Annotated in this window: 56 protein-coding genes (1 of these 56 cut by a window edge); 24 read left to right on the forward strand and 32 right to left on the reverse strand. The window is 73.5% G+C overall.

What is annotated here, in order from left to right; genetic code table 11:
* Window positions 1-1500 precede the first annotated feature (1500 nt).
* Window positions 1501-2217, forward strand: coding sequence for a hypothetical protein (locus ACN20G_RS35410; protein ID WP_424217455.1), 717 nt, complete (start codon window positions 1501-1503; stop codon window positions 2215-2217).
* A gap of 47 nt (window positions 2218-2264) precedes the next feature.
* Window positions 2265-2687 (forward strand): MarR family transcriptional regulator, encoded by a 423-nt coding sequence (locus ACN20G_RS35415; protein ID WP_424217456.1) that lies wholly within the window; start codon window positions 2265-2267, stop codon window positions 2685-2687.
* Window positions 2688-2809: 122 nt separating this feature from the next.
* Here ACN20G_RS35415 and ACN20G_RS35420 read toward each other — a convergent pair whose 3' ends face one another.
* The 3 genes from ACN20G_RS35420 to ACN20G_RS35430 form a co-directional block, all read right to left on the reverse strand.
* Entirely contained in the window at window positions 2810-3760 is a 951-nt protein-coding gene (locus tag ACN20G_RS35420) for a ParB/RepB/Spo0J family partition protein (RefSeq protein ID WP_424217457.1), read from the reverse strand.
* The gene (locus tag ACN20G_RS35425; RefSeq protein WP_424217458.1) at window positions 3757-5001 is read right to left on the reverse strand and encodes a ParA family protein; all 1245 of its coding nucleotides are present in this window, start codon (window positions 4999-5001) and stop codon (window positions 3757-3759) included. Before ACN20G_RS35425 ends, ACN20G_RS35420 begins: the two co-directional genes overlap by 4 nt.
* A gap of 324 nt (window positions 5002-5325) precedes the next feature.
* Window positions 5326-5988 carry a ScbR family autoregulator-binding transcription factor gene (locus ACN20G_RS35430; protein ID WP_424217459.1) on the reverse strand — a complete coding sequence of 221 codons (663 nt, stop codon included), beginning with the start codon at window positions 5986-5988 and terminating at the stop codon, window positions 5326-5328.
* 285 nt (window positions 5989-6273) lie between these two features.
* On the opposite strand from ACN20G_RS35430, the gene ACN20G_RS35435 reads away from it, so the two are divergent.
* Window positions 6274-6603, forward strand: coding sequence for a hypothetical protein (locus ACN20G_RS35435; protein ID WP_424217460.1), 330 nt, complete (start codon window positions 6274-6276; stop codon window positions 6601-6603).
* 81 nt (window positions 6604-6684) lie between these two features.
* On the opposite strand, the gene ACN20G_RS35440 is transcribed toward ACN20G_RS35435, so the two are convergent.
* The 3 genes from ACN20G_RS35440 to ACN20G_RS35450 all read right to left on the reverse strand — a co-directional run bounded on the left by ACN20G_RS35440 (window position 6685) and on the right by ACN20G_RS35450 (window position 10149).
* The gene (locus tag ACN20G_RS35440; protein WP_424217461.1) at window positions 6685-7362 is read right to left on the reverse strand and encodes a ScbR family autoregulator-binding transcription factor; all 678 of its coding nucleotides are present in this window, start codon (window positions 7360-7362) and stop codon (window positions 6685-6687) included.
* A 283-nt stretch (window positions 7363-7645) separates the two neighbouring features.
* Entirely contained in the window at window positions 7646-8881 is a 1236-nt protein-coding gene (locus ACN20G_RS35445) for a ketosynthase chain-length factor (RefSeq protein ID WP_424217462.1), read from the reverse strand.
* Window positions 8878-10149, reverse strand: coding sequence for a beta-ketoacyl-[acyl-carrier-protein] synthase family protein (locus tag ACN20G_RS35450; RefSeq protein WP_424217463.1), 1272 nt, complete (start codon window positions 10147-10149; stop codon window positions 8878-8880). The genes ACN20G_RS35445 and ACN20G_RS35450 overlap by 4 nt, the downstream gene beginning before the upstream one ends.
* 280 nt (window positions 10150-10429) lie before the next feature.
* Here ACN20G_RS35450 and ACN20G_RS35455 point away from each other — a divergent pair, with 280 nt between their 5' ends.
* Complete coding sequence (locus tag ACN20G_RS35455) at window positions 10430-11392, forward strand: aromatase/cyclase (RefSeq protein WP_424217464.1); 963 nt, start codon at window positions 10430-10432, stop codon at window positions 11390-11392.
* A 209-nt stretch (window positions 11393-11601) separates the two neighbouring features.
* Window positions 11602-12324, forward strand: a complete 723-nt coding sequence (locus ACN20G_RS35460; protein ID WP_424217465.1) for a 3-hydroxyacyl-CoA dehydrogenase NAD-binding domain-containing protein — start codon at window positions 11602-11604, stop codon at window positions 12322-12324.
* A 231-nt stretch (window positions 12325-12555) separates the two neighbouring features.
* On the opposite strand, the gene ACN20G_RS35465 is transcribed toward ACN20G_RS35460, so the two are convergent.
* The 14 genes from ACN20G_RS35465 to ACN20G_RS35530 all read right to left on the reverse strand — a co-directional run bounded on the left by ACN20G_RS35465 (window position 12556) and on the right by ACN20G_RS35530 (window position 24423).
* The gene (locus tag ACN20G_RS35465) at window positions 12556-13380 is read right to left on the reverse strand and encodes an AfsR/SARP family transcriptional regulator (protein ID WP_424217466.1); all 825 of its coding nucleotides are present in this window, start codon (window positions 13378-13380) and stop codon (window positions 12556-12558) included.
* A 576-nt stretch (window positions 13381-13956) separates the two neighbouring features.
* On the reverse strand, window positions 13957-14247 hold the full coding sequence (locus ACN20G_RS35470) for a hypothetical protein (RefSeq protein WP_424217467.1): 291 nt from the start codon (window positions 14245-14247) through the stop codon (window positions 13957-13959).
* Entirely contained in the window at window positions 14244-14813 is a 570-nt protein-coding gene (locus ACN20G_RS35475) for a nuclear transport factor 2 family protein (protein WP_424217468.1), read from the reverse strand. The genes ACN20G_RS35470 and ACN20G_RS35475 overlap by 4 nt, the downstream gene beginning before the upstream one ends.
* Before the next feature lie 41 nt (window positions 14814-14854).
* On the reverse strand, window positions 14855-15070 hold the full coding sequence (locus ACN20G_RS35480) for a hypothetical protein (RefSeq protein ID WP_424217469.1): 216 nt from the start codon (window positions 15068-15070) through the stop codon (window positions 14855-14857).
* A gap of 21 nt (window positions 15071-15091) precedes the next feature.
* Window positions 15092-16150 (reverse strand): ACP S-malonyltransferase, encoded by a 1059-nt coding sequence (locus tag ACN20G_RS35485; protein WP_424217470.1) that lies wholly within the window; start codon window positions 16148-16150, stop codon window positions 15092-15094.
* Between the two features lie 16 nt (window positions 16151-16166).
* Window positions 16167-17012 carry a 4'-phosphopantetheinyl transferase family protein gene (locus tag ACN20G_RS35490; protein ID WP_424217471.1) on the reverse strand — a complete coding sequence of 282 codons (846 nt, stop codon included), beginning with the start codon at window positions 17010-17012 and terminating at the stop codon, window positions 16167-16169.
* Window positions 17009-17392, reverse strand: coding sequence for an acyl carrier protein (locus tag ACN20G_RS35495; RefSeq protein ID WP_424217472.1), 384 nt, complete (start codon window positions 17390-17392; stop codon window positions 17009-17011). The genes ACN20G_RS35490 and ACN20G_RS35495 overlap by 4 nt, the downstream gene beginning before the upstream one ends.
* Before the next feature lie 367 nt (window positions 17393-17759).
* Window positions 17760-18029, reverse strand: a complete 270-nt coding sequence (locus tag ACN20G_RS35500) for an acyl carrier protein (protein WP_424217473.1) — start codon at window positions 18027-18029, stop codon at window positions 17760-17762.
* Window positions 18030-18067: 38 nt separating this feature from the next.
* On the reverse strand, window positions 18068-19369 hold the full coding sequence (locus tag ACN20G_RS35505; protein WP_424217474.1) for a beta-ketoacyl synthase N-terminal-like domain-containing protein: 1302 nt from the start codon (window positions 19367-19369) through the stop codon (window positions 18068-18070).
* Window positions 19366-20661, reverse strand: coding sequence for a beta-ketoacyl-[acyl-carrier-protein] synthase family protein (locus tag ACN20G_RS35510; RefSeq protein ID WP_424217475.1), 1296 nt, complete (start codon window positions 20659-20661; stop codon window positions 19366-19368). The genes ACN20G_RS35505 and ACN20G_RS35510 overlap by 4 nt, the downstream gene beginning before the upstream one ends.
* Window positions 20662-20716: 55 nt before the next feature.
* A complete protein-coding gene (locus tag ACN20G_RS35515; RefSeq protein ID WP_424217476.1) occupies window positions 20717-21049 on the reverse strand; it encodes a TcmI family type II polyketide cyclase in 333 nt (110 codons plus the stop codon).
* A gap of 294 nt (window positions 21050-21343) precedes the next feature.
* Window positions 21344-22222 (reverse strand): hypothetical protein, encoded by an 879-nt coding sequence (locus ACN20G_RS35520; protein WP_424217477.1) that lies wholly within the window; start codon window positions 22220-22222, stop codon window positions 21344-21346.
* Between the two features lie 119 nt (window positions 22223-22341).
* Entirely contained in the window at window positions 22342-23118 is a 777-nt protein-coding gene (locus tag ACN20G_RS35525; protein ID WP_424217478.1) for a response regulator transcription factor, read from the reverse strand.
* Between the two features lie 297 nt (window positions 23119-23415).
* Complete coding sequence (locus ACN20G_RS35530; protein WP_424217479.1) at window positions 23416-24423, reverse strand: ScbA/BarX family gamma-butyrolactone biosynthesis protein; 1008 nt, start codon at window positions 24421-24423, stop codon at window positions 23416-23418.
* Between the two features lie 307 nt (window positions 24424-24730).
* Here ACN20G_RS35530 and ACN20G_RS35535 point away from each other — a divergent pair, with 307 nt between their 5' ends.
* The 5 genes from ACN20G_RS35535 (at window position 24731) to ACN20G_RS35555 (ending at window position 30027) form a co-directional block, all read left to right on the forward strand.
* Entirely contained in the window at window positions 24731-25624 is an 894-nt protein-coding gene (locus ACN20G_RS35535; RefSeq protein WP_424217480.1) for a ScbR family autoregulator-binding transcription factor, read from the forward strand.
* Window positions 25625-25748: 124 nt separating this feature from the next.
* Window positions 25749-28103: a telomere-associated protein Tap gene (gene tap, locus ACN20G_RS35540; protein WP_424217481.1), complete on the forward strand. Its 2355-nt coding sequence runs from the start codon at window positions 25749-25751 to the stop codon at window positions 28101-28103.
* Window positions 28104-28172: 69 nt separating this feature from the next.
* A complete protein-coding gene (gene tpg, locus ACN20G_RS35545) occupies window positions 28173-28727 on the forward strand; it encodes a telomere-protecting terminal protein Tpg (RefSeq protein WP_424217482.1) in 555 nt (184 codons plus the stop codon).
* Between the two features lie 85 nt (window positions 28728-28812).
* On the forward strand, window positions 28813-29289 hold the full coding sequence (locus ACN20G_RS35550; RefSeq protein ID WP_424217483.1) for a hypothetical protein: 477 nt from the start codon (window positions 28813-28815) through the stop codon (window positions 29287-29289).
* 9 nt (window positions 29290-29298) lie between these two features.
* Window positions 29299-30027 carry a VOC family protein gene (locus ACN20G_RS35555; protein ID WP_424217484.1) on the forward strand — a complete coding sequence of 243 codons (729 nt, stop codon included), beginning with the start codon at window positions 29299-29301 and terminating at the stop codon, window positions 30025-30027.
* Window positions 30028-30066: 39 nt separating this feature from the next.
* Here ACN20G_RS35555 and ACN20G_RS35560 read toward each other — a convergent pair whose 3' ends face one another.
* Window positions 30067-30483, reverse strand: a complete 417-nt coding sequence (locus tag ACN20G_RS35560; RefSeq protein ID WP_424217485.1) for a hypothetical protein — start codon at window positions 30481-30483, stop codon at window positions 30067-30069.
* Between the two features lie 303 nt (window positions 30484-30786).
* Between ACN20G_RS35560 and gdhA the strand changes: the two genes are divergently transcribed.
* The 4 genes from gdhA (at window position 30787) to ACN20G_RS35580 (ending at window position 35377) form a co-directional block, all read left to right on the forward strand.
* Window positions 30787-32136, forward strand: a complete 1350-nt coding sequence (gene gdhA / locus ACN20G_RS35565; RefSeq protein WP_424217486.1) for an NADP-specific glutamate dehydrogenase — start codon at window positions 30787-30789, stop codon at window positions 32134-32136.
* Between the two features lie 161 nt (window positions 32137-32297).
* Window positions 32298-33644: an AMP-binding protein gene (locus ACN20G_RS35570; protein ID WP_424217487.1), complete on the forward strand. Its 1347-nt coding sequence runs from the start codon at window positions 32298-32300 to the stop codon at window positions 33642-33644.
* A gap of 115 nt (window positions 33645-33759) precedes the next feature.
* Window positions 33760-34683 carry an NADP-dependent oxidoreductase gene (locus tag ACN20G_RS35575; RefSeq protein ID WP_424217488.1) on the forward strand — a complete coding sequence of 308 codons (924 nt, stop codon included), beginning with the start codon at window positions 33760-33762 and terminating at the stop codon, window positions 34681-34683.
* A gap of 100 nt (window positions 34684-34783) precedes the next feature.
* Complete coding sequence (locus ACN20G_RS35580; RefSeq protein WP_424217489.1) at window positions 34784-35377, forward strand: NADPH-dependent FMN reductase; 594 nt, start codon at window positions 34784-34786, stop codon at window positions 35375-35377.
* Window positions 35378-35511: 134 nt separating this feature from the next.
* Here the strand turns inward: ACN20G_RS35580 and ACN20G_RS35585 are convergent, their stop codons facing one another.
* A complete protein-coding gene (locus tag ACN20G_RS35585) occupies window positions 35512-36801 on the reverse strand; it encodes a glycosyltransferase 87 family protein (protein ID WP_424217490.1) in 1290 nt (429 codons plus the stop codon).
* A gap of 166 nt (window positions 36802-36967) precedes the next feature.
* Window positions 36968-37111, reverse strand: coding sequence for a hypothetical protein (locus ACN20G_RS35590; protein ID WP_424217491.1), 144 nt, complete (start codon window positions 37109-37111; stop codon window positions 36968-36970).
* Between the two features lie 233 nt (window positions 37112-37344).
* On the opposite strand from ACN20G_RS35590, the gene ACN20G_RS35595 reads away from it, so the two are divergent.
* From ACN20G_RS35595 to ACN20G_RS35605, 3 genes are all read left to right on the forward strand, one after another.
* Window positions 37345-38226: an ABC transporter ATP-binding protein gene (locus ACN20G_RS35595; protein WP_424217492.1), complete on the forward strand. Its 882-nt coding sequence runs from the start codon at window positions 37345-37347 to the stop codon at window positions 38224-38226.
* Window positions 38223-39452, forward strand: coding sequence for an ABC transporter permease (locus ACN20G_RS35600; RefSeq protein ID WP_424217493.1), 1230 nt, complete (start codon window positions 38223-38225; stop codon window positions 39450-39452). Before ACN20G_RS35595 ends, ACN20G_RS35600 begins: the two co-directional genes overlap by 4 nt.
* Before the next feature lie 168 nt (window positions 39453-39620).
* On the forward strand, window positions 39621-40031 hold the full coding sequence (locus tag ACN20G_RS35605) for a rodlin (protein ID WP_424217494.1): 411 nt from the start codon (window positions 39621-39623) through the stop codon (window positions 40029-40031).
* A 90-nt stretch (window positions 40032-40121) separates the two neighbouring features.
* On the opposite strand, the gene ACN20G_RS35610 is transcribed toward ACN20G_RS35605, so the two are convergent.
* Entirely contained in the window at window positions 40122-41045 is a 924-nt protein-coding gene (locus ACN20G_RS35610) for a pyridoxamine 5'-phosphate oxidase family protein (RefSeq protein ID WP_424217495.1), read from the reverse strand.
* A 35-nt stretch (window positions 41046-41080) separates the two neighbouring features.
* On the reverse strand, window positions 41081-41536 hold the full coding sequence (locus ACN20G_RS35615) for a VOC family protein (protein WP_424217496.1): 456 nt from the start codon (window positions 41534-41536) through the stop codon (window positions 41081-41083).
* A 180-nt stretch (window positions 41537-41716) separates the two neighbouring features.
* Here ACN20G_RS35615 and ACN20G_RS35620 point away from each other — a divergent pair, with 180 nt between their 5' ends.
* The 3 genes from ACN20G_RS35620 (at window position 41717) to ACN20G_RS35630 (ending at window position 43421) form a co-directional block, all read left to right on the forward strand.
* Window positions 41717-42280 (forward strand): HPP family protein, encoded by a 564-nt coding sequence (locus ACN20G_RS35620; protein ID WP_424217497.1) that lies wholly within the window; start codon window positions 41717-41719, stop codon window positions 42278-42280.
* A 134-nt stretch (window positions 42281-42414) separates the two neighbouring features.
* On the forward strand, window positions 42415-42762 hold the full coding sequence (locus ACN20G_RS35625) for a DoxX family protein (RefSeq protein ID WP_424217498.1): 348 nt from the start codon (window positions 42415-42417) through the stop codon (window positions 42760-42762).
* A gap of 203 nt (window positions 42763-42965) precedes the next feature.
* Entirely contained in the window at window positions 42966-43421 is a 456-nt protein-coding gene (locus tag ACN20G_RS35630; protein ID WP_424217499.1) for a pyridoxamine 5'-phosphate oxidase family protein, read from the forward strand.
* Here the strand turns inward: ACN20G_RS35630 and ACN20G_RS35635 are convergent.
* From ACN20G_RS35635 to ACN20G_RS35645, 3 genes are all read right to left on the reverse strand, one after another.
* On the reverse strand, window positions 43396-43902 hold the full coding sequence (locus tag ACN20G_RS35635; RefSeq protein ID WP_424217500.1) for an Appr-1-p processing protein: 507 nt from the start codon (window positions 43900-43902) through the stop codon (window positions 43396-43398). The two genes, ACN20G_RS35630 and ACN20G_RS35635, sit on opposite strands and share 26 nt — an antisense overlap.
* Window positions 43903-43949: 47 nt before the next feature.
* The gene (locus tag ACN20G_RS35640) at window positions 43950-44552 is read right to left on the reverse strand and encodes a sigma-70 family RNA polymerase sigma factor (RefSeq protein WP_424217501.1); all 603 of its coding nucleotides are present in this window, start codon (window positions 44550-44552) and stop codon (window positions 43950-43952) included.
* A gap of 284 nt (window positions 44553-44836) precedes the next feature.
* Window positions 44837-45760, reverse strand: coding sequence for a LysR substrate-binding domain-containing protein (locus ACN20G_RS35645; protein WP_424217502.1), 924 nt, complete (start codon window positions 45758-45760; stop codon window positions 44837-44839).
* A gap of 117 nt (window positions 45761-45877) precedes the next feature.
* Between ACN20G_RS35645 and ACN20G_RS35650 the strand changes: the two genes are divergently transcribed.
* From ACN20G_RS35650 to ACN20G_RS35660, 3 genes are read left to right on the forward strand one after another with little or no spacing between them, the layout of a single operon-like run.
* Window positions 45878-46873, forward strand: coding sequence for a zinc-binding dehydrogenase (locus tag ACN20G_RS35650; protein ID WP_424217503.1), 996 nt, complete (start codon window positions 45878-45880; stop codon window positions 46871-46873).
* 4 nt (window positions 46874-46877) lie between these two features.
* The gene (locus tag ACN20G_RS35655) at window positions 46878-47510 is read left to right on the forward strand and encodes an NAD(P)H-binding protein (protein WP_424217504.1); all 633 of its coding nucleotides are present in this window, start codon (window positions 46878-46880) and stop codon (window positions 47508-47510) included.
* Entirely contained in the window at window positions 47507-48595 is a 1089-nt protein-coding gene (locus ACN20G_RS35660; protein WP_424217505.1) for a DUF7405 family protein, read from the forward strand. Before ACN20G_RS35655 ends, ACN20G_RS35660 begins: the two co-directional genes overlap by 4 nt.
* Before the next feature lie 95 nt (window positions 48596-48690).
* Here the strand turns inward: ACN20G_RS35660 and ACN20G_RS35665 are convergent, their stop codons facing one another.
* From ACN20G_RS35665 to ACN20G_RS35680, 4 genes are all read right to left on the reverse strand, one after another.
* Window positions 48691-49530: a helix-turn-helix domain-containing protein gene (locus ACN20G_RS35665; RefSeq protein WP_424217506.1), complete on the reverse strand. Its 840-nt coding sequence runs from the start codon at window positions 49528-49530 to the stop codon at window positions 48691-48693.
* Window positions 49531-49705: 175 nt separating this feature from the next.
* Window positions 49706-50521 carry a helix-turn-helix domain-containing protein gene (locus tag ACN20G_RS35670; protein ID WP_424217507.1) on the reverse strand — a complete coding sequence of 272 codons (816 nt, stop codon included), beginning with the start codon at window positions 50519-50521 and terminating at the stop codon, window positions 49706-49708.
* A gap of 1125 nt (window positions 50522-51646) precedes the next feature.
* Entirely contained in the window at window positions 51647-54160 is a 2514-nt protein-coding gene (locus tag ACN20G_RS35675; protein WP_424217508.1) for an alpha/beta fold hydrolase, read from the reverse strand.
* Window positions 54157-54615 (reverse strand): nuclear transport factor 2 family protein, encoded by a 459-nt coding sequence (locus tag ACN20G_RS35680; RefSeq protein WP_424217509.1) that lies wholly within the window; start codon window positions 54613-54615, stop codon window positions 54157-54159. The genes ACN20G_RS35675 and ACN20G_RS35680 overlap by 4 nt, the downstream gene beginning before the upstream one ends.
* Window positions 54616-54769: 154 nt before the next feature.
* On the opposite strand from ACN20G_RS35680, the gene ACN20G_RS35685 reads away from it, so the two are divergent.
* A protein-coding gene (locus ACN20G_RS35685) for an MFS transporter (RefSeq protein WP_424217510.1) crosses the window boundary here: on the forward strand, window positions 54770-54919 show its 5' portion. Its footprint extends 1347 nt past the window's final position; 150 of the gene's 1497 nt are visible here — the first part of the coding sequence; it begins with the start codon at window positions 54770-54772; the stop codon falls past the right edge of the window.

A 54919-nucleotide genomic window follows, 5' to 3' on the forward strand; every position in this document is an offset into this window, starting at 1 on the left:
CCCCATCGCTCCGCGATGGGGCGGCTGCCTTCGGCAGCCGGCGCAGCCCTTCGGGCTGCGGCCTCGCCTTCGGCGAGGCGCCGGGTCCGCTGCGCTCCTCGGCTGCCTGCCCTTCGGGCAGGCCCGGCCCTCTGGGCCGGCGGCTCCTTCGGAGCCGGGGCGCTTCGCGCCCGAATGTGCTTCGCTTCGCTCAGCTCCTGGCCTCCGGCCAGGAAGGTCTTCGCTTCGCTCAGACCTTGGGCCTTCGGCCAAAAACGTGCTTCGCTTCGCTCAGCTCCTTGCCTTCGGCAAGGAGGGCCCTCCGCTCCGCTCCGGGCCCTGGCCTTCGGCCAGTAGCTCTCCGCTGCGCTCCGAGCCTTTCCCTTCGGGGAAAGTGGTCTCTCCGCTTCGCTCCGAGACCAGGGGCCTTCGGCCCCCGAAGTGTGCTTCGCTTCGCTCAGCTCCTCCCCTTCGGGGAGGAGGGCCCTCCGCTGCGCTCCGGGGCCTGGCCTTCGGCCAGGGGGCTCTCCGCTTCGCTCCGAGCCTGGGCCTTCGGCCCTGGAGCTGCCTTCGGCAGCTTTCCACCTTCCGCTTCGCTCCAGGTGGCAAGCCCCTTCGGGGCTTGGGTCACGCCGCTTCGCTTTGTGACCTATGAACCTTCGGTTCGTGTGGGTTCTCCGCTTCGCTGCGAACCCAGGGCGCTGCGCGCCAGAGTGTTGGCCCTTCGGGCCGGGCCCCCTTCGGGGTCCTTCAGCCCTTCGGGCTGGTCCCGCTTCGCGGGACCGCGGTGGGAGGGGCTGTGGTGAAGGTGGTTGGGCGTCTTCCTGACTTAACGGGGCACAAACAGAAGCCACCGAGTTCACCTGAAACGACTCAGCAACTGGCTTGACAACCAAGGTAGTTGAATGATCTCGCGATACAAACGAGCTCTGGACTTCTGGCAAGGAAGTTAACGCCGTTAACGGTCTGGATCATGGGGTAAACGCAGAAAGATCCCCACCGAGACCCCTGCATCAAAACGAACCCCTGGATAAAAACAGGATCGAGACAGATGATGCCCGCCTTCGGCTCCGGCGGCCGGGCTGCGGTTCGTCTCCGGATATGTCAGGTTCGCTGACGTTCAGGTGCGGGTTCGTCGTGTGTTGCGGGGGTTTCAGGAGCGAGCACGGACCTATAGAAGGTACGGAGATGCGTTTGCGCAGGTCAGAGGGGGTGCGGGTCGAAAGTTGTGTCACTCCTGGGGGGACATATCTCGGGGGTTGTGTCCCGGGTGGAGGGACAGAAAATCTGCAAAAAGTCAGTGCGGCTGACGTAAAAACGGTATTTATGTCAGCCTGGCTGACGTTCTGCTGCGATGTGTTCGCGAACGCCGTGGGGGGTGGGTGTGGTTGGCGGGTGGGCGCCGGGCGAACGCTTGGCCGAGATGTGTCCCCCCAGGGGGGACGTAAGACACGCCGAACGTCAATGAGCGTGACACTTGTGTCACCCTTGTTGACATACTGCTCTCCGTAGATCAAGGAAGTGGAGAGCAACCTCGTGTCATCAGAGCCACAGCGCCGCCGGTCCGGGCCGGCGCGAGCGCCGCGTCCTGATCTTCCCGTTGATGACGCGATCTCGGCCTGGAGTCAGCCACTGGCCCCGGTCAAGGACCTGGACAGCCTGGCGCGGCGGTACCCGAGTCGGAAGCTGACGCTGGACGGGGAACGCAAGCCGCTGGAGTTCTACGGGACGCAGGGGCAGCCCAACGCGTTCTCGATGGACAGCCTGGAGTTCTTCCTCGTCATCGCGCAGTACTTCCGCGAGGCCCTGCCGCTGCGGTTGATCCTGCTGCTCATCGCGTGCCAGCGGGCGGGTGGGCGTATCCCCCTCACGCAGGAGGAGATGGCCACCATCCTGGACGTGGGGCGGACGAAGATTTCCGAAGCGCTCCAGACGATCATGTCCCATGGGATCGTCTTCAAGGTGAGGCGGGGTGTCTACCAGTTCAATCCGCCCTACAGTTATCGGGTGGCGGAGTTCATCCCTGGGACCGAGTCGGCCGGTGAGTTCGTGAAGGTGGAGCAGCACGGGACCATCTCGCGGATTCGCAGTGACACGAGCCTGCCCGACCTGGTGCGGTTCCCGTCGCTGGACCACATGCGGCAGGCGATCGAGGAACTGCGGGCCGAACGGGCCAAGGAACGTGCTGCGAGGCGTCTGAGCCGGGCGCAGCGCACGGAAGAGAGGACAGCTCGGTGAGCACCTTGCGATTTGCCGCGGTCAATGCGGATGGGCTCCTGTCCGACTTGGACCTTCCGCCCGCGGCGTACCGGGTGCTGTTGAAGCTGCGCTCGTTGAGTGAGCCCGGTGGGCGGATCCTGATCGACCAGGCGACGGTGGGCGGGCTGCTGGACCTGAGCCGGCCGAGCGTGAACGCCGCGTTGCGCAGCCTGGAGCTGGCGAAGCTGGTGCGGAAGGTGCGCAACGGCGTGTACCAGATCAATCCGATGCTCGCGGGGTACAACTCCTTCGAGGACGCGGTGGCCGCGGTGAACGCGATGCCGGTGGACGAGCGTCTGGACGCCCGGGGGTACGTGGAGAGCTACCACCGGGCGGTGGCGGAGTACCAGGACCAGCTGGCGGAGCAGCGGAAGAAGCGGGCCGCGCAGGCCGCCGCGAAGAAGGCGGCGGATTCGAAGCGGCGGCGGGCTTTGCACGCGGTGGGTTGATGTAACGATTGGTCAGAGTGAGTGAGAAGGCGCTGTACGGGCTTGTGGGCTCGTGCAGCGCCTTCTGTGCGTTGGTTGTGCGGGGTGGGGGAGTTCGGGGCCTGGTGGGGCCTTGTGGGGTCTCAGAGGCGGCCCAGGAGGAGTTCGGTGACGGCCTTGAGGTCGTCGGGCGGGAGGTGGGTGGAGAGGGCTTCCGCGATGGCCTGGGGGGTCGCGGTGGGGATGGTGAGGGTTCGCGGGGTCGGTTCCGCCGTCGGGGGCGTGCTGGGCGGCGTCGGGGTGGTCTGCGACGCGTTCGCGGGCGTGTTCGTGGCCGTGTTCGCGGGTGTGGGGCGGGGCGGGGTGGTGGTGCGTTGGCGGGGGGGTGTGGGTTGGACCAGGGCGGCGTCCGCGGCGGCCTCTTGGGCCTCCTGGGGGAGTCGGCCGATGCGTCGGGCGGATTCGACCTTGAGCTCGCCGGCGTCGACCTTGTCCTGGAGGTCGGGGGTGAGGCCGAGGAGGGCGAGGCGTTGGGAGACCCAGGCGGCGGTCTTGCCGAGGCGCTTGGCGACCTGTGCCTGGGAGCCGTGGACCTCGACGAGTTCCTGGAGGGCTCGGGCCTGGTCCATGGGGGCGACGTCGACGCGTTGGATGTTCGCGATGAGGGCGGATTCGAGGATGTCGGAGGCGCTGGTGGAGAGGGCGTCGTTGACGTGGATGTGGAGGGTCTTGAGGCCGGCGAGGTGGGCGGCGGCGAGGCGGCGGTTGCCGTCGATGACGACGTAGGGGGCGCGGCCGAGGCCGTCGGTCTGCCCGGGGTGGGCCTCCATGAAGGCCATGCGGGTGGCGACGGCGAGGGGTTGGAGTTGGCCGCGGGTGAGGAGGGACTGGGCGAGTTCGTCGAGTTCGGTGAGTTCCTCGCGGAGGTTGAGGGGGTTGTGGGCGAGGGCCTCGATGGGGACCTCGGAGGGCGGGGTGATGCCGGAGGTGGGGGCGCCGGTGGCTTCGGCGATGGCGGCGCGTCGGGGGCTGACGCCGGCGGGTTGGGCGCGGGCGAAGGAGGCGGAGACGCCGAGGCGGTCGGCCTTGCTCATGAGATCTCCCGGGCGAGGGCGCGGAAGGCGACGGCCTGGTCGCCGTGGGGGGCGTAGGTGAAGAGGGGTTGTTTGACGCGCACGGCTTCGCGTTGCTCCTTGAGGTCGGGGATGACGGCGACGACGCGGGGGTCCTTGATGTCGGTCCATGCCTGGAGGGAGGAGGTGGCGATGTAGCCGCGGCGGCCGTCGTAGAGGTTGACGACGAGGCCGAGGTAGTCGATGTCGAGGCTGAGGTCGTCGCGGAGGTCGTTGATCTGGGAGGTGAGGAGGTCGTAGGCGTCGGCGGAGGAGTCTTCGGCCTGGACGACGATGAGGGCTCCGGAGGCGCCGGGCTGTTCGGTGTCGCGGCGGCGGCCGTAGTAGATGGCGGCGTCCATGCTGAGGCCGAGGCTCGGGGGGCAGTCGACGAGGATGACGTCGTAGTCGGCCTCGATGGGTGCGAGGGCGCGTTCGAGGGCGGCTTCGCGGGCTCGGACGGTGGAGAGGCGGACGTCGAGGAGGAAGGCGTCGGTGCAGGCGGGGAGGAGGTGGAGGCGGTCGGCGAAGCGGTCGTCGGGGATGGGGACGATGAGGTCGGAGAGGGGGCCTTGGGCTTCGCCGGCCATGTGGCGGGTGAGGCTGTCGCCGCCGATGGGGAGGGGGGCGCAGCCGAGTTGTTTGGTGAGGTGGCCTTGGGGGTCGAAGTCGACGAGGAGGACGCGCATGCCGAGGCCGGGGAGGTCTTCGCGGTCGAGGGGGGTGGTGGTGGGGTCGGTGTCGGGGGTGGTGAGGCGGGCGAGTTGCCGGGAGACGCGGACGGGGTGGAGGGCGGTGGGGTCCTCGGCGAGGGCTTCGGCGGTGCCGGCGGTGACGGCGGTTTTGCCGACTCCGCCCTTCTGGTTGCAGATGATGAGGCGTCGGACGACGGAGGGGCGTCGGACGGTGGGGGCGGGGTTGGTCTCGAGCCAGAGGTGGACGGCTTGGGCGAGGCCCTGGGTGAGGGAGATGCCGCGTTCCTTGGTGTGGGTGCGGAAGGTGTCCCATTGGCCGGTGGGGAGCCAGGTGGAGAAGGATTCGGCGCCGGAGGTGTCGACGGGGGTGGGGGTGGAGGCGAGGGCGGTCCAGGTGGTGAGGCCGTGGTGGACGGCGTCCTGGATGTCGATGCCGAGTTGGGCGGTGCGGATCTTGAGTTGTTGGCGGAGGGCGGGGGGGAGTTTGGAGACGACCTTGTCCCGGTCGGGGGGTGTGTTGAGGCTCATGAGGGGGACTTTACTAACGTTCGTGGGTTGTGTGTGACGGCGCGCCGGAAGTTGGTAACGCGATGTGGGCTTAACGGCGTTAACGGCGTTAAGGGGTGGGTGTGCGGACGGGGGCCGCGGGGGTGGTGACGGCGGGTCGGCCGGGCTTGACGGCGTTAACGGCGTTAAGGGTGTCTGTGCCGGGGGCCGGTGCCGGCGGTGCGGCGTTAACGCCGTTAACGGCGTTAAGGGGGTGGGGGTGGCAGGGCGGTCTCGTACACGTCGTGGCGAGCACCCCCGTGGTTCACCACGACGTGTACGACACCGCCCTGCCGGCGGTGGCGGTCAGGCGGCCGGGAGTCGGGCCGGGAGACCGAGGTCGGCGCGGCAGCGCGCGGAGCCGGCGGGGTTGAGGCCCGGGAGGCGTTCCGGCGGGGTGATGGCCGGTAGGAGCAGGGTCCAGTGGTCCGTGAGCCGGGTGTGGAGGTCGGCGCGACCGGTGCGGACGTGGGAGGTGATCTGGATGCCGGTGAAGGAGCCGACGAGGTGGGTGGCGAGGGCGTCCACGTCGAGGTGGGGGTGGAGGTCGCCGTGGGCCTGGGCGGGGGCCAGGCAGTTGCGGCAGGTGAGGATCCAGGTGTCGTACGGGGTGGGGTCCGGGTCGGTGAAGGAGCCGAATTCGAGGATGAGTCGGATGCCGGCTCGGACGCGGAGGTTGGTGCGCAGGGCGTGGGCCATCTGGTGGGTGAGGTCGATGGCGGTTTGCAGGCCGGGGTCGGGGAGGGCGTCGACGCCGGCGGCGATCTTGAACTGTTCGACCATCAGGGCGTGGGCGAGTTCTTCCTTGGACGCGAAGTGGAAGTAGAGGGCGCCCTTGGTGACTCCGGCGTTGGCGGCGACCGAGCTGAGGCTGGTGCCGATGAAGCCGTCGCGGTCGAAGGCCCGGGCGGCGCCGTCGAGGATCGCCTGGCGGGTGAGCTCGGCGCGTTCCTGTCGGGGCCTGGGCACGGGTTCTCCTGGGCGGTGGTGCCTGATTGGTCCGGGCCATCCTGCTTGATCATGGCTGAGAAAACCAGTCGGCAAGTATGGGATTCGGGAGTCGGATGGGGTTGTGGGGCTGGTTTGGGGTTTTTTGTGGTGTTTCTTTTTGGGGGTTGGTGTTAACGGCGTTAAGGGTGTGGGGGCGTTAACGGCGTTAATGCCTCGGAGGTGTGGGGCGAACGGGTGGTGGGCGGGAGGGGGTGGGGTGGGGTGGGAAGGGCTGGTGGGGAGTGTTCGTGAGAGGAGCGGTTCATGAGGGTGTCTGTCGGGTGGGGTGTGGGTGTGGCGGTGGCGGTGGTGGTGGGTTCCGCCGGTGTCGTGCAGGGGGCGCAGGGGCGGTTCGGGTACGAGAACGCGGACGGGTCGCGGCGTGGGGTGGTGGTCGACGCGGATGACGGGGTGTGCGTGGACCTGGATTTCGCGTCCTCGCGGTTGACCAACGGGACGGATCGCACGGCGCGGGTGTTCTGGGCGCCGGGGTGTGGGGCGGGGCCGAGTTCGGATGTGCGGCCGGGGGTGGTGGTGGACGTGAGCGCGGACTCGTTCCACAGCGTGCGGTTCTTGGTGCCGGCGGCCGGTTGAGTCGTCCGAGGCTTCACGCGGCGGAGGCCCGCACCCTGGTGGGGTGCGGGCCTCCGCCGCGTGAAGCCTCGGGCCGTGGGGTCAGGCGCTGAGGCGTGTGGGTGTGTTGTTCGCGAGCTCTTCGAGCTCCTTGATCTCCTGGATGACGCGGGCGCCTCGGTCGGGTCGCATGTCCAGTTGGGCGAGGACGGCCGGGGTGGCGATGCTCGGGTAGAGGTGGCTGTAGAGGGCGGCGACGCGCTCTTCCAGATCGGCGCGGTTGGTCAGCGCCTGCGAGAGGATCTGGGCGCCGGTCCACGAGGCGGTGATGGACCAGGCGGCGGATTCGGTGTCGACGTTGGGGATGAGCTCGCCCTGTTCCTTGGCCTGGTTGAGGAGTCGGCCGACGAGGTCGACCCAGCCGGGCAGGGAGCCCCCGTTGAAGGTCCTGCTCATCTCCGGGCCGATGGAGAGGCGGGCGCCGGCGCTCAGCATGGGGTTGCGGATCATCCGGTAGGCCAGGGCCATGGAGAGGTCGAAGAGCTCTTGGAGCTTGCTCTCGCGTGGGGGGACGTCGCCTTCGGTGAACTGCTCGTCGAGCACGCCTTGGGCGACGAGTTGCTTGGAGGCGAAGTGGAAGTACAGGGCGCCTTTGGTGACGCCGGAGCGGGCGAGGATGTCGGCGATGGTGGCTGCCTCGTAGCCACGCTCGTCGAATACCGCGGCCGCGGCTTCAAGGATCGCGCGACGGGTGCGGATCGCACGTTCCTGCCGTGCCATGGGTGCCTCCGGGTGGGGTCTCAGGCGGTGGGGCGGTGACGCCCCACTGGATCAGCTGACTGCGCAAAACTCAACCAACAGGTATGTATTTTAGCAGCCGATTCGGCCTGTTTTGATCGGTGAACTTGGAGGATTCTGGCTATTTTCCTTCGCTGGGCGCGAATTTTTGGCTGTTCTTTGAGGTCAGTACGGTCAACGAAACCGCGTGACCGGTATCTGAACAGGGGTTCCGGACCGTGGAATCAGCCGACGTGCGTTGTTTGGCCGAGGTTCGACGGGGCCGTCAGCGGGCGCGGACGATCATCGCGGTGTTGAAGCCGCCGCGGCCGCGGGCCAGGACGAGGGCGGTGCGCAGTCCGGGGGCGGGGCGGGCGGTGGTCACGAGGTCGAGGGGGCAGTCCTCGGCGAGCTCGGTGACGTGGGGGGTCGGGGGAATGACCTCGTCGCGCAGGGCGTGCAGGGCGGTGGCGAGGTCGAGGGCGGAGCCGCCGGAGGAGAGGCGGCCGGTGCCGGTCTTGGGGGCGGTGACGGGGACGCCGCGGGGGCCGAAGAGAGCGGTGAGGGCGGTGGCCTCGGCGCGGTCGGCCGCGCGGTCGCCGGCGGCGTCCGCGAGGACGAGGTCGATGTCGGCGGGGGTGAGGTCGGCGTCGCGCAGGGCGGCGCGGGCGGCGTCGAGGAGACGGGGGGCGGCGCCGCTGCCGGGGGGCGGGTCGAAGGTGGCGGCGTGGCCGACGACGGCTCCGTAGGGCCGGGCGCCGCGGGCGTGGGCGGCGTCGGCGTCTTCGAGGACGAGGAGGGCGCCGCCCTCGCCGACGACGTGGCCGTCCGCGTGGGGGGTGAACGGGAGGTAGGCGCGGGTGGGGTCCTCGGCGGTGCTCAGGCGGCCGTCGGCGAGGTGCGCGGCCCAGCCCCAGGGGCACAGGGCGGAGTCGATGCCTCCGGTGACCACCGCGGTGGTGCCCTTGCGGATGTGTCGGCGGGCCTGGGCGACGGCGTCGAGGCCGCCGGCCTGTTCGGTGACGAGGACGCCGCTGGGGCCGCGCAGGTTGTGCCGGATGGAGATCTGGCCGGTGTTGACGGCGTAGAACCAGGCGAAGGACTGGTAGGCGCTGACGTGTTGGGGGCCCTTGCTCCACAGGGCCTGGAGTTCGCGTTGACCGAAGGCGTAGCCGCCGGAGGAGGCGGCGGTGACGGTGCCGACGGCGTGGTCGGGGTGGGTGTCGGGGGTGATGCCGGCGTCGGCGAGGGCCTCGTCCGCCGCGACGAGCGCGAGGCGGGTCATGTGGTCGGTCTGGGCGAGGAGCCGCTTGGGGAGCCGGTCGGTGGGGTCCTGGTCGCGGATCTCGCCGGCGAGACGGGCGGGGTAGGTGCTCGCGTCGAAGCGGGTGAGGGGGGCGATGGCGTTGTCGCCGCGCAGGGTGGCGCGCCACCAGGTGTCGGTGTCGCCGCCGGTGGGGGCGGTGACGCCGATGCCGGTGACGACGGGGGCGCGGTGGCGGGTGGGGGCGGTGGTGGTCATGTGGTGGCTCCGGGGCGCGGGCGGGTGAGGACCATCGCGCTCTGGAAGCCGCCGAAGCCGCTTCCGACGCTGAGGACGGTGTCGGTGCGTTGTTCGCGTGCGGTGTGGGGGGTGTAGTCCAGGTCGCAGGTGGGGTCGGGGTGGTGGAGGTTGGCGGTGGGGGGGATGACGCCGTGTTCGATGGCGAGGGCGCAGGCGGCGATTTCGAGGGATCCGATGGCGCCGAGGGAGTGGCCGATCATCGATTTGATGGAGCTGACGGGGGTGGCGTGGGCGTGGGGGCCGAGGGCGCGTTTGAACGCCGCGGTCTCGTGGCGGTCGTTTTGGACGGTGCCGGAGCCGTGGGCGTTGACGTAGTCGACGGCGGTGGGGTCGAGGTGGGCTTCGTCGAGGGCCGCGGTGATGGCCTGGGCCATTTCGGCGCCGTCGGGGCGCAGGCCGGTCATGTGGTGGGCGTTGCAGCGGCCGGCGAAGCCGGAGATCTCGGCGTGGATGTGGGCGCCGCGTCGGCGGGCGGCGTGGAGTTCTTCGAGGACGAGGACGGCTGCGCCTTCGCCGAGGACGAAGCCGTTGCGGGTGGCGTCGAAGGGGCGGGAGGCGGTGGCGGGGTCGTCGTTGCGCGGGGAGGTGGCGCGGATGGCGTCGAAGGAGGCGAGGGTGATGGGGCTGATGGGGGCTTCGGAGGCGCCGGCGATCATGATGTCGGCGCTGCCCTCGCGGATGAGGTCGGTGGCGTGGCCGAGGGAGTCGAGGCCGGAGGTGCAGCCGGTGGAGACGAGGGCGACGGGGCCTTGGGCGTGGTGGCGCCAGGCGACTTCGGCGGCGATGGAGCTGGGCACGAAGTGGTCGTGGAGGTGGGGGGCGGCCAGGGTGTGGTCGACCTCCCATTGGGTGCCGCCCCGGCTGACCAGGTCGTATTGGGTGTCGAGGCCGGTGGAGCAGCCGACGGCGCTGCCGAGGGTGACGCCGAGCCGGGTGGGGTCGAGGGCGTCGGGGTCCAGGCCGCTGTGGTGGACGGCTTCGGCGGCGGCGGTGATCGCGAATTGGGTGACGCGGTCGAGTCGTTCGGCTTCGGTGGGGGTGAAGCCGTGCCGCAGGGGGTCGAAGTCGGCTTCGGCGGCGATCCGTGAGCGGTGGGCGGAGGCGTCGAAGAGGGTGATGGGGCGGGTGGCGGTGCGGCCTTCGGTGAGCAGGGACCAGAAGGCCCGGGTGCCCGTTCCGCCGGGGGCGACGACGCCGATTCCGGTGATGACGACGCGGCGGTTCATGGCGGGGGCCCTTCGGGTCGGGGGTGGTGCGGTGAGTGTGGTGAGGGGGGATCGGCGGGGGGTCGAAGGGGGGTGGGAGAGGGCTTGGGGGAGGCGTGAGCCGGTCACGGGGGTTCGAGCGGGGTTCCAGGGTGGGCGGGGAGGGTGCGGGAATCGGGGTGGTGGGGGTGGGGGAGTTCGACGGATTTCCGGCGAAGATCCCTGTTGGGCGGCTGTGTCGCCCGTTGGTACGTCGCCCGGTCCCCGTGGTGTCGGTTGTCTCGGAGAAGGAGTTGTGAGCATGTCCCGGAGCGGGCTTCGTGCGGTGGAGCACGAGATCGAGATCGCGGCCCCGCCGGCCGCCGTGTACCGGTTGATCGCCGAGGTGGAGAACTGGCCGTTGATCTTTCCGCCGACGATCCACGTGGAGCGGGTGGCGGAGGGGGGTCACGAGGAGCGGATCCGGATCTGGGCGACGGCCAACGGGGAAGCGAAGACGTGGGCCTCGCGGCGGGTGTTGGATCCGGTGGCGGGGCGGGTGGCGTTCCGGCAGGAGGTGCCGGCGCATCCGGTGGCCGCGATGGCGGGCGCCTGGGTGGTGTCGGAGGGTTCGGCGGCGGGGTCGGCCCGGGTGGTGTTGACGCACGAGTACCGGGCGGTGGACGACGACCCGGGTCACCTGGCGTGGATCGACGAGGCGGTGGACCGCAATTCGGTGGCGGAGCTGGCCGCGTTGAAGGCGAACGTGGAGCGGGTGGTCGCGGACGAGGAGGACGCGTTGACGTTCTCGTTCGAGGACACGGTGCGGGTGGCGGGTTCGGCGCGAGACCTGTGGGACTTCGTGAACGAGGCGGACCGGTGGTCGGAGCGCTTGCCGCACGTGGCGGAGGTGCGGTTGACGGAGGACGTGCCGGGGTTGCAGGAGTTGGAGATGGACACCCGGGCGCGTGACGGGTCGACGCACACGACGCGTTCGTACCGGGTGACGTGCGCACCGGAGTGGATCGCGTACAAGCAGACGGTGCTGCCGGCGTTGTTGAGCCTGCACACGGGCCGGTGGACGTTCGTGCCGGAAGACGGCGGGACGGTGGCGGCGACCTCGCGGCACACGGTGACGTTGAACGCGGCGAACGTGGGCTCGGTGCTGGGGGCCGGGGCGACGGTGGCGGACGCGCGGGAGTACGTGCGGACGGCGTTGTCCACGAACAGCGTGGCGACGTTGCGGTACGCGCAGCGGTACGCGGAGGAGCGCGTGGGGGTGTGAATCGGGCCCTGTGAACCGGGTCCTGTGAATCGGGCTCCGTGGTCCGGTTCCGGGGTTGGTTCGGACGGTTGAGTCGGTTTCCATGGGTTCTGGATCCGGACCGGCCAGGGTGGTGGTGTTCGTTGGCCGGCGTGTCCGCGGCGCGGGGACTTCGCGCGTGACGGTCCGCCGGCGTTCGGTTCTCGGCGCATCCGATGAAAGGCAGTGGCATGACCGAGTACGTCTCCACCGAGCTGTACTCCCCGGTGCAGCGGTTCGATTCCCAGGAGGACGGCGTGAGCGACGTGACGGCCGGCGGGCTCGGCCCGGCGGGTGAGCGGGGTCGCGGGCCGTGGCCGCGGCTGGTGACCGTGGTGGGTACCGGGCCGGTCGGGCTCGGGTGGATCGCGTTGTTCCTCGGCCACGGTCTGCGGGTGCGGGTGCACGGCGACCGGGTCGCGGCGCGTGCGGCGGTGCTGGGCGGGTTGGACGGGTTCGCGGCGCGGCTGCCGGCGGGCACGGTCGATCCGCTGGGCGCGTTGGACCGGCTGGAGTTCGAGCCGGAGCCGGCCGCCGCGGTGCGGGACGCGGACGTGGTCGTGGAGTGCCTGGCGGAGGAGCTGGGGGCGAAGCGGGAGCTGTTCGGTCGGATCGCGGGGTGGGTGGGTCCGCGGGCCCTGTTGCTGTCCTCGACGGGCACGTTCGCGCCGGAGTCGCTGGCGGTGGAGATCCCGGACGGGGGTACGCGTCTGGTCGTGGCGCATCCTTCGGACCCGGGGTTCGGCGAGCCGTTGGTGGAGGTGGGGTTCGGTGAGCGGACCTCGATGTCGGCGGTGATCGAGGCGGTGGTGTTCCTGGAGTCGGTGCGGCGGGTGCCGGTGGTGTCGCCGGGTCCGGTGGCCGGGTCGGTGGCGGAGCCGGTCGGGCGGCGGCGGGTGGCGCGGGCCGGCTGAGGTTCGCGCCGGCTGGGGTTCGCGCCGGTCGAGGGGCGCGGCCGTGAGGGGCGGGGTGTCCGGGTGGACACCCCGCCCCTCTTCCGTGTGCCCGTGTGCCCGTGCGCTTGTGGCGCGGGGGGACGGGGGAACCGGGGGGTCCGCGGCGGTTTCGGGCGCGCCGAAGCGCCAGGGTTCGATCCCGCCGGTGGTACCGGGGTCGGACCCTGACGCTTGGGGTGTGCGGGTGGGTCAGGCGCCGGCGGCCAGGCCGATGAGTTCGCGGCGGGCGGCCGCGTGGTGGGCCTGGGCGCGCTGGCTCTGCTCGGACTCCGGGTTGAGCAGGCGCAGTTGGAGCCGCTTGAGTTCGAGGGAGGGTTCGAGGCCGAGTTCGTCGGCGAGCAGCCGGCGGACGTTCTGGTACGCCTGGAGGGCCTCGGCGCGCCGGCCGGTGGCGCCGAGGGTGGCGATCAGGCGGCTGTGGAACCACTCGTTGAGCGGGTAGTCGTTGGTGAGCCGGCGCAGTTCCGGGATGGACTCGCGGTGCCGGCCGAGCCGGTCGTCGGACTCGATGCGGATCTCGAAGGCGCGGATGCGCAGCTCGTCGAGGTGCGCGATGTGTCCGGTGAGGACGTCGCCGGCGGGGAAGTTGGCCAGGGCCGGGCCGCGCCACAGGTCGAGGGCCTGCTGGACGGTGCGGCGGGCGAGGGCGGCCTCGTTGTCCGCGAGCTGGTTGCGGGAGGTGTTGACGAGGTCCTCGAAGATCCGGACGTCGACCTCGGAGTCCTCCACCTGGATGGCGTAGCCGGTGGGGCTGGTGACGATGAGCTGCCGGTCGGTGACCTGCTCCTGCACCAGCATGCGACGGGCGTGGTACACGTACGTCTGGAGCGTGGTCAGGGCGCTGCGCGGGGGTCGTTCTCCCCAGAGCTCCTGGATGAGCAGGTCGGCCGTGATGATCTCGCCGGGGCGGGTGAGCAGCAGGGCCAGGGTCTGGCAGACCTTGGGGGTGCCGGGGCGGTGGACGCGGCCGTCGTTGGTGACGATCTCGAACGGGCCGATCAGGTTGAAGCGCACGTGAGTGACTCCCGGTCGATGGGGGGTGGCAGCGGTTGTCCGTTCCCGGGGTCCGACGGTGTCGGGCCGAGGTCCTGTGGCGGTCCGCTTGGGATCCCTTCGAGTCTCGGGCGTGCGGCAGGGGCGTGCAATCGACTCCGTGTCAGGTGAGGGTCAAGTTCCGTCAGGAGTTGGCGTGGGTGTGTGGCCTGTGTGCGGACAGGTCAACGGAGTCTCGGAAGAGGGGGGCCGGCGTGGCGGGTGAGGGGCCGGCCGGCGCGGGTGGAGGAGTGGTGTCGGGGGGTTCGGGTTTGGGTCGAGGCCGGCTCCGGAGCGGGTGGGGGGCGGGGTGGGGGCCTGGGCCGTGGGGGGTGGGCCCGGGTGGGTGTCGAGGGGGCGTGGTGGTGGGTGGGGCGGGTGGGGTGGTGGGGGATGTCAGGTCGTGGGTGGGGTCGACAAGGGCTGTGGCGGGTTGTGTCAGATCGTCGTCAAATCGGGCGGCGTGGGGTTCGGGGTCGGTGAGGGTGGGGGAATCCCCTGCTCGCGGGCCCTTGTTCTCCGTGCGGTCATCCCCGTCGGCCCGTTGTCGAGCCCCGTTCACGCGGCCCCGTTCCGGCCCGGTCGATCCCCCTCCCGTCCTTCTTCCCGCGCGCGGGTGCGCGCGGGCGTGGCGGGGGTGGCGCGGTCGCGGGCGAGGTGCAGGGCCCAGCGGGCGCGGCGCAGGAGGAGTTCGGTGAACGGGAGCGGTGCGGAGGAGGTCGACGGTGCGCGGGGGAGGTGTGGTGCGGGTGGGCGTGCGGACAGGTGCGGCAGGGGCGGCAGGCCCCACGCCTGACAGGCGACGGGCGTGTCGGGCCGTTCGGGGGCCGCGGTGGTGGGCGGGGTCATGTCCGCGCGGTGTGCGCGAAGCGGGGCAGGGGGTCGCCGGTGGTGGTCACGACGTGGAAGACGACGTGGTGCAGGCGCCAGCCGGCGGGGGTGCGCACGGCGTCGATCTCGTAGCGTCCGCCGACGGTGAAGGGTGTGGCGGGTTCGGGTCCGTGGTGCAGGTGGACGGCGTTCTGGTGGGCGCGCAGGGTGGCGTGGTCGCCGGTGACCTCGATGTCGTGGCTGCCGCCGAGGTGGTGGGTGTGGGCCCAGCGGGCCCGGGCCAGGCGGCGGAACTCGGTGTAGCCGGCGGCGCCGCGGGTGGTGCCGATGGGGAAGGCGAAGGTGGCGTCGGGGGTGAAGATCCGGCTGTGGGCCAGGAGGTCGGTGCCGGGGTCGGAGTCGGTGCCGATGTCGTCGAGGGACAGTACGTAGCGGTCGAAGAGGGCGCGCAGTTCGGCGTGGTCGGCCAGGCGTCGGACCTCTTGGCGCAGGTCGGCGAGTTCGTGGGTCAGGGCCGTGGTGTCGGTGGCGGGCTGCGTGTGGGTGTGGGTGTGGGGTGCGGCGGATGAACGGGGTGGGGACACGGCGGCGTTCCTCGGGTCGGGGTGCGGGGTGCGGGGTCGGTTCAGGGGCCGGCGCCGATGCCGGCGCCGGCGTCCGCGGTGTGTTCGCGGCGGGGTTCGGCGCGGCGGCGGGGCAGGAGCGGGCCGCCGGAGGTGTGGCCGGTGTGTTCGGCTTCGAGGGCGGCGGCGCGGGCGAGGGTGAGGGTGGTGAGCGCGGCGAGTTCGTCGGTGGTGAGGGCGGGCGGGGTGTCGCCGGGGGCGCGGGTGGTCCTGGTCATGGCGGGTCTCCTCACGGGGGGTCAGGCGGCGGGGCCGAGGGCGGCGCCGGTCAGTGGGCGTCGGGGCGCGGGGGTGTGTTCGCGGGCGGCGGCGGTCGTGGTGGTGCGGGGGACGCGGGGGTGGGTGCGGACCCGGCCGCAGCGGGGGTCGCAGCCGTGGACGCGGGCGCCGGGGACGATGCGTCGGATGAGGCCGCCGAGGGTGTGGCCGGGGCCGACCTCGATGTAGCGGTCGGTGCCCTGCCGGTCGAGGGCGCGGACGGTGTCGGTCCAGCGGATCGGGCCGGAGAGCTGGGTGCGCAGGGCTACGACGGCCTCGGCGGCGGTGGTGACGCGGGTGCCGGTGGCGCTGGAGACGACGGGCAGGGTGGGGTTGCGGAACTCCGTGCCGATGAGGGCTTCGGTGAACTCGGCCTCGGCGCGGCGCAGCAGGTTGGCGTGGAAGGGGCCGCCGGTGTTGAGGTCGGTGACGCGCAGGGCGCCGGCGGCGCGGGCGGCGCGGGCGAGGTGGCCGACGGCGCGGGCCTGGCCGGCGACGACGCGGTGGCGGGGTTGGTCCTCGGTGTCGACGAGTTCGACGATCTGCCCGGTGATCATCGCGGATTTCTCGCAGAGTCGGGCCAGGCGGGTGCGGTCGAGGCCGAAGACGGAGATGGTGGCGCCGGGGATCTCGCTGCCGACGGAGCCGATGAGCTCGCCGCGCAGGCGGACCAGCCAGAGGGCGTCGGTCCATTCGAGGACGCCGGCGGCGACGAGGGCGGCGTATTCGCCGACGCCGTGGCCGGCGACGGCGTCGGGGGTGAGGCCCTCGGAGCGCAGCACGTCGAGGAGGACCACGCTGGTGAGGAAGAACGCGGGGTGGAGGACGGCCGGGTCCTCGGCGTCGGGGGTGTGGGCGGGGTGGTCGGGGTGCGGGTCCTCGGGCTCCTCGGGGGTGAGGCGGGAGAGCGGGAAGCCGAGGAGGTCGTCGGCCGGGCGGTGGTAGGTGGTCACCAGGTCGGGGCGTCTGGTGGTCAACTCGACGCCTATGCCGGGTCGTTGGGGCCCTTGGCCGGGGAAGACGAATGCCGTGCGGAGCATGGGGGTCACGTCCTTGTCACGGGGCGGGGGTGGTGGGGGCGGGCGGGGTCCAGTCGGCGGTGAGCCAGTCGGCGGGCAGGGTGCGCAGCTCGGCGAGGGCGGGCGGGGGGCCGGCGATGGCGGCGCTGCCGGCGTGCGCGTCGTCGCACGGGGCGCGGACCAGGGTCCAGCCCTCGGGGTGCCGGCCGGGGTCGAGGCCGAGGTAGTCCTTGGCGGGGGAGCGGCTGAGGCCGGTGCCGATGCCCTTGAGGTATGCCTCCTTGCGGGTCCAGATCCGGCCGAAGAGGTCGCGGCGGGCGGTGTCGTCGTTGGTGGCGGCGAGTTCGGCCTGTTCGTCGGGGTGGAGGACCTTGGAGGCGATCTCGACGGTGTCGGCGCCGGGCAGTTTCTCCACGTCCACGCCGATGGGGCGGGTGGCGAGGCCGACCATGGCGAGGGTGCCGCTGTGGGAGAGGGAGAAGTGCAGGGGTGGCGGGGGTGGTCCGACGGCGGGGCGGCCGTGGGGTTCGCCGCAGCCGGGGCAGGGTTCGCGCAGGAACTCGACCTTGTCGGGGGAGGTGGCGGTGTAGAGGCCGAGGAGGCGCCGCAGCCCGATGTGGGCGGCGGCGTAGAGGAGTCCGTCGCCGCGGCGGGCGAAGGCGGCGGTGCGTTCGCGTTCGCGGTCGTCGAGCTCGTGGTGGGCGAGGGTGTCGAACTCGGCGAGCGGGGGGCGGCGGATCAGCCACAGGTCGATCCGGTCGGGGTCGACGCGGAAGTCGGCGGGCCGGTCGGGGCCGGGCAGGGTGGCCTCGGTGGGGCCGGGTGGTGCGGGGGGCGTGCCGTGGGTGGGCGGCTCGGTGGGCGAGAGGGTCGTGGAGGTCATGCGTACACCGGGGTTCCGTACTTCCGGGCGCGTTCGGCGCCGAACTGCCAGGCCAGGCAGTCGATGAGTTCCTGAGCGCTGTTGGCCAGCAGCAGGCGTTGGAGGTTGAGGTCGACACCGAGCGTGGCCTCCATTCGGTACTGGAGCTCGATGCCGGTGATGGAGCCGATGCCGAGGCAGCCCATGGGGCGGCCGGTGGTGTCGATCTCGCTGGGGTGGAGGGCCAGGACGCGGCCGAGTTCCTCGCGGACGTACCGCTCCAGGAGGGCGGTGCGGGTGGTGAGGTCGGCGGCGTTCAGGGCGGTGGGGGTCGGGGCGGTCATGTGGATGGTCTCGCCGTCGTCGGTTTCATAGGTGCGGGCGAGTCGGACTGTGGTCATGAGGACATCCGGGGGTGAGTGGTGGGGCGCGGGGTGCCGGCGGGGGCGGTGTGGGCGTGGGGTCCCCTACCGCCGCCGGGTGCGGGTGTGGGGGGAGAGGCCGGCCGGGGGGAGTCCCGGCCGGCCTGTGTCGCCGACGCGGCGTGGGTGTGCGTCGGACGGGTGGGGCCGCGCGGGTCTGGGGCGGGGGGTGTCCGCGAAGTAGCGCCGGGCGCCCGTAGGGCGCTGCTCGTGTGGTCTGGTGCCGTGCATCGCAAGGCGGAGCAATGCCCTCGTACTGGGCGTACGAGGGCATTGCGACAACGCGGCGAGGTGCGGTGCCAGGCCGCACGAGCCAGGCGGGACTTCGGGGACACCCCCCGGTGACTCAGGCGGTGATGTGGGTGTGGAGGTGGGTGTTGACGGCGGTGATGAGGGCTCGGGGGGTGCGGTGGGTGAAGACGTCCTCGCCGAGGGTGACCTCGTATTCGCGTTCGATGCGGGCGATGGTCTCGAGCATGGCGAGGGATTCGAAGCCGAGGACCTCGAAGTCGGTGTCGAGGAAGTCGGTGACTCCGTCGAACTCGTCCTCTTCGGCGCCGGCTCCTTCGAGGAGGACGCGGTGGAGGTCGGCGAGGGTGAATTCGGGGTGGCTCACGGTGGGGCCCTTCTGGGTGGGGTGTCGGTCGGGGTGGGTCAGTCGTCGAGGGAGCGCAGGACGACGGCGGAGGTGAAGCCCCGGCCGCCGCGGGCCAGGACGAGGACGGTGCGCACGGAGGCGGTGCGGGGGCGGTCGGTGACGAGGTCGAGTTCGTGGACCGGGTCGGGGTCGACGTGGAGGGTGGGGGGGATGAGTCCTTCGGCCATGGCGGCCAGGGCCACGGCCACGTCTACGGGTCCGCCGCCGGCGCGGAGCCGGCCGAAGGTGGTCTTGGGGGCGGTGACGGGGACGGCGCCGGGGCCGAAGACCTCGGCGAGGGCGCGGGATTCGATCCGGTCGGCGGTGGGGTCGCCGGCGGCGTCGGCGAGGACGAGGTCCACGTCGGTGGGGTGGACGCGGGCGTCGGCGAGGGCGCGTTCGATGACGCGGCGCAGGACGGGGCCGCGGCCGCCGCCGGGGCGGGGGTCGAAGCCGGCGGCGTGGCCGGCGAGTTCGGCGTGGGGGCGGTGGACGCCGCGGGCGCGGGCGGTCTCCTCGTCCTCCAGGATCAGCAGGGCGCCGCCCTCGCCGGGGACGGAGCCTCGGGCGTCGGCGTCGAAGGGCAGGTAGGCGCGGGCGGGGTCCTCGGCGGTGGACAGGGTGCCGGCGGCGTGGAGGGCGGCCCAGCCGAGGGGGGTGAGGGGGGCTTCGAAGCCGCCGGCGGCGATGGGGGTGCGGGTGGTGCGGACGCGTCGGCGGGCGTGGCCGAGGGCGTCGAGGCCGCCGGCCTGGTCGGCGACGAGGGTGCCGTGGGGGCCGTGGGCGGCGTGTTGGATGGCGACGCGGCCGGTGGTGGCGGAGGCGAGGGCGGCGAAGGCGGGGTAGGCGCCGACGTGTCGGGGGCCGCCGCTCCACAGGGCGCGCAGTTCGCGTTCGGCGAGGTCGCCGCCGCAGCCGGCGGCGGTGATGACGCCGACGGTGGGGGTTTCGTGGGGGGCGGTGGCGGTGGTGTCGGTGTTTCCGGTGGTGTCGGTGGGGGTGAGGCCGGCGTCGGCGAAGGCGCGTTCGGCGGCGATCAGGGCGAGGCGGGTGACGCGGTCGGTCTGGGCGACGACGCGGGCCGGGAGGCGGGTGCGGGGGTCGAGGCCGTGGATGCGGCCGGCCCAGGTGCGGCCGGGGGTGTGGGGGCCTTCCGGTGGCCCGTGCGGGTCGTGCGGGTCGGCGGGCCCGAGGGCGTTCTTGCCGATCCGGACGCCCGCCCACAGGTCGTCGACGTCGAGTCCGTGCGGGGTGGCGACGCCGATGCCGGTGATGACGGTACGGCGGGGTTCGCGGGTGCGGGTACGGGTCGGGTTCATGCCGTGCTGCTCCTGTCGGGTCGGGGCGACTCGGGTTTCCTGAGCACCAGGGCGCTCTGGAAACCGCCGAACCCGCTGGCGAGCGCCACCGCGGTGGTGATCGGGTGCGGGCGGGCGGTGCGGGGGGTGTGGTCGAGTTCGCAGTCCGGGTCCGGGGTGCGCAGGGTGGCGGTGGGGGGCACCAGGTCGTGGGTGAGGGCCAGGACCGCGGCGACGGTTTGGAGGGCGCCGAGGGCGCCGAGGCCGTGGCCCACCATCGAACTGATCGCGCTCACCGGGGTGGTGCGGGCGTGGGGGCCGAGGGCGCGGCGGATGGCGGCGGCTTCGTGGCGGTCGGCGAGGGGGGTGCCGGCGCCGTGGGCGGCGATGTGGTCGACGGCTTCGGGGGGCAGGGCGGCGTCGGCGAGGGCTTCGGTGAGGGCCGCGGCGAGGTCGCGTCCGTCGGCGGGCAGCGCGGTCATGTGGGCGGCGCCGGTGCGGCCGGCGTGGCCGACGAGTTCGGCGTGCCGGGGGGCGCCGCGGCGCAGGGCCCGTTCGCGTTCCTCCAGGACGAACACGGCGGCGCCCTCGCCGAGGACGAGGCCGGTGCGGGTCGCGTCGAAGGGGCGGTGCGCGTGGGTGGGGTCGTCGTTGTGGGTGCCGGTCAGGCGCAGGGCGTCGAGGGCGGCGAGGAGGGAGCGGGTCAGGGGGGCCTCGGCGGCGCCGGCCAGGACGATGTCGGCGTCGTCGGCGCGGATCAGGTCGGCGGCGTGGCCGAGGGCGTCGAGGCCGGCGGTGCAGCCGGAGGGCAGGACCGTCACGGGGCCCTCGGCGTCGGCGGCCCAGGCGATCTCGGCGGCTAGGGACTCGGCGGCCAGCCGGGTGTGCAGGTGGGGCGGGGCGAGGGCCGGGTCGGGGGTGGGGCGCCGGCCGTCGGCGGTCATCGTGCGGTACACGTCTTCGAGGGCTTCGAGGGTGGCGGCGGCGGTGCCGACGCTGACGCCGATGCGGTCGGGCCGGTCGGGCACGGGGGTGGTGTGCAGGCGGCTGTCGGCGAGGGCCTCGCGGGCGGCGGCGACCCCGTAGCGGCCGGCGCGGTCCAGGCGGTGGGTGTCCTGGGGGGTGAGGCCGTGGGCGGCGGGGTCGAAGTCGACTTCGGCGGCGAGGGTGGAGCGCAGGCCGGTGGGGTCGAAGCGGGTGATGGGTCGGAACGCGGTGCGTCCGGCGCGCAGCAGCTCCCGGAAGGCGGGGACACCGGTGGCGCCGGGGGCGATCACGCCCATGCCGGTGACGAGGACGCGGCGACGGGGCATCGGGGGACCTCCCGTCGGTTCCGGTTCCGGTGGCGGGGGCGGTGCGCGCGGGGGGTCACGTGCGGGCCGACCAGTCGTAGAAGGGGGTGGCCATGGCGTCGGCGGGGGTGCGCCAGGTGGCGGGGTCGTAGGGGCTGATGTGGGGGCGGAGGTCCTCGCTGACGCGGACGAAGCGGGGGTCGTGCCGGGCGGTCTGGATGCGGCTGCCGCCGTCGTCGGACGCGAAGTCCTGGAGGTGGAAGTACAGGCCGTGGAAGCGGAACAGGCGCCGGCGCAGGGTGCCCATGTGGTGGGGCATGTCGGTGGCGTCGAAGGCGCTGAAGAGGTCGGCGACCTGGTCGGCGGAGGTCTCGTCCATGCGGGCGACGATGAGGTTGCTGTGGGTCAACGGGGGCCTCTTTCGGCGGGGACGGCTTCGGCCCCGCTGCCCTGGGGTGGGCGGCGGGGCCGTGGGGTGTGCGGGTCGCGCGGGTGGGGGCGCCGGTGTGGGGAGACACCGCACCGGATCCTGGTTTCCAGGTTCTTCGGCCGGGGCCCGGGGTTCAACGGGCGGCGTTCAAGGCTTGCGTCAGATTGGCCAAGGGAGTGCGCGGTGTCTTCGGGCGGGCTTCGCGGAAGGTCAAGTCGGCGTCAGAACGGGGCCGTCGGGGGTGGTTCGGTGGGCGGCGCGCGGCGGCCGGTGTCAGGAGCCGGCGGGGCGGGTGCGGGCGGCGCGGCGGGCGAAGCAGGCGCGCACGTCGTCCTCGTTGTAGTAGGTGCGGCCGGCGCGGGTGCGGCGGCGCCAGCGTTCCTCGCTGGCGAGGCGGTAGACGGTGCTGACGGAGGCGTGCCACAGGCGGGCCACGTCGGGGGCGGCGAGCCAGCGTTGGGCCGGGGCCGCGGGCGCGGAGGCCCGGTCGCCGGGGCGGGGGGCGGGGCCATCGGAGTCGAGGGAGGCGCGCAGGGCGATCCACCGGTCGCTGCTCCAGCGGTGGGTGGGGGAGGCGGTGCAGCGGATCTCGGGGTTGCCGGTGGGGCGGCCGGTGCGGTGCACGGCGGCGGTGAGGGCGCCGGCGCAGTCGGGTTCCGGGCAGCGGCCGAGGCGAATGGTGCGGGCCGGGTCGGGGAAGGCGATGCGACGGGCGGCGCGGGCCAGGCGGGCGGACTCGACGGAGAGGTCGGCGGCGGCGGGATGGGCGGCGAGCCAGTCGAGGTGGCAGGTGAGGAAGGAGGCCAGGCGCGGCACGTCGCGGGTGGGCGCGTCGAGTTCGCGTTCCTGGGCGACCAGCCCGCTCCAGGAGCCGAGGAGGGCGACGATGCCGGAGCGGGCCTCGGCGGCGGGGCCGTTGAAGGGGAGGCCGGGCAGGGAGCCGCCGCCGGTCTTCTCGCGGAGGCCGTCGAGGGCGGGGCCGGCCAGGATCCGCTCGCACTCCTCGTAGAGGTGGGTCAGCTCGCCGAGGGTGGCGCCGAGGATGTCGCGGCAGTGGGAACACAGGGTGCGGCCGCGCGGGGCGAGGCGGCGGGAGGTGCCGGCGGCCTGGCGGGCCCGGCAACCGTCGCCTTGGCAGCGTGCGGTGCTCATGGGATCGGTTCCCTTGGATCGGGTGGGAGGGGAGGGGGTGGGGGTGCGGCGGCCGTGCGGGCTCGCGGGCTTGCGGGCTCACGGGTTCCCGGGCTTGCGAGCGGGGGTGCGGGTGCGGGTCAGCCCATGCCGATGCGGAAGCCGACGCCGCGGATGGTGATGATCCAGTCCGCGCCGATCTTGTTGCGCAGGGTGCTGACGTGGGTGTCGACGGTTCGCCGGGACCAGGAATCGCCCCACACGCGCTGCATGAGCATCTTGCGGGGGACGACCGCGTCGGGGTGCGAGGCGAGTAAGTAGAGCATGTCGAACTCCTTGCGGGTGGTCTCCACGGGGATGCCGTGCAGACTGACCTCGCGGGTCTGGGAGTTGATGCTCAGGCCGCCGCGGGTGATGGAGCCGGTGATCGGTGCCCGGGGGCGGGAGCGCCGCATCACGGCGTCCATCCGGGCCATCAGTTCGCGGAAGCCGTAGGGCTTGACGAGGTAGTCGTCAGCGCCGGCCTGGAGGCCGAGGACCCGGTCGAGTTCGGAGCCGCGGGCGGTGACGGCGATGATCGGGATCTCGCTGGTGGCCCGCATGGCGCGGCAGACCTCCAGGCCGTCGAGGTCGGGGAGTTCGAGGTCCAGGAGGACGAGGTCGGCGTCGGCGAAGGCCCGCAGGGCCTGGTTGCCGTCGGGGACGATCGTGACCTCGTGGCCGTGCCGGCTCAGGCCGCGGGCGAGGGTCTCGGCGTCGCGAGGGCTGTTCTCGACGAGGAGGATCCGCCACGCGGTGCCGGAGGTGGTGCCGGCGGCGGTGACGGAGTTGGTGCTGCCCGGCACGGTCACGGCGGTGGTCGGGAGGGTGGTGGTGGTCCGCGGTTCCAGTACCCCGCTTGCCGTAGGCCGGTTCATCTGTCCCCCTGCTCCGGATCTGATTCCGCCAACATGGAAGAAAGTTAAAACCGCAGAGTCGGTTTGTCAAAGCCCTATCGGAGATCTTGCCCCGCCAAATCGGGACATATGTCCAGGGGTTGCGGGGGCCTGAGCCTGGCACCTGGGGTTATCCGGTCGGATGGTGAGTAAAAAAAACCTCGCGACACGTTTGTTTTTTCGTCAAAAAAAGACCCCCGACGCCCTCAGGAGGGCATCGGGGGTCCGGGTGGGGTGGGTGTCGCGTGCGGTGCGGGGGTGGGACGGGGGTGGGGCGGGTCAGGCCGCGGGGTCCTGCGGGGTGACGAACGTGCAGGTGAACACCGGCTCGCCGTCCTGCTCGCCCTGGACGCGCACCACGGTGCCCGCGCCGGGCTCCAGGGGCGGTATGACCGTGGTGGACAGGACGCACGGCCGGTCGAACTCCGCGTACCGGTGGAAACGGACGTCGCCGTGCGCGGGCAGGAAGTAGTCGGGGGCCACGCTCTCGTGCGCGGCCTGGCGGGCGGCCTCGAAGAGCAGCATCCCCGGGATGTGGTCGTTGGGCCGCTGGAACAGGGTGGGGTGCCGGGTGTCCACGCGCAGCGCCCTGGTGTCCGCGGTCGGCCCGGGCGAGAGCAGCACGTGCTCCGGGTGCGAGCGCCCCACCGAGGCCGGCGGCAGGGGGGCGGAGGTGGGGATGAACGTCACCGGGGTCGTGTACGCGCCGCGCAGCCGACGGTAGGTGGAAGGGCTGGTCAGGCGGGTGGCGAGGCTGACCGTGGCGACCGGCACGCCGTGCCGCTCGAAGGTCGCCCGGACCCTCAGCTCGGTGACGCGCCCGCCCCTGCGGACGATGTCGAAGGCGGTGAGGCGCAGGTCGACGGCGTCCTCGGAACTGCCGACCGACAGGCCCTCCGGGTGGCACAGGTAGTCGAGTTCGGATAACAGGAAGTGGTGGTCGGTGGGCACCCCGTAGCCCGCGTGGATGACCGCCATCGACGCCTGGCGCATGGTCTCGGCGATCAGCATCGGGTCGTGGACGCCGCCGTGCACCGGAGCGAAGAACGGGTGCCCGGCCGGCCAGACGGCCCGAACCAGGAACTCGTCCTCGCCGAGTCTCGTCCACCCCAGGGGGAACGCGTCTTCTCTTCGCACGCGGTGGCACATCGCGAGCGAGGTCGGGCTGAGGTTCACGCTGGTCGAGGCGAGGGCCGGCCGGAAACAGCCCCCGTGTCGCTCGACCTTCCGGGCCTCGGCGCCCGTGCGGGCGAGCGATGAGTGGCGCTCCATGACTGCGGCGTTCACGTGATTCCCCCTGAAAGACGGACCCGTTGGGTGCGACGAGGACAAAGATACAGACTTGGCGGTTTTTGAACAGAAGGTTGTGCCGGCGAATGTCACCTGCGGACGGGCCTGAAGTACGGGTGCGCAACTGGGGTGATTTATCCGGAGAGGCCGGATTTATCGCCCGTGCCGGCCGATTCTCGGGCGGACTGAGGGCGCGTTCTGGCGCATAAATGGCCGAAGACCGGACACGTGGTGAACGTTTCCGCCTGGTCAAAACCAACTGGACGGTTTAGTATTGGTCGGTAATCAGACTCAGGAGCGTTCCGTGACCAAGCAGGAACGGGCCGTGCGTACCCGCCGGGCGTTGATCGTGTCGGCGGCCACGACCTTCGGGCGACGGGGATACGCCGAGGCCACGTTGCAGATGATCAGCAGCGGCGCCGGGGTGAGCCCCGGCGCGCTCCACTTCCATTTCGCGAACAAGGCCGCGGTGGGAGTGGCGGTCGAACGCGTGGCGGCGCGTGTGCTGCGGGCCGTCGCGGCCGACAGCCGGGCCCGCCATCCCTCCGGACTTCGGGCCCTGGTCGACACCACGCACGCGCTCGCGCGGGTCCTCGTCACCGACGTCGTGGTGAGCACCGGACTGCGGCTCGGACGCGAACCCGGCTACGCGAGCGACCTCGACCTGCGGCGCGAGTGGCGCAGACACGTGCGGACCCTGCTGACGGAGGCCGAACGCCAGGGCGAACTGCTGCCCGGACTGCCGGTGCGCCGGGCGGCCGCGATGGTGGTCGCGGCCACCATCGGGTTCGAGGACCTCGGCTACCGGGACCCCCGATGGCTCTCCCAGGAGAGCCTGGACGACTTCTGGGCGATGGTGCTGCCGGCCATGGCGACGCACGCGGCCGTCCGTGAACTGGGCGGCGGGGTCGGGGGCGGGAGCGGGGTCGGGAGCGGGGCCGGGGGTGGGGGCGAGGGGTGGCCGGGCATCGCCGTGCGGATCGGGGGGTCCGCCGCGGGGACGATCGTGGGGGCGGGAGGGGTCTCGGTCGGGGGCGGGCGGGCCTTCGCCCGAGGGCCCGGACCCGTGGGTACGCGGATCGCCGGCGGGGCCGCGACCCGGGAGAAAACGGAACCGGGAGCGGAGCAGGCGGTGACGGCACGGTTGACGGGGATCCTGCCGGCGCCCCGCTCGCCCCATTCCACTGACTCCGGCTGAAACCCGAGCGGTGTCGCGCGCCATGGGGGTCGGTACGCGGTGCGTGGGATGAGCGGTTCGGTGAGCGGTTCGATGCGCGGTTGGGGGGAGGGGGTGCCGTAGGGTGGGGGCGGAGGTGGTCAGGGTGACGGATGAGCAGGGACGGCTGTTCGCGGCGGTGGACGCGTTGGTGGCCGAGGTCGTGGACTGCGCGTTGCCGACGCCGGGCGAGCGCCGGCGGCTGCGCGAGGCGGCCGGGCTCAGCCAGGAACAGGTGGCCCAGGCCCTCTCCACCCGGCGCGAGACGGTCGCGTCCTGGGAGAACGGCCGCAGCGAACCGCGTGCCCCGCGCCGCGCGGCCTACGCGCGCCTGCTCGCGAACCTGGCCGAACGGCACCCGGGCGAGGGCCCGGGCGCGGACGGCGAGGCGGACGGCGAGGCGGACGTCCAGGAGCCCGGGCACCGGATCGGGCACCGGATCGGGACCGGGACCCCGTCCGGGGACGGTGCGGGGTCGGATGCGGAAGGCGAAACGGAATCGGGATCCGCGGGGCCGCGTCGCATCGTCGTGCCGGTCGACGCGGAGGTGTCGGAGCGGGACGCCGGTGCGGACGGGGTAGGGCGTGCCCCCGATCCCAGTCCAGTCGGTGGCCCGGACGCGGGGTCCGGTGGTGAGACCGGCTCTGACGGCGGCGGCGACGGCGCCGGCGGCGGGGCCGGCGGGCGGGCTTCGGCGGTGGGGGTGCGGGGCGGTGGCGCGCGGAAGGCGGCGACCCGAGCGCGAAAGCCGGCCGCGCGGCCCCGGGCCGCCCGGGCCACCCGCTTCGTCCGGCCCCCCGGACCCGCCTGCGAAAACGGCCCGTTCGCCGTCGTGACCGGCACCGGCAAGGCCCACACCACCGCCGGCGTGCTGCCCTGCCCCGACACCGACCTGCCCGCCCTGGTGACCTGGGCGCTCGACGAGGCCGGCCTCGGCGCGCCCCGGCTCGCCGACCACGGGCACGACGCCGACCCCCTGGTCGTGCTCACCGCCGACGCGCTGCCCGCGCTCGGCCTGCCCGCGTCCCTCAGTGACCGGCGCGGCCTGCGCCTGGCGGAGGACCACCCCGTGCACACCGTGCTCCGCGCGGCCGGATGGCGGCTGACCGGGCGCGGGTTCGGGCCCTGGGCGCGGGTCTACCGGTCGGCGGAGGGCGGCACGCGCCGGTGCGTGCAGTTCGCGGTGCTGCCGTGGGGGGCCTTCGACGCGCGCGCGTGGGGCGGGGACCTGTCGACGTGGGAGCCCGAGGCGTTGACGGAGGTCCTGGGCGCGTACGCGACGCGGGTGCTGACGCCGCTGGGTTCGACGGCGGTGACGGGGCTGGAGCTGATGAGCGCGCTGCGTCCGCCGACCCGGCCGGTCCGGGACGGGGCGGGCGGCTGGCGGTCGGCCCCGGTGCCGGGGTCGTTGACGGAGGTGGTGGAGTGCGCGCCGCCGGAGGCGCCGGACGGGCACCCGCTGGCCGTGGGCCTGTACCCGCGGTTCCACCGGCGCACGCCGGCGGAGGTGCTGGACGAGGAGGCGTGCCAGTGGGCGCGACCGCTCACGGACGAGGAGTGCCTGCGGCCGTACGTGGTGGGCGTGGACGTGAACATGGCGTTCGCGGCGGCGGCGAACGGGCTGGTCGTCGGGACGGGCGCGCCGGTGCACGTGAAGGAGCCGGTGTTCGACCCGAAGCTGCCGGGCAGTTGGCTGGTGGACCTGTCGGAGCCGGATTTCGGGCCGCTGCTGCCGAACCCGTACACGCCCGACGGGCGCCGGCCGGAGGGCCCGGCCTGGTACGCGACGCCAACGTTGGCGTACGCGGTGTCGCTGGGACACCGGGTGGAGCCGATCGAGGCGTACGTGCGGCCCGAGCACGGCACGTACCTGACGCCGTGGTACCAGCGGCTGCGGGACGCGTACCTGGCGACGATGGCGGAGCTGGGCGTGGTGCCGGGGATGCCGGAGGAGGAGTTCCTGGCGGCGATGGCCCGCCACAAGGAGGTCGATCCGGGGCGGGCGATGGTGCTGTCGGCGATCAAGGCGACGGTGAAGGGCGGGATCGGGAAGTTGCGGGAGGGGCCGCGCGGGGCGGGGTGGCGGCCGGGCGAGCCGTGGCCGGCGTTGTCGCGGGTGACGTGGCGGCCCGACATCCGGGCGGCGGTCATCTCGGCCGCGCGGGTGAACATGCACCGCAAGGTCATGGCGTTGGCCGGGACGGGTCGTTTTCCGGTGGCGATCCTGTCGGACTGCGCGGTGTACGCCTCGGACGGGCCCGCGCCCACGGACTTCCTGCCCCGGGGGCCGGAGGGCGGTCCGCTGCCGGGCGGGTTCCGGCTCGGGGTGTCGCCGGGGATGGTCAAGCACGAGGGGACGAGGACGACGCTGTGGGCGGAGGGCCTGAGCGAGGAGCACGGGGCGGGGGTCAACATCGCCCGGTACGTCAAGGGCGGTGACGCGGTCGCCGAAGGTGAGTAGTGGGCCGGTGAGCGGCGAGCGTGACGGTGCGTGGTCGGACAGGTGGGCAGTGGGAGGGGACGAGGCGGGATGGGTGTAGTCGGAGACGGGCTGGAGAAGGCGGTGGAGGCGGCGTTCACGCGGCCGATCCCGAAGTCGGCGGGCGCGCGGGTGCGGTTCCTGGTGCGGTCGTTGAAGTCGACGCGGGAGGTGGCCGAGGCGTTGGGGGTGTCGCGGCGGACGGTGGAGCGGTATGTGAAGGACGAGATCCGCACGCCGAAGCCGGAGTTGGCGGCGCGGTTGGAGCGGGAGGTGCGTCGGCGGTGGCAGCCGTTGGTGCGCAAGCGGGCGCGGGATCGGGCGGCGTCCTCGACGGGGATCGTGATCGAGACGCGGGCGCGGTTCGGTTTCACGGCGGCGCCGGGGTCGTCGGACGACGCGCGGACGCGGTTGATCACGCAGGCGTTGCCGCCGTTGTGGGCGGGCCGGTTGTTCGACGCGCAGGCGGCCGGGGCGAGCGAGGAGGAGCTGCGGCGGATCGCGGCGGAGGGCTTGCAGGAGGTGTACTTCCGCGACGGCGGGTCGCGGGCGTCGGGGCTGAACGTGGAGTTCACGGACATCGACTACGTCGAACTGGAGCTCTGAGGACGTCACACGTCGGGCGCGGCGGACGTGGGCCGGTCGCCGAGTGGTCTTACGTGGGGGTGAGGCGGGCTCTAGCCTCTGGGGCATGTCGTGGATGGCGTTGGCCGGTGCGGTGGTGGGGGCCTTGATCGCGACCGTGTCCGCCGTGCTGCTCGATCGGGGCCGGCGCCGGTGGGAGCGGGAGGTCCGGCTCGCCGATGTGCGACGTGCCCTGTACGGGGAGTACCTCGCCTGCCTGTCCCGGGCGCGCAACGAGTTCCGGGCTCTGGCCCGGGACCGGGCGATGGGCGCGGCCGAGCGGGAGCGGGGTGCCCGGGTTGGGTTCGCGCCGTGCTACGAGGTGCGGTACCAGATGTCGATCACGGCGGCGCCGGCCGTGGTCGTCGCCTCCGAGGAGGCGTTCCGCCGGCTGCGTGACGTGCGGGATCTGGCCGCGAGCGGGGTGTTGGTCGAGGACGAGGCGTACGTGGCCGGGCGGGTGGCGTACGAGGCCGCGCTCGCGCGGTTGCGGGCCGCGATGCGCGGTGATCTCGGAGCGGATCGGGGGGTGGGGCGGGTTTAGGTTGGGGGGATGGTGCGTCCTGTGCAGGTGAATGTGAAGGCCGTTGACCGGGGGTTGGTCGGGGGGTTTTGGGGGGTTGCGCTCGGGTGGGAGGTGCGGGATGCCGGGGTGACCAGTTGGGTGGGGCCGGCGGGCGGCGGGTGGCCTGATCCGGTGGTGTTGGGGGTGAACGTGGTGCCCGTGCCGGAGGGCAAGCCGGCGGTGAAGAACCGGGTGCACCTCGATCTCGCCACCCGGTCCCTCGCGCATCAGGCGGAGCTGGTGGAGCGGTTGCTGGGGTGCGGGGCGCGGCCGGTGGACGTGGGGCAGGGGGAGGTGCCCTGGGTGGTGTTGGCGGATCCCGAGGGCAACGAGTTCTGCGTGTTGGAGCCCCGGGAGGTGTACCGGGACACGGGGCCGATCGCGGCGGTGGTCCTCGACTGTGTGGAGCCGCGGGCCGTGGCCCGGTTCTGGGGCGCGGCCACGGGGTGGGCGGTGCGCGCGGCGGGGGAGGGGGCGGCGTTGCGGGCTCCCGGGGACGTGGGGCCGTACCTGGAGTTCCTGCGGGTGCCGGGGACGGCGGGGGTCGCGGACCGGGTGCACCTCGATCTGTGGCCGGGGCCGGGCGGGGACGTGGTGGTGGAGGCGGCGCGGTTGCGGGGGTTGGGGGCGCGGGAGCTGGACCTGGGGCAGGGGGCGGTGTCGTGGCGCGCCCTGCTCGATCCGGAGGACCACGCGTTCTGCGTGCTCGCCCCCTGAGCCCCCGGCCCTCAGCGCTCAGCCCTCGGCCCCCAGCCCTCAGGCGTCCGGTTTCGGGGGGATGAGGGTGGTGAGGGCGCGCAGGTCCAGGGGCATGACGGCGAGTTCCCACTGCTCGGTGGTGGGGTCGGCGGCGGGGGCGCAGCGCAGCACGCGGGAGCCCGGGTTGATGGTGATGCCCTCGCGGACGGTGGGGGTGCGGGGGTCCCAGTGGACCTGGGGCGGGAGGTCGGTGGCGGGGCCGCGGTCGGGGATCCAGCGCAGGGCGCCGTCCGGGCCGGGGGCGACCAGGCCGGGGCGCCAGCGGCCGGTGCCGGCGGGGCGGCGGGCCATGCCGGGTACGCCGGTGGGCAGGAGCGCGGTGCGGCGGGCCCGGTCGCGTACGAGGAGGCGACCGAGCACGACGAGGAGGGCGACGCCCGCGAGTGCCAGGACCGGGTAAAGGATCGCGTTCACCGACGGTATTCAAGCAGAACGGTGCATACTCCCTCGAACTGATGCGCCGTCGTCTCGGAGCGTGTGCGCGTGATCTCACGGCGCACAAAGGACCCCCGCTGTGCGCGCCGCCGGGGCTACCTGTGACCCTGTTCCACAGGACGGAAGCCCTCATCCACTCCGCGAGATTCACGGTAGCCTCCGGGTGGACCGTCCGCGCGGGGAGATCCTCTCGACCTGCGAGAACGTGGCGGACCGCAGACAGCCCGCACCTGTCGCCCCCCACACGTCGAACCATTGACGCCCCCACGAAAGGGACACCAAGTGAAGGACCAGAAGGACAGGCTGGAAGCGCTGCGGGCCGAGATCGAGCGCCGCAACCCGGGTCAGCCGGAGTTCCACCAGGCGATCCGCGAGGTGCTGGAGCACCTGGTGCCGGTGTTCGAGGCCCGCCCCGAGTACGCCGAGCCCGGTCTCATCGAGCGGATCGTGGAGCCCGAGCGGCAGATCATCTTCCGCGTGCCGTGGCAGGACGACCGCGGTCGCACCCACGTCAACCGCGGCTACCGGATCGAGTTCAACAGCGCGCTCGGCCCGTACAAGGGCGGTCTGCGCTTCCACGAGTCGGTGAACATCGGCGTCATCAAGTTCCTCGGCTTCGAGCAGATCTTCAAGAACGCCCTCACCGGCCTCGGCATCGGCGGCGGCAAGGGCGGCAGCGACTTCGACCCGCACGGCAAGTCCGACGCCGAGGTCATGCGCTTCTGCCAGTCGTTCATGACCGAGCTGTACCGCCACATCGGCGAGCACACCGACGTGCCCGCCGGTGACATCGGCGTCGGCGGCCGCGAGATCGGCTACCTGTTCGGCCAGTACCGTCGCATCACCAACCGCTGGGAGGCCGGCGTCCTGACCGGCAAGGGCCAGGGCTGGGGCGGTTCGCTGATCCGCCCGGAGGCCACCGGCTACGGCGCGGTGCTGTTCGCGCAGGAGATGCTGGCCGTCAAGGGCCTGTCGCTGGAGGGCCAGAGCGCCGTCGTCTCCGGCTCCGGCAACGTCGCCATCTACACCATCGAGAAGCTCCAGAAGCTCGGCGCGAACCCGCTGACCGTCTCGGACTCCTCCGGCTACGTCGTGGACGACAAGGGCATCGACCTCGCGCTGCTCAAGCAGATCAAGGAGGTCGAGCGCGGTCGGGTCTCCGACTACGCGGCCCGCCGCGGCGCGTCCGCGAAGTTCGTCACGGGCGGCAGCGTCTGGGACGTCGCGGCCGACGTGGCGTTCCCCTCCGCCACCCAGAACGAGCTGGACGGCGACGGCGCCCGCGCCCTGGTGCGCGGCGGCGTGAAGGCCGTGTCCGAGGGCGCGAACATGCCCACCACCCCCGAGGGCATCCACGTGCTCCAGGAGGCCGGTGTCGCGTTCGGTCCGGGCAAGGCCGCCAACGCCGGTGGCGTGGCCGTCTCCGCGCTGGAGATGAGCCAGAACGCGGCCCGCGTGAACTGGACCGCCGAGCGGGTCGAGGAGGAGCTGGGCGGCATCATGCGTTCCATCCACGCCGTCTCCTACGAGACCGCCGAGCGTTACGGCGCGGCCGGCGACTACGTGACCGGTGCGAACATCGCCGGTTTCGAGCGGGTCGCCGACGCGGTGCTGGCCCAGGGCCTCATCTGATCCCCTGATCCGGCCCCGGCGCCCGCCGCCGGGTCACCTGACCGACGCGCGTCCCCCCTTCGCCGGGGTGGGCGCGCGTCGGCGCGTTTACGGGCCCGGCATGATGGGTGCCGTCGACGACGCGAACCCCGCGCGGGCGCGGGGGGCAGGGGGACGGGCACGTGTGGATCGAACGGGACGAACGGGCCGGGGACGCCGGTGACCGGGCGGACGCGCTGACACTGGGCGGCGAGAGCACCTCCCGGGCGGGGCTGCGGGCCGCCGCGGAGGCGTTCGCGGCGCGGATCGCGGGCGCGCCGGCCGTGGCGGTGATCGCCGAGCCGACGCTCGCGACGGTGGTCGCGGTGGTGGGCGGGATGCTCGCCGGGGTGCCCGTGGTGCCGGTGCCGCCCGACGCGGGGCCCGCCGAACGGGAGCACATCCTCACCGATTCGGGCGCCGACCTGGTCACCGCCGACCCCGCCGGCCGGCACGGGGGCGCGCTCGCCCTGCCGGCCGCCGACCCCGAACGGCCCGCGCTGATCCTGTACACCTCGGGCACCACCGGCGCGCCCAAGGGCGTCCTGGTGACGGCCGGCGCGATCGCCGCCGACCTCGACGCGCTCGCCGACGCCTGGGCGTGGACCGCCGAGGACACCCTCGTGCACGGGCTGCCGCTGTTCCACGTGCACGGCCTGGTGCTGGGGGTGCTCGGGGCGCTGCGCACCGGCAGTCGGCTCGTGCACACCGGGCGGCCCACGCCGGGGGCGTACGCGGCGGCCGGCGGCAGCCTGTACTTCGGGGTGCCCACGGTGTGGTCGCGGATCGCGGCCGATCCGGCGGCCGCCCGGGCGCTGGGCGGGGCGCGGCTGCTGGTGTCGGGGAGCGCGGCCCTGCCCGCGCCGGTCTTCCGCGACCTGCGGGAGCTCACCGGGCACGGGGTGGTGGAGCGGTACGGGATGACGGAGACGCTGATCACGGTCAGCGGCCGGGCGGACGGGCCGGTCACGCCGGGCACGGTGGGCGTTCCGCTGCCGGGGGTGCGGACCCGGGTCGTGGTGGAGGAGGGGGCGGAGATCGGCGAGTTGCAGCTGACCGGGCCCACCCTGTTCGCCGGGTACCTCGGGCGGCCGGAGGCCACGGCCGGCGCGTACACCGAGGACGGGTGGTTCCGCACCGGGGACATCGCGGCGATCGGGGAGGACGGCACGCACCGGATCGTGGGCCGGGCCTCGATCGACCTCATCAAGTCCGGGGGGTACCGGATCGGGGCGGGGGAGGTGGAGAACGCGTTGCTGGACCATCCGGCGGTGCGGGAGGCCGCGGTGGTGGGGGTCGCGGACGCCGATCTCGGGCAGCGGATCGTGGCGTACGTGGTGGCCGAGGGGGTGAGCGGGCCGGAGCTGACGGCGTTCGTCGGGGAGCGGTTGGCCGCGCACAAGAGGCCGCGTGAGGTGCGGTTCCTGGCGGCGTTGCCGCGCAACGCGATGGGCAAGCCGCAGAAGCGGCTGCTGCTCGGGGAGGGCTGACCGGGCAAGGCCCGCCGGGCGCGTGTTGACCTCAACCATGGTTGAGTTCCTACGGTGAACCCATCGGCCGGAAGTCGGCCGACAAGTCCCTTAGCGCACCGAGGAGTTCACTGCCATGAAGGCGATCGCGTTCCACGCCCCCGGAGGGCCCGAGGTGCTGCTCCCGGTCGAATTGCCGACCCCCGAGGTCGGGCCGGGTGAGGTACGGGTCCGGATGCGGGCCGCGGGGGTGCAGCCGGTGGACCTCGCGATCCGGGAGGGTTTCGTGCCGCCCGGGGTGCGGATCGGCTCCCCTCACGTGGTCGGCGGGGACTTCGCCGGGGTCGTGGACGCGGTGGGGGCCGGGGTGACGGCGTTCGCGGTCGGGGACGAGGTGCTGGGCTACCGGGCGCAGGGCACGTACGCCGAGTTCGTGGTGGTCCCCGTCGGGCAGGTGGTGGCCCGGCCGGCCGGGGTGCCGTGGGAGCAGGCGGGCGCCCTGTCGGCGTCCGGGCAGACCGCGCACACCGCGCTGGAGGTGCTGGAGGTCGGCCTGGGGGACACCTTCCTCGTGAACGGCGCCGCCGGTGGGGTCGGGAGCGTGGCCGTGCAGCTCGCCGTCGAACGGGGCGCCGTGGTCATCGCCGCCGCCAGGCCCGAACACCACGGGTGGCTGCGGGAGTTGGGGGCGCGGCCGGTGGCGTACGGGGCGGGTCTCGTGGAGCGTGCGCGGGCGCTCGCGCCGGGCGGGATCGTGCACGCGGCCCTGGACACGGCGAGCGTGGCCGGGCTGGAGGCGGCGTGCGAGCTGGTCGCGGACCGGGGGCGGGTGGGCACGGTGTTCGCGGCGGAGCGGGCCGTCGAGCTCGGCGCGCGGTGGATCCGCTCGGACCGGCGGCCGGAGCGGCTGGCGGCGTTGGCGGAGCGCCTGGGCGACGGCCGGCTGCGGGTGCACGTGCGCGAGACCTTCCCGCTGGAACGGGCGGCGGACGCGCACCGGGCCATGGCGGTCGGGCACGGTCGCGGCAAGATCGTGCTGCTCGGGCCGGCGACGGCCTGAATCCCCCCGGGTTCTTTCTCTCCTCTGTTTGTTGATCTCTCTCTTCCTTCCCTTTCCTCCCCTTCCCTTTTTGCGCTTTCGCGCGGATACGAGGTTCGTCATGTCCGAGAACACCCGTGCCCTGAAGGTCGGCGTGCTGATCGCGAGCACCCGGCCGGGCCGGTTCGCCGATGTCGTCAGCCGTTGGTTCCTCGCCGAGGCCGGCGCCCGGGACGACATGGAGACGCACGTGATCGACCTGGCCGAACCGGCGCTGGTCGCCGAGTTGCAGCTGACGTTGGAGCCGGGCGGGGCGGTTGACGGGCTGCCGACGCTGGCCGAACGGATCGACGGGATGGACGCGTTCGTCGTCCTCACCCCCGAGTACAACCACGGCTACCCGGCCTCGCTGAAGCTGGCCATCGACTACGTGTACGCGCAGTGGCGGGCCAAGCCGGTCGGTTTCGTCTCCTACGGCGGGCAGTCGGGCGGGACGCGGGCGGTGGAGCAGCTGCGGCAGGTCTTCGCGGAGCTGCACACGGTCACGATCCGGGACTCGGTCGCGTTCTCGAACGCGTGGACCCGGTTCGACGAGGACGGGGTGCCCACCGACGCGGACGGCACGGGCAAGGCCGCACAGACGATGCTCGACCAGCTGGCCTGGTGGGGGACGGCGCTGCGGACGGCCCGCGAGGTGCGCCCGTACGCCGCCTGAGGCCGGCCGGCGGCGGGACGGCGTTAACGCCGTTAACGCCGTTAACGGTTCGGGGCGCGGCCCGGGCCGGTACGAGAACGGCGCCGGTGCCCCTCGCGGGGCGCCGGCGCCGTTCGACGTGCGGTGGGGGCGGGTCAGGTCAGGGGGCGCGGGGTGGGCTCGGGGCCGATGGCCGAACGCCACAGGCGGGCCGCCGACCAGCCGGCCGCCGTGAGCAACAGCCCGTTGCGGACCACCATGAGGGTGGTGCCCCACAGGTCGCTCGCGATCACGCGGTTGTAGGAGATCGGGAAGGCGAGCACGCTGACCAGGGTCGCGGCCAGCAGCAGCAGCGCGATCGGGCGCTGCGTGGTGTGCCGGCAGGTCAGGCAGACGGCGGCGAGGCCGAGCAGCCAGATCATGTACTGCGGGCTGATCACGCGGCTGGTGACGGTGAACAGCAGGACGGCCGTCAGGGCCGCGTCGAAGGGGGTGGCGGTGGTCCAGCGGCGGGCGAGCACCCGCCACAACAGCAGCCAGGCGAAGGCGAGGACGGTCGCGACGAGGCTGAGGGTGGCGATGGTGGGGACGCCGGGGCCGACGAACTCCATGGCGCCGTACTGGAAGGTGGCGTAGCCGGACCAGTCGCCGAGGTGCTTGGCGAGTTGCAGGGCGGTGCCGCCCACCGACTCGATCTGGATGCCGCGTTCCTCCTGGTTGTCGAGGAAGTCCCAGGCCCCGTCGAAGAACACGGTGAAGAAGAGCAGCACGCCGGCGCCGGCCGCGACGGCCGAGGTCCACGCCTGTCGGGTGGTGCGGCCGCGCGGGGTGCCGAGCAGGGTCAGGGCGGGCCAGACCTTGACCATCGCGCCCAGGCCGGCGGCGACGCCCGCGAGGCGGGGGCGGTAGCGGACGGCGAGGAGGGCGAGGACGGCGAACGCGGTGGTCTGCACGTCGTAGCGGGCGAAGGGGATGCTCAGCAGCAGCGGCAGGCCGATGACCCAGGCCCAGGCGCCGTCGCGGCTGCCGTCGGGGCGACGGGCCGCGCGCAGCAGGGCGAGGGTGACGAGGGCGTCGCACAGGACGGTCAGGGCGACGAAGGACTGGAAGAAGGTGAGGAAGGGCAGCAGGTCGGCGGAGAGCATGACGCCGGCCGCGCCCGGGGGGTACTGCCAGGTGACGTCGCCGACGGGGAACCAGCCCTCGGCGAGCTGCCGGTACCAGCTCTGGTAGAGATCGTGGACCTCGCGGGAGACGCCGCGCACGCCGATCCCGTCGAGGGCGAGCAGGACGAGCATGACGACGCGGGTGAGCAGCCAGACGCCGGCCATCGCGGCGGACTGGCGCCGCGTCGCGGCGGCGGTGGTGGTCGGGCCGCCGGCGAGGCTCCGGAGCCGGCCTGGGGTGGTGGGCGCGCCCGGGGTCGAGGTGTCTGTACTGGTCACGAGCGCACTGTACCGGGCGGCCCGAACCCGGATTTCACAATCGCGCAAGGTTTCGAGGGGGTTCACCGGGAGTTCGGCGGGGGTGGCCGGCGCCGACGCGGTGGCCGGTTCCCGGCGAACTCCCGGTGTCCGTGCGGAGGGTGGGGATCGGCGGGATCCCGGCCGGTCAGCCGACGAGTTCGGCCTTGTTCATGGCCACGACCCGGCTCGGTCCGGCGGTGCGGGTGTCCTTCGCGAGCTGGGCGGCGGCGCCGACGAGGAATCCGCCGACGAAGAGCGCGACCAGGCCCACGGTGATCCGACGACGCATGAGGTGCCCCCTGGGAAACGGTGGTGGTGAACGGCGGGTGAGCCCGCTCGTGGTCACCGTGCCGGCCCGGGCCGGTCGGGACAACAGGGCCCGGTACGGGCGGGGCGGGGGATGTGGGTGGGCCGGTTCCGGAGTCTTTGCTACCGATTCGATCACATGTTCCGACTGGGCGGCTTTCCTCCCCTAACCTCGTTCCGACCAGCGGAAAGATCGAAAACACAGGGGGAGAGCGCGTGCTCGAACTGAGAGAGGTGCTCCGGCGCTTCGGGGAACGGACGGCTGTCGACGGGGTGTCCTTCACCGTCGAGGCGGGGGCGATGACGGGCTTCGTCGGCGGCAACGGCGCCGGCAAGACCACCACCATGCGCATGGTGATGGGGGTGTTGGCCACGCACGGCGGCGAGATCCGCTGGCACGGCGCACCCGTCACGGCCGAGGACCGGCGCGGGTTCGGCTACATGCCCGAGGAGCGGGGCCTGTACCCGAGGCAGTCGCTGGCCGCCCAACTGGGCTACCTGGGCCGGCTGCGCGGACTGGACGCGCGCGCCGCGAAGACGGCCGCCGGCGAACTGCTGGAGCGGCTCGACCTCGGTGACCGGGCCGGGGACAAACTGGAGTCGCTGTCGCTGGGCAACCAGCAGCGGGTGCAGATCGCCGCCGCTCTCATCGGCGACCCCGAACTCCTCGTGCTCGACGAGCCCTTCTCCGGCCTCGACCCGCACGCCGTGGACACCATGGCCGACCTGCTGCGCTCCCTCACCGAACGCGGCGTGCCGGTGCTGTTCTCCTCGCACCAGCTCGAACTGGTCGAGCGGCTCTGCGACCGGCTGGTGATCCTCGCCGGCGGTCGGGTCGTGGCCCAGGGCTCGGCCGCCGAGCTGCGCGAACGCGGCACGGTCCGGCACCGGCTGGTGGCCGAGGGATCCCTGGAGTGGGTGCGGGGACTGGACGGCGTCACGGTGGTGGGCACGGAGCCCGGCGCCGTGCTCGTGGAGGCGGCCTCGCAGGAGGCGGCGTCCGCGCTGCTGACCGAGGCCGTCGGACGCGGTCCGGTGCGGGAGTTCGTGAGGGTCGTGCCGAGCGTGGCCGACGTGTTCCGGGAGGTGACGGCGTGAGCGCCGAGACGAACGTGCGGCCCCAGCGGCCGACGACGCGACGATCCGTCGCGGCGACCTGGCGCACCGTCGCCGGCCGCGAACTGCGGGTGAAGGCCACCGACAAGACGTACCTGGGCTCGGCCTTCATCACCCTGCTGCTGGTGATCGGCGCCGTGTTCTTCCAGTCCTACATGGGGGCCAACGCGAGCCGCGTGGACCTGGCGGTGGCGCGGACCGCGCCCGACGCCGGCCGGGCGCTGACCGCCGCCGCCGAACGGATGGCCGCGGCCGCCGGGCAGGACGGCGTGGGCTTCGACCGGGTCGAGGTCGCCGACGCCGACGCGGTGCGCGCGGTCGTGCGCAGCGGCGAGGTGGACGCCGGACTGGTGTGGGAGGGGGGTCGGTGGACGCTGCTCGGCCTGACCTCCCAGGACGACACGGCCGGGACCTGGATCCCAGCCGCCGCCGCCGAACTGGCCCTCGACGCGAACGCGAAGGCCGCCGGGACCACGGTCGGCGCGCTGCGGGCCGGCGGCGAGGTCCCGTACGAGCTGCTGGAGCCCTCCCGGACCCCGCTCGGGGTGGTGCAGGGCATCTCGTACATGTTCGGCCTGCTGTTCTACCTCCTCGCGATCATCATGGGCAGCACGCTGGCCAACGCGGTGGTGGAGGAGAAGCAGAGCCGGGTGGTCGAGATCATCGCGGCCACCGTCCGCCTCCGTGACCTGCTCATCGGCAAGATCGTCGCGGCCGTGGTGCTGGGCCTGGGACAACTGCTCCTGGCCTGCGGGGTCGGCGCGGTGGCGCTGGCCGCGCTCGGCGACACCGAACTGCTCGGCCGGATCGGCGGGGGGCTCGGCTGGTTCCTGGCGTTCTACCTGCTCGGGGCCGTGGTGCTGGCCACCGCGTTCGCGGCGGCCGGGGCGATGGCGACGCGGGTGGAGGACGTGGCCTCCTCCACCGGACCGCTGACGATGGTGGTGATGGCGGCCTGCTTCGGCGGCGCGTTCGCCACCGGGACCGTCCAGACGGTGCTGTCCTATGTGCCGATCGCCTCCGTCATCACCATGCCCGGCCGGGTCCTGGCCGGGGAGGCCGCGGCGTGGGAGCCGCCCGTCTCGCTCGCGATCTCGGCGTTCGTCGCCTGGCTCGTGGTGCTGGGCGCCGAACGGGTCTACCGGCGCGCCCTGCTCGACACCGGCGGTCGGCTGTCGCTGCGCAAGGCATGGCGGCTGGAGGACTGAGGCGGGATCCGGCGGGAGTGACCCGGGCGGACGCGGTCCCGCGTCCGCCCGGGGGCGTGCGCCGGGCCGAACGGGTGAGAGCGCGCAACCCCTCCCCGGGGCGGGCGGTTGTGCAGGTCGCTCGACCCCGGGCACCCGTAACCAGCGACGCAAGGATCAGGAAACACGATGCTGAAGAAGATGATGGCCGCCGCCGCTGTCACCGCCTCCATGGTCGGCGCGGGTGCCGCCCTGGCCACCCCGGCCATGGCGATCGGCAACGACAACGGGATCAACACCGTCAACGGCAACAGCGCTTCCCAGGTCTACGGCAACCAGGAGTCCAAGGGCGACATGAGCCCGCAGCTCGGCCTGGTCCAGGGCACCCTGAACAAGCCGTGCCTCGGCGTCCCGGTCAAGGTCAACGCCCAGTCGCTGGTGGCCCTGGTGAACGTCGGCGTCCAGGACGTCAACGTCCTCTCCAACCCGATGAACCAGCAGTGCACCGAGAACTCCACCCAGGCCAAGGGCGACGAGTCCCTCTCGCACATCCTGGACAACATCCCGGTCCTGTCCGGCAACGTCTCCTCCGGCAGCTGATCCGGGGGCCGGTTTCCCCGGCCCGCGCAGGACGGACGCACCACGGCCCCCGTCCCCTTCCGTCGAAGGGGGCGGGGGCCCGTGCGTGTCTCAGGCCGAGGCCCGACGCGGGGGGACCGGCGGGTTGAACCGCGAGTACTCGGGGGCCGACCAGCGCAGGGGCACCGCGTGCCCGACCTCGCGGACCGCGCTCACCTCGAACTCCACCGTCCGCTCCGCCGGGCCCGCCCAGCGCGTGCGGGCCTCGCCCGTCAGGTGCAGCAGGGTGCCGGTGTCCCAGTCGGGGAAGAGCAGGCCGGCGGCCGGTGACAGGGCCAGATTGCCCAGGGTGAGGAACATGGCGTTGCCCACGTAGTCGGGCCAGCGCAGCCGGGTGGGGGAGAGGACCTCGACGAAACCGGGATCGCCGCCCCGGTGCGAGGCGTCGGCCGCGCCCCGGTCGGAGGCGGTGGCCACGAAGAAGGTGTCCGCGGCCTCGATCGTCCGGCGCTGCGTGGCGGAGAGGGCGACGGAGTCGACGGCGGGACGCGGCGCGGGCGCGGGGCGGCCGGCGTCGGGGGCGAGCGGTTGGCGGACCTGGAGGTGACGGGGGCAGTTGGCGACGACCTCGTCGAGGGTCAGCCGCAGGCCGTCGGGGGTGGGCACGGCGAGGCCGTTCATCCGCATCCGGCGGCGGGTGCGGGGGTCGAGGGCGATGGTGCCCACCGGCAGCGGGGCGTGTGGGTCGGCTTGGGTGAGGGCCTCGGCGAGCGGGTCCTGGGGGTGCGGTCGGGCGGCCACGTCGAGCACCGACTCGTCCGGGACGGTCAGGAAGCCGGGGGCGGCGGCGAGCATCGTGCTCCACATCCGCCCGTCGGGGTCGGCCGCGCCGAGGACGAGGAAGGACTGGGCGGCGAGGAACTCGCGGGCGACGGGCGGGACGGTGTCCCGGATGGCGCGCAGCGAGATCCCCGCCTTGTGGGCGACGCCGGCCCGCCGCTGCACGGCGACCTCGCCCGCGTGGTAGACGGCCATGGCGGGTGCCTTTCGTTCGGAGGGCGGCCTGCGGTCTAGAAGAAGCCGCAGGTGGGGGCGGTGGGGACGGGGGCCGGGGCGGTGTCGGCGCCGGTCGGGGCGTAGATCTCCAGCCGGATGCCGTCGGGGTCGGTGAAGAACAGGCCGCCGGAGACGGCGCCCTCGCCGTGCGGGACGACGCCCTCGTAGGCAAACTCGGCGCCGAGGGCGCGCAGGACCTCCTCTGCGGCGTCGACCTCGGCGCGGGAGTCGACCTGGAAGGAGAGGTGGTGCAGGCCCGCGAGCTCGGTGGGGAAGCGGCCGGATGCCTGCTGCCACAGGGCGAGGACGAGTTCGGAGTCGTGGCCGAGGAAGGTCCAGCGGCGGTCGCCGTCCTCGCCCTCGCCGAGCGGGTCGAGGCCGAGGACCCGCTGGTAGAAGGCCGCGGAACGGTCCACGTCGGTGACGTTGAGGCCGATGTGTCCGGTGCGCAGGGTCGGGGTCCCGCTCATGGGTGGATACCGCCTTCGGGGAGGAGTGAGGCCGATTGGCTAACCGGTGATATTGAGCTTAGGGGTTAGTTGATGAGGGCGCAACCGGTCATGGGTTGGTGAAGGGTTAGGGTGTGGAGGTGCGCGGGGGTTCACGGGTGGCCGTTCGCGTGGTCCTGCCGCCACCCGAAGGGGGAGAACGTGTCCGTTTCCGAGAGTCCGGCCGTCGAACGTGTGGGGACGGGGGCGAGTGCGGGTGCGCGGGCGGGGTTGCGGGCGCGGCTCGTGGGACGGGCGCCGGCGCGGCCGGCCTGGTCCGCGCTCGGACTGTCCGCCGTGGCCGGCGGGTCCGCGCTCGCGCTGCTCGTGCTCCTCGGCGTGCTGCTCGACCACGCCGTGCTCGTGCCCTCCCTCGCCGCGAGCGCCGCCCTCGTCTTCGCGGCGCCCGCGCTGCCGCCCTCGCAGCCGCGCGGGGTGATCGGCGGGCAGGTGCTCTCCGCGCTCACCGGTTTCGCGGTGCTCGGCCTCGCCGGCGGATCGCCCTGGGCGGCGGCCCTCGCGGGCGGTCTGGCCATCGGGGTGATGGGGGTGGCGCGCGCCGCGCACCCGCCGGCCGCGGCCACCGCCGTCATCGTGGTGCTGAGCCGGCCGGAATTCGGTTCGTTCGTGGGCCTGTTGGCGGCGGCGACGGTGGTCCTCGTCGGCCTCGGGATCCTCGCCGCACGGGCCGGACGGGGCGCCCGCTACCCCGCGTACTGGTGGTGACCGGGTCGGCGGCGGGCGGGTCGCGAAAAAGGCGGCCGGGGATCTGTCACACGGAGGGCGCGGCCGGCGTCAGAGGGGTGTGAGGCCCGCCGGAACAGCCGGGGGGCCCGCGCCTCGACCAGGAGAGACCGGCCATGGAACTCGCCCACACCCTCGTCACCGTCCTCGCCGCGCTGATGGCCGGCTACTCGGGTTACGCCGTGCTGAGCCGGGCGGCGTGGGTGGTCGAGGCGCTCGACGGCTACGGCGTGCCCCGGAGCTGGTGGAACGGGCTCGGGCTGGTCAAGGTCGCGGGAGCGGTCGGGCTGTTGGCCGGGTTCGTGGCGCCGGCGCTGGGGGTCGCGGCCGGCGTGGGCCTGGTCCTGTACTTCCTGGGGGCCGTGATCACGGTGCTGCGGGCCCGGGCCTGGGGGCACGTGCCGTTCCCGCTGGTGTACGCGGCCCCGGCGGGCGCGGCCCTCGTGCTCGGCGGCCTGCTCTGAGGACGCGGTCCGATGGGGGATGTCAGACCCCCCGGTCACCATGGTGCACATGACGGGCCGCCGTTTCGCCGCCCGTTCGCGGGCTCCGGCCGAATCCCACGGGGGTGGGTTCGGTCGGGGTGGTGTGGGGGTGGGGGTAGGGCTCGGGGTGTAGGGCCGATGGCCGAGGTGGGGGTGGGGGGTCGGGCGGTAGCGTCCGGCGCATGGAAACGATCAAGGACGTGCGGACCCGGGCGGAGCGCCGACGGGCCGTGCTCGACCGGCTCGCCGCCGAGCGGGACGTGTGGGTGGCCACGGCCGGAGCGGACGGGACGCCGTGCCTGGTGCCGCTGTGGTTCCGGTGGGACGGTGAGGCCGTGTGGTTCGCCACGCGGCGCACCAACCCCACCGGGCGGAACCTGGAGGGCGGGGCGCGGGCGCGGTTGGCGCTGGGGGACACCGAGGACGTGGTGATGCTGGACGGCGAGGTGACCGTGTTCCCGGCCGAGGAGGTCCCGGCCGGGCCGGCCGACGGGTTCGCGGCCCGGTTCGGATGGGACCCGCGCCGGGAGGCCGGGTACGCGTACTACCGGGTGGTGCCCGACGAGGTCCGGGCCTGGCGGCACGTGCGCGAACTGAAGGGGCGTCAGTTGCTCACGCCCGAGGACCCCGCGCTGTGAGGAGCGGGGCCGGGCTCGGGTCGTAGACGGTGACGGGGACCCCGCGGGCGGTCAGGGCGGCGTCGACCAGGGGTCCCACGCGGCTCCAGTGCCCGCCGGCCAGGCCGCAGCCGATGCGCGGCATGTGCACGCTCGCGCCCAGTGCCGTCGCGTGTTCGGCGAGGGTGTCCAGGGCGCGGGCCACCGCGTCGTAGCGGATCGGGACGCGGGCGGCGCCGGCGCGGGCGATGCCGTGTTGGCCGATCAGGTTGGCCAGCGTGATCTCGGTCTCGACGGGCACCAGTTGGACGGCGCCGAGCGCGAAGTCGTTGTCGGCGCGGGCGCGGTACCAGCGGCGGTAGGCGCGTTCGGGTTCGGGCCACCGTCGGGAGACGGCGACGACGAAGCCCTTGCCCCAGCCTCCGGTGTCGTTGCAGAGGTGGGCGACGATCTTGGGGCCGGGGCCCTGGGGGTGGGTGGCGTCCCCGTGTGTGTGGCGCATCGGGTCAGGCTCGCATCCGGCACCGACAGTGCCGGGCCGGCGGGCGGTCAGGTGGTCGTGGGGCGGTTGCGGGGGCCGGCGGTGGGGCGGGCGTGGTGGCCGTCGAGCAGGGTGCGCAGGCGTCGACGGCCTCGGTGCAGGCGGGAGTTGACGGTGCCGTGGGGGATGCCGATCAGGCCCGCGATCTCGGCGTAGGGCAGTCCTTCCACGTCGGCGAGGAGGACCACGTCGCGGAACTCGGGGGGGATCGCGCGCAGGGCCGCGTCGACCTCGGGGTCGGGGATGGCGCGCAGCACCTGGTCCTCGGCGGAGGGCAGGCCGCGGGCGGTGTGCGAGGCGACGTTCGCGTACTGCCAGTCCTCCACGTCCGACAGCGAGGTGTGCTGGGGCTCGTGCTGCCGCCGGCGGTAGGTCGTGAGGTAGGTGTTGAGCAGGATCCGGCCGAGCCAGGCGCGCATGTTGGTGCCGGGGCGGAAGCTCTCGAAGTGTCGGAACGCCTTGGTGAAGGTCTCCTGGACCAGGTCCTCCGCGTCGGCCGGGTGCCGGCTGAGCCGCATGGCCTGGATGTACAGCACGGGGCGCAGACAGAGGGCGTCGCGTTCGAAGCGGGCGGTGCGTTGGGCGGCGGTCTCGGGCGGAGTTTCCGTCATCGGTCGAGTCCTCAGGTGTCGGCGCGACCGCCGGATCGGGGCGTGGAAGAGGTGCTCGACGGGGGCTCGGAGCCCTGCGAGCCCCCGATCGAGAACAGAAGAATAACGACTGGTCCGCATGTTTTGGAAGTCGAGGGGTGGGTCTTGTCCGGAATTCCCGAGGGATGTTTCGGGAGTTGGGGGTCCGGTGGTGGGTGATTGGGGTGGTTTGGGTGGGTTTTTTGGGAGGGAGTGGGGGAGGGGGCGAGGTTGGGTGTGGGCTGGGAAACGGCGTGAATGGTTTGTTATTCGGGGGGTGTGTCGAGCCAGCCCGCCGCGCGGGCCACCGTGAGGGCCGCCGTCGCGAAGCGGCGGGCCACCGGGCTGCCGCCGCCCGCCGGCAGCACCAGGCGGGTCGTGGCCGGCGCGAGCCCCGTGCCCGTGAGCGGTACCCAGCGCAGCCGCCCGGGCAGTTCGGCCACCGTCGACTCCTCGACGAGGCTCACGGTCGACGCGTCGGCCGGCACCCGCCGGCCCGGGTCGAAGGCCATCTCGCGGGCCCGCAGCTCGGGTCGGACTCCGGCCCGCCGGAACAGCTCCAGCACCTCGTCGTGCCGGCCCGGGTTCGCCTCCCGCGCGTGCAGGGCCACCGGGTACGCGGCCACCTCGGCGGGGGTGACGCCCGTCCGCCCGGCCAGCGGGTGCCCCGCCGCCACCAGGATCCCGCGCCGCTCCCGGCGCAACACCGGCAGCGACAGCCCCGGCACGCGCTCGGGGGAACGGGCCACCCCCACGTCCGCGCGGCCCTCCAGCACGGCGTGCGCGATGTCCGGAGTCGGGGTGGGCTCGGCCGTGATCCGCACCTCGGGCAGCGACCGGCCCACCGCCGCCACCAGCTCCGGGACCGTGCCGTAGCCCGCGCTGATGCTGTGTGCGAGCCGCAGCCGGCCCGACTCCCCGCGCCCGACCCGGCGCGCCGACTCCCACACCTCCTCCAGGGCCGCCAGCGCCGGCGCGCCCCGCTCCCACACCGCCCGCCCGGCCTCCGTCAGGCGCACGCTGCGGGTGGTGCGGTGCAGCAGCTCCACGCCGAGCAGGCTCTCCAAGCGGCGGATCTGGGCGCTGAGCGCGGGCTGCGCGATGTGCAGCCGGGCCGCCGCGCGGGTGAAGTTGCGTTCCTCGGCCACCGCGAGGAAGTAGCGCAGCAGACGGGCCTCCGGCAGGGTCACCCCGTCATCGTAGGCGGGCGGTGAACCGCCCCGACAGGCCATTCATAAGCGGGAGTTGTGAATCGGGAGCCGGCCGGTCTTTCCCCGCCGGGCGGTGCGCCGGCTAGCGTCGCCGACATGTCCTCCCCCTCCGCCGCCGACGCGGCCACCCCGTCCACCCCACCCGTCCCGCTCACCCCGCCCGACCTGATGCGGGCCTGGGTCGGGCATCCCGACGGGCCCGTCCTGCGCACCGTCCCGCTACCCGAACCCGGACCGCACGAGTTGTTGGTGCGGGTGGAGGCTTTTTCCGTGAACCGGGGCGAGCTGCACCTGTTCCGGCGCCGCCCCGAGGGCTGGCGGCCGGGCCAGGACCTGGCCGGGACCGTGGTGCGGGCCGCCGCCGACGGGTCCGGGCCGGCCGTCGGGACCCGGATCGTGGCCCTCAACGACTTCGGGGGCTGGGCCCAGTGGGCGGCCGTGCCCGTGGACCGGGCCGCCGAACTGCCCGCCGGGGTCGAGGTCCGCGAGGCCGCCGGACTCGGCGTGGCCGGATTGACGGCGCTGCGCGCGTTGCGCCGGGGCGGGCCGCTGCTCGGTCGCCGGGTGCTGATCACGGGGGCGAGCGGCGGGGTGGGCTCCTTCGCCGTGCAACTGGCCGCCGCCGAGGGCGCGGAGGTCACGGCGCTCACCGGCGTCCGGCGCGCCCTGGACCTCAAGGCCCTCGGCGCGCACGCGGTGGTCTCCTCCCTCGACGAGGCCGAGGGGGAGTTCGACCTGGTGCTGGAGTCGGTCGGTGGGGAACTGCTGACCGGGGCGCTGGGACGGTTGGGGCCGGCCGGGCACCTGGTGCTGCTGGGGACCTCCTCGGGGCGGACGGCCGCGCTCTCGCTGTCCTCCTTCCTGCCGCACGCCCGACAGATCCTGCACCCGTTCTGGGTGTACGGGTCGGGGGAGTCGGCGGCCGAGGACCTGGCGCTGCTGGTCCGGCTGGTCGAACGGGGCCGGTTGCGGCCGGTGCTGGGGCGGGTGGCCGCCTTCGACGAGCTGCCCGCGGTCCTGGCGGAGCTGGCGGAGCGGCGGATCGCCGGCAAGGCCGTGCTGCTGGTGCCCGCCGACGTGGCGGGGGAGTGAGGGCGTGGCCACCGTGCTCGTCGTGGGGTCCCCGTACCGGCTGAGCACCGGGCGGATCATCGCCCGGCACGCGGCGGAGCGCGGGCACACCGTGCGCTATCTGACCGATCCGGAGGGGCCCGGGGAGCGGCCCGGGGAGGACCCGTTCGCGGGCGCGGACGGGATCGTGCTGGTGCCGCACCGGGGCGATCCGCGCCGGCACACCGAGGGGGCCACGCGCACGGTGCTGGCCCGCGCGGCCCGGCACGGCACGAGCGCGCACCTGGTGCTGTTCTCCTCCTTCGCCGTCGGCCACGGCCCGGCGCACCCCCTGAACCGGCTCACGCCCACGCTGTTGCCGAGCCGGCTGGTCGCCGAGGAGCTGGTGCGCGGCTCGGGCCGGCCGCACACCGTCGTGCGCCCGACGTGGATGACCGACGACCCGCCCGGCAGCCACGCCGTGACCCTGACCCGGCACCCGCACGCCGACGGGATGATCGCCCGCGCCGACATGGCCGCCGTGATCGTGGCCGCGCTGGAGGAGCCGGCCGCGCGCGGCACCACCTTCACCCTCTTCAACGAACCCGGCCCGGCGCCGGTCTCCTTCGCCGAGGCGTTCGCCGCCCTGGCCCGCGACCCCCGGGAGGGTCCCTCATGAGCACGCCCCACGGCCGGCACCCCGCCCAGCACGCCTGGGAGGACACGTACGGCACGGACGAGATCGGGCGGCCGGTGCCGCCGCGCCGGCACCGGCTGCTGATGCTGGAGGTGCTCGGGAGGCCGACCGCGGCCGACGCCGAGGCGCTGGAGGCGGCGCTGACGGCCGCGGAGGAGGCGCACGGGCGGGGCCCGGACGGGCTGCTGCTGTGCCTGGGATGGGGGCCGGGCTGGTACGAGCGGCACTTGGGGGCGCGTTCGCCGGTGGGCCGGCCGGTGCCGATGGCGCGGTGGGAGAACCCGGTGCTGGAGGACCACGACGCCTGTCTGCACCTGGCCTCCGACCACGAGGAGGTGCTGGACGCGGTGACCGCCGCCCTGTTCGGGCCCGGGCCGTGGGACCGGCGGGGCCGGCTGCGGGTGGTCGAGACGCGCGAGGGGTTCGTGGGCGCCGGGCTGCCGGCCGCGCACCGGCCCGGCGACGGCTTTCCCGGCAAGGCCCCGCTGATGCTCGGCTTCCACTCGGGGCTGCGCCGCAACCAGGCCACGGAGGAGGAGGTGACGGTGCGCTCGGGGCCGCTGGCGGGCGGCACCACGATGCACGTCAGCCGGATCGTGCTGGACACCGACGGCTGGTACGAGCAGGACGAGGACACCCGGGCGGCGCTGATGTACTCGCCCCGGGCCACCGCGAAGGAGGCCGACACGCTGGTGGAGGACGCGGAGAGCGACCGCACGGAGCTGCCCGCGCTGGCCGCCGCGCACGGCAGGGTCGGGCACGCGCAGGCCACCGGCCGGGCCCGGTTGAACGGCCGGCCCCGGATCAACCGGCGGGACTTCGCGACCCTGGACGGCGGGGTGCCGGGCACCCACTTCGTGTCCCTCCAGCGGACGATGGAGGACTTCCAGGCGACCCGGGCGGTGATGAACGCCGCCGACGCGCCCGCGCACCACCGGGGGATCGGGATCCGGCGGGAGAACGGCATCAACGCGTTCATGGACGTGCGGGCGCGGGCCACGTTCGCCGTGCCGCCGCGCGCCGAGCGCGCCTACCCGGGACTGCGGGACCGGCCCGCGGCCGGCTGAACCGCGCGGGGCTGAGCCGTGCGGTCTGAGCCGTGCGGGGCCGAACGGTGCGGGCGCGGGCGGGTCGGTCGGGGTGGGGGCGACCGACCCGCCGGTCACCCCGAGACGCGCGACAGCAGTTCCGCGAGGGCCGCCGCCGACTCCGATTCGGGCTCCGGGCTGAACACCAGGGCCCGTTCGGCGGTCTCCGCGCCCTGGTCGAGGACCACGCGCGCGAGGTCCATCGCGCCGACCGCCGGATGCGTGAACGCGATCGTCGAACCGCAGCCGAAGGGCCCGGTGCGGTCCCGGTCGGGCCGGAACCACAGGTCCGCGAACTCCCCGCTGCTCGCCGCCAACTCGACCACCAGCGCGTGCAGTCGCTCGTCCCGGCCGCGATCGGCGGCCTCCCGCAGCTCGGCGACCACCGCCCGCGCCATGGTCGGCCAGGCCCGGTACAGGGCCCGGGTGCGGGGGTCGAGGAAGAGCATCCGGGCCAGGTTCGGCGGCACCACCTCGGTGGCCGCCGGCCAGTCCAGGTGCCAGGCCAGCAGCGCCTGCCCGGGCAGGTTCCAGCCGGTGACCTCGTACCGGTGGTTGATCGCGACCACCGGCAGGGTGGGCACCGCCCGGGTCAGGTGCGCCGGGCCTCGCAGTCGACACTCGCCCGGAGGGGCGCCCAGCCGGAACAGCTCGGCCCGTTCGCCGGGGTCCAGGCGCAGGGCGCGGGCCAGGGCGTCGAGGGCGGACAGCGAGACCCGGCCGGCCCGGCCGTCCTCGATGTCCCCGTAGCCGGCGGCGTCGAGCCCGGCGGCGTCGGCGAGTTCGGCGGGCAGCAGGCCGGGTCGGTCGCGGCCGCCGGGGGCGCGGTCCAGCCCGAGTTCCTCGGGGGAGAGGCGTAACCGGTGGGACCGCAGGAAACGGCTGAGGCGGGCGGGGGATTCCAGGGATTCCATGTGGTCAAGTGTGGTCAGCCCCGCTTTACCGAGCCTGCCCCTGTTGGTCACCCTCAGCCCCGGCCGGCCGATACCGCGCGGTGTGTTCCGGGCCCCCGGGTCCCGTGCCGGGGGCGGGTGTCGTCGCGCCCGTCCGCGCGACGCCGACGTCGGTGTCGGTGGGCGGGTCGGCCGCTCAGTTCGCGGCGGGGCCCGCCAGCAGCACACGCAGGGCGTTCTCGGCCGGGGAGGCGGGTTCGGCGTGGTAGAGGACGATGCACTGGTCGGGGGAGTCGGGCAGGCGCAGGCTCTCGAAGGACAGGGACATCTCGCCGACGGCCGGGTGGTGCAGCCGGCGCGTTCCGTGCGTCTTGTCGCCGACCACGTGGCCGGACCACATCTCGGTGAACTCGGCGCTGCGGGCGGCGAGTCGTTCGATCAGGGCGGTCAGGTCGGGGTCGCCGGGGAAGCGGCCGGCCATCATCCGCAGGTACCCGGCCATCTCCTCGGCCTCGTACTCCCACTGCGGGTACAGCTCGCGGGCGCCGGGGTGGAGGAAGACGAGTTCGGCGAGGTTGGGCGGGGTGTCGCCGGCGAGGACCTCGTCGAGGTCGAGGTGGCCCGAGAACATGGTGCGGGCCAGCGCGTTCCAGGCGAGGATGTCGGTCTGTCGGCCGAGGACGACGGCGGGTCCCTGGAGGTAGGCGGCGACCATGCGGGCGACGGCGGGACGGACCTCCTCGGCGGGGCGTTGCGGGCGGGCCAGTTCGGCGGCCCGGGACAGGTTGTGCAGGTGGGCCCGTTCGCCCGGGTTGAGCTGTAAGGCGGTGGCGATGGCGTCGAGCACCTCGGGCGAGGCGCTGCGGTTCTGGCCCTGTTCGAGCCGGGTGTAGTAGTTGACGCTGACCTGCGCCAGGTGGGCGACCTCCTCGCGGCGCAGGCCCATCACCCTGCGTCTCTTGCCGTCGCCGGTCAGTCCGATGTCGTCCGGTGTCAGCCGGCTGCGTCGCACCTGGAGGAATCTTCCGAGATCCGAGTCGCGCACTCCCGCTCCCCTCTGCATTCTCCTCGTTCGCCTTTCCCGGTCGGGTGTCACGATGAAAATGTCCTGACGGATCCTAGCCCCCTCGTGGCGGGGTTCCGGATCACCCGTGACGCGGATATCCGGGGGAGAAGGTCGCGGCGTCGGGTTCTCTTCTACAGAAACCCGGAACGTCGAATTCCAGTCAGTGAGGTGCGTCACACCGGGTTTCGAGTTGCCCGTGTGGGGCCGGTGACTGCCCTGTGAATCGCGGGTGTTGGGGTGTTTCGTCGTGGGGTTCGCAGGTGCGGCCGGTACGAACAACCAAGGGGTATTCGGCCACTCGTGCGTCATCGGGAACACGGCGCCGGGCGGTTATTGATCGTTCGACAGCGTGGGTCGAACTGAATCGTTGAGCGCCGTACGACATTGATTTTGCGGGTGCTTGGAATTTCCGCACCGGGACGTGTCCCAGGGGTCACGGCCGGGAAAACACCGGCGCCCGGACCCGTGTCGCACGGGTCCGGGCAGGCCACGGGCCCCGTCGGCCGCGAGCGGGGCGGTCGGCGGGGCGCGCGGGGGCGGCGCGGGCGGCGGGGGACGGGTCCCGGGGGAGGGGGGACCCGGCCTCGGCGGCCCGCGCGCGGGATGTCGGGCGCGGGAGCGCGCGGGGTCTTCGAGGGGCCGGCGCGGGTGCGGGGGCCGGCTCTCGGCGGGCGGGGCCGGCCGGATCTCGCCCCTGCGGAGAAGGGACGCTCGGCTTCCGGTCCGGACCGCTGCCGGGCCGATCGGGGAGGTGCGAGAGGGAATGGGAGGGAGGGATCTGTGTCACCTCCGGCTCCGGATCCGCTTCCGTTCCGGTTTCGGACGGGGGACGCGGACGGCCGAAACCCGGCGGACTCGTGCGCCCGTCCGCCCCGTGTGCCCCGGGTGTCACACCGGTCCCACGCGTACCGGCGGAGGAGAGGGATGAGACGGGACGCGCGAGGGGCGGGCGCGCGGGCGAGGACCGACAGGAAGGTCACCGCGCGCGCCCGCCCCCCGCCTCTCCGCGGCGCGCCCGCCCCCAGGGGAGGTGGACGGGCCGCCGGGAAAGCACCGGCGGATGGGCCGGGGTCAGCGGGAGAGGAACTCCTCCACCAGGGTGGCCAGGGCGGGCGGGGTCTCGATCATCGCGTAGTGGCCCGCGTTGCCGATCACCGCGAGTTCGCCGTTGGGGTAGTGCGTCATCCAGGTCGCGCGCATCGACTCCTCCGTCACGGCCGGATCGTTCTCGCCGACCACGACCAGCGCCGGGACCTGCGCGCCGCGGATCCGCTCGGCGAAGTCGGTGGTGCGGAAGGAGTCCAGGTAGGCGCGGAAGGCCACCGGCTCCACCTCCTTCATGGAGGTCTCCGCGAGCTGCGCCACCCAGTGGTCGGACAGCTTGTTCCCGGTGGTCATCGCGATGATGGTGCGCCGGTTCTCCACCTGGTGCGCGGCGTCCGCGAACAGCGGGAAGTCGGAGTCCGGGATCGGCATCCCGCCGGCCGGCACGGGGTTGAGGCCGATGATCCGCCGGACCCGGCCGGGGGCCTTGAGCACCACCTGCTGGACGGACTGGCCGCCCAGGGAGTGCCCGATCAGGGAGAACTCCGACCAGCCCAGCCGGTCGGCCAGCACCAGCACGTCCGAGGCGATCTCGTCGGTGGAGTAGGTGCCGCTCACGTCCACGCTGTTGCCGAAGCCGCGCGCGTCCATGAAGGCGTAGGTGAAGCGGGAGCCGTCCAGGTGCGGCCACAGCGGCGCGAAGGACTGGTGCCCGGCGAACAGGGAGTGCAGCACGATCACCTTGTGCGGGCCGGAGCCCACCGTGTGGGCGAACGGGGCGGTGGCGGGGCTCGTGAACATGTCGTCGTCCTTGTCGTGATCGTGAGCGGAAAGGGCCGGCGGGGCGTCGAGCGGGTGACCGCCCGCCGGATCGGCGTCGACCGCCTCGCCGGGGGCGTGCGCCACCAGCAGCCGGTCCAGCACCTCGTACAGATCGCGCAGTTCCTCGCGGTGCCCGTGCAGCACGACGTGCCCGTCGGGCCGCACCAGGTGGAAGCCGGCCCGGCCGCAGCGCAGCGAACGGGCCGCGCCGGCCGCGCCGGGACCCGAACCCACCCGCACCACCCGCAGCCGGCCCCGCCACGGGGTCACCAGCCGGCCGATCGCCTCGGCCAGGCCCCGGTCCGGCTCCTTCTCGCCGGGCGAGACCAGCAGGTGCAGCCGCGCCGGGTCGGCGCCCGGCCCGCCCACGCCCAGGGCCACGGCCGTCTCACGGGGCAGGGCCGCGCCCTCCCGCGCGTGCCGGCGCAGCGAGGCCCGGGCCGAACACCAGTCGCCGGGGCGGGCGCGGCGGGCCGGCACCACCCCGGGCAGCGGCTCGTACACCCAGCGCCGGCCGGCGGCGACCGGCACGTAGAAGCGGTTCAGGACGCGGGTGCGGTCCAGGGCGCGCATCGCCGCGTCCCGCAGGGTGACCTGGCTGCCCTTGGTCCACATCGCGGCCCGGGTCTGGAGGTCGGTGTCGCGGACCACGGCGTCGGCGACGGCCGCGCGCTCGGGGGTGTAGGAGTCCAACAGTCGCGCGTGGGCGTGGCCGCGGACCACCGAGGCCAGTTTCCACGCCAGGTTCTGCGCGTCCTGGATGCCGGTGTTCAGGCCCTGCCCGCCCATCGGGCTGTGCGCGTGCGCGGCGTCCCCGGCCAGGAACACCCGGCCCAGTTGGAAGGAGGCCGCGCGCCGGCGGTGCACCCGGAAGGTGGTGACCCAGTCCGGGTCCACCAGCCGCAGCCCGCCCGGGCCGCGCAGGTCCACCAGCCGCTGCATGTCGGCGAGCACGCCCTCGTCGAGGTCGGCGGGGGCGTTGGTGAAGAAGCGGTACAGGCCGAAGGGCTGCGGCACGATCGCCAGCACGCCCTGCCGGGACTGGTAGTAGTGGATCTCGTCGGGGGCGAGGGGGTCGCCGGCGATCTTCGCGTCGGTGATCAGGAAGCGGTTCTCGTAGGTGGCGCCCTCGTAGGCGATGCCGAGCTGCCGGCGCACGGCGCTGGTCGCCCCGTCCGCGCCGATCACCCACGGCACCTCGCAGCGTTCCACGTGCCCGTCCGCGTGCTCCAGCACCGCCGTCACCGGCCGGTCCGGGTGGATCGCGCCGGAGAAGTCCACGCCCTGGAGGGCCACGAGCCGCACCCCGCGCTCGATGTGTCCGCCCAGCCGGAGCAGTCCCGCGGTCAGCAGCTCCTCGGTGAGCCGCTGCGGCAGGCAGTGGGGGGCCAGCTCCTCGGTCATCCGCATCCGGGTCACCGGGCGCTTCTCCGAGTAGTACGTCATCTGCCGGAGCTTGACCGAGACCCGGTCCACGCCCCCGGCCAGTCCCAGGTCCTCCAGCACGTCCAGGGTCCTGGGCCACACCAGCATCGCCTTGGAGTGGACGCTGGGGCCGGCGGCGGCGTCGATCAGCCGCACCCGCACCCCGCGCCGCAGCAACTCGGCCGCCGCCGTCAACCCGGTCGGGCCGGCGCCCACGATCAGGACCTCGGCCCCGGGGCCCTCCTCCCGCGCGACGCCGGCCACCGGCCCGGCGGGGGCCTGCGGGCCGGTCACCGGAACGCCAGCGCTATCGCGTGGCTGTCCTCGTGCATGTGGTAGCGGACGATCCGTCCGTCCGCCACGCGCAGTTCCACCGCGAAGGGGGAGGAGAACGCCAGCCCGGTCGCGTCGACCCGGTAGCGGAACCGGCCCAGGGCCACCGCGTCCGCGCCGTCCGCGACCACCTTCGCCAGAACGAACTCCTCGGCCGTCAGGTTCGCCCCGGCCTGCGCGAAGAAGTCCCGGACCTCGGCCCGGGTGCTGCGCGCCCCCATCCACGGGATCAGTTCCACGTCACCGGGCGTGAACCACTCCAGGGGCTCGGCGAGCAGCGCGAGCGCGCCCTCGATCTCCCCCGCGCCCAGCGAGCGGAAGAACTCCGCGACCACCGCGCGGGTGCCCTCCGTCGTCTCGTGCGTCTGCTCGGTCCTGTGCGGTCCGGTCGTCTCGATCAGCGTCTGCTCCGTCATGCGGTGCAACGTATTCACGCCGCGCCGCCCGGAGACAGACCCATCCAGTGGTACCCACCGCAGTCATGCCAAACGGCGGGTACTGGCTAGCGCTCGAAGCCCGCTCGATTCTCGAACGGAACCCACCGACAGGAACCGAAAGGCTTCGACCCCCATGTCCACGGTCAACACCCCCGAGGGAACGCGGTCGCCGCACGAGGCCCCCGCACCGCCCTCCCCGCAGGTCCCCGGCGCCCCCGCGTCGGACCGGATGACGCGCCGCCAGACCCTGATCCTGCTGCTGCTGCTCGGCGCCCAGTTCACC

Origin of the sequence: Streptomyces dryopteridis, from assembly GCF_049606955.1 — a bacterium.
Classification (GTDB): Bacteria; Actinomycetota; Actinomycetes; order Streptomycetales; family Streptomycetaceae; genus Streptomyces.

Bases quoted from the DNA above. Each gene is read 5' to 3' on its own strand.
- ACN20G_RS35440 (WP_424217461.1), bottom strand. From the start codon at position 7,362: ATGGCACGGCAGGAACGTGCGATCCGCACCCGTCGCGCGATCCTTGAA.
- ACN20G_RS35505 (WP_424217474.1), bottom strand. From the start codon at position 19,369: ATGAACCCGACCCGTACCCGCACCCGCGAACCCCGCCGTACCGTCATC.
- ACN20G_RS35495 (WP_424217472.1), bottom strand. From the start codon at position 17,392: ATGACCACAGTCCGACTCGCCCGCACCTATGAAACCGACGACGGCGAG.
- ACN20G_RS35420 (WP_424217457.1), bottom strand. From the start codon at position 3,760: ATGAGCAAGGCCGACCGCCTCGGCGTCTCCGCCTCCTTCGCCCGCGCC.
- ACN20G_RS35525 (WP_424217478.1), bottom strand. From the start codon at position 23,118: ATGAACCGGCCTACGGCAAGCGGGGTACTGGAACCGCGGACCACCACC.
- ACN20G_RS35435 (WP_424217460.1), top strand. From the start codon at position 6,274: ATGAGGGTGTCTGTCGGGTGGGGTGTGGGTGTGGCGGTGGCGGTGGTG.
- ACN20G_RS35625 (WP_424217498.1), top strand. From the start codon at position 42,415: ATGGAACTCGCCCACACCCTCGTCACCGTCCTCGCCGCGCTGATGGCC.
- ACN20G_RS35630 (WP_424217499.1), top strand. From the start codon at position 42,966: ATGGAAACGATCAAGGACGTGCGGACCCGGGCGGAGCGCCGACGGGCC.
- ACN20G_RS35450 (WP_424217463.1), bottom strand. From the start codon at position 10,149: ATGAACCGCCGCGTCGTCATCACCGGAATCGGCGTCGTCGCCCCCGGC.
- ACN20G_RS35650 (WP_424217503.1), top strand. From the start codon at position 45,878: ATGTCCTCCCCCTCCGCCGCCGACGCGGCCACCCCGTCCACCCCACCC.
- ACN20G_RS35485 (WP_424217470.1), bottom strand. From the start codon at position 16,150: ATGCTCCGCACGGCATTCGTCTTCCCCGGCCAAGGGCCCCAACGACCC.
- ACN20G_RS35660 (WP_424217505.1), top strand. From the start codon at position 47,507: ATGAGCACGCCCCACGGCCGGCACCCCGCCCAGCACGCCTGGGAGGAC.
- ACN20G_RS35635 (WP_424217500.1), bottom strand. From the start codon at position 43,902: ATGCGCCACACACACGGGGACGCCACCCACCCCCAGGGCCCCGGCCCC.
- ACN20G_RS35520 (WP_424217477.1), bottom strand. From the start codon at position 22,222: ATGAGCACCGCACGCTGCCAAGGCGACGGTTGCCGGGCCCGCCAGGCC.
- ACN20G_RS35680 (WP_424217509.1), bottom strand. From the start codon at position 54,615: ATGACGGAGCAGACGCTGATCGAGACGACCGGACCGCACAGGACCGAG.
- ACN20G_RS35580 (WP_424217489.1), top strand. From the start codon at position 34,784: ATGTCCGAGAACACCCGTGCCCTGAAGGTCGGCGTGCTGATCGCGAGC.
- ACN20G_RS35445 (WP_424217462.1), bottom strand. From the start codon at position 8,881: ATGACCACCACCGCCCCCACCCGCCACCGCGCCCCCGTCGTCACCGGC.
- ACN20G_RS35590 (WP_424217491.1), bottom strand. From the start codon at position 37,111: ATGCGTCGTCGGATCACCGTGGGCCTGGTCGCGCTCTTCGTCGGCGGA.
- ACN20G_RS35425 (WP_424217458.1), bottom strand. From the start codon at position 5,001: ATGAGCCTCAACACACCCCCCGACCGGGACAAGGTCGTCTCCAAACTC.
- ACN20G_RS35480 (WP_424217469.1), bottom strand. From the start codon at position 15,070: ATGACCAGGACCACCCGCGCCCCCGGCGACACCCCGCCCGCCCTCACC.
- ACN20G_RS35665 (WP_424217506.1), bottom strand. From the start codon at position 49,530: ATGGAATCCCTGGAATCCCCCGCCCGCCTCAGCCGTTTCCTGCGGTCC.
- ACN20G_RS35575 (WP_424217488.1), top strand. From the start codon at position 33,760: ATGAAGGCGATCGCGTTCCACGCCCCCGGAGGGCCCGAGGTGCTGCTC.
- ACN20G_RS35460 (WP_424217465.1), top strand. From the start codon at position 11,602: ATGACCGAGTACGTCTCCACCGAGCTGTACTCCCCGGTGCAGCGGTTC.
- ACN20G_RS35610 (WP_424217495.1), bottom strand. From the start codon at position 41,045: ATGGCCGTCTACCACGCGGGCGAGGTCGCCGTGCAGCGGCGGGCCGGC.
- ACN20G_RS35510 (WP_424217475.1), bottom strand. From the start codon at position 20,661: ATGCCCCGTCGCCGCGTCCTCGTCACCGGCATGGGCGTGATCGCCCCC.
- ACN20G_RS35555 (WP_424217484.1), top strand. From the start codon at position 29,299: ATGGTGCGTCCTGTGCAGGTGAATGTGAAGGCCGTTGACCGGGGGTTG.
- ACN20G_RS35490 (WP_424217471.1), bottom strand. From the start codon at position 17,012: ATGACCTCCACGACCCTCTCGCCCACCGAGCCGCCCACCCACGGCACG.
- ACN20G_RS35470 (WP_424217467.1), bottom strand. From the start codon at position 14,247: ATGACCCCGCCCACCACCGCGGCCCCCGAACGGCCCGACACGCCCGTC.
- ACN20G_RS35455 (WP_424217464.1), top strand. From the start codon at position 10,430: ATGTCCCGGAGCGGGCTTCGTGCGGTGGAGCACGAGATCGAGATCGCG.
- ACN20G_RS35640 (WP_424217501.1), bottom strand. From the start codon at position 44,552: ATGACGGAAACTCCGCCCGAGACCGCCGCCCAACGCACCGCCCGCTTC.
- ACN20G_RS35605 (WP_424217494.1), top strand. From the start codon at position 39,621: ATGCTGAAGAAGATGATGGCCGCCGCCGCTGTCACCGCCTCCATGGTC.
- tpg (WP_424217482.1), top strand. From the start codon at position 28,173: ATGGGTGTAGTCGGAGACGGGCTGGAGAAGGCGGTGGAGGCGGCGTTC.
- ACN20G_RS35615 (WP_424217496.1), bottom strand. From the start codon at position 41,536: ATGAGCGGGACCCCGACCCTGCGCACCGGACACATCGGCCTCAACGTC.
- ACN20G_RS35550 (WP_424217483.1), top strand. From the start codon at position 28,813: ATGTCGTGGATGGCGTTGGCCGGTGCGGTGGTGGGGGCCTTGATCGCG.